At 73.1% G+C, this 55,546-nt stretch carries 57 protein-coding genes and 2 riboswitches (2 of these 59 cut by a window edge); of the genes, 32 read left to right on the forward strand and 25 right to left on the reverse strand.

The features are described 5' to 3' along the window. Positions 1–781: the 3' portion of a CoA-acylating methylmalonate-semialdehyde dehydrogenase gene (locus tag ACXJKF_RS02865; RefSeq protein WP_456786230.1), read on the forward strand. Its footprint begins 737 nt before the window's first position; only the last 781 of its 1,518 coding nucleotides appear in the window; the start codon falls outside the window, past its left edge; its stop codon occupies positions 779–781. 182 nt (positions 782–963) lie between these two features. On the opposite strand, the gene ACXJKF_RS02870 is transcribed toward ACXJKF_RS02865, so the two are convergent. After that, complete coding sequence (locus tag ACXJKF_RS02870; protein ID WP_456786231.1) at positions 964–1,890, reverse strand: NADP-dependent oxidoreductase; 927 nt, start codon at positions 1,888–1,890, stop codon at positions 964–966. Between the two features lie 144 nt (positions 1,891–2,034). On the opposite strand from ACXJKF_RS02870, the gene ACXJKF_RS02875 reads away from it, so the two are divergent. The 3 genes from ACXJKF_RS02875 to ACXJKF_RS02885 are packed head-to-tail and all read left to right on the forward strand — an operon-like array spanning position 2,035 to position 5,340. Beyond that, a complete protein-coding gene (locus ACXJKF_RS02875; protein WP_456786232.1) occupies positions 2,035–4,332 on the forward strand; it encodes an esterase-like activity of phytase family protein in 2,298 nt (765 codons plus the stop codon). A gap of 44 nt (positions 4,333–4,376) precedes the next feature. Next, positions 4,377–4,841, forward strand: coding sequence for a low molecular weight protein-tyrosine-phosphatase (locus ACXJKF_RS02880; protein WP_456786342.1), 465 nt, complete (start codon positions 4,377–4,379; stop codon positions 4,839–4,841). Positions 4,842–4,848: 7 nt separating this feature from the next. Beyond that, on the forward strand, positions 4,849–5,340 hold the full coding sequence (locus tag ACXJKF_RS02885; protein WP_456786233.1) for a glutathione peroxidase: 492 nt from the start codon (positions 4,849–4,851) through the stop codon (positions 5,338–5,340). Here the strand turns inward: ACXJKF_RS02885 and ACXJKF_RS02890 are convergent. After that, positions 5,337–6,332 carry a magnesium and cobalt transport protein CorA gene (locus ACXJKF_RS02890; RefSeq protein WP_456786234.1) on the reverse strand — a complete coding sequence of 332 codons (996 nt, stop codon included), beginning with the start codon at positions 6,330–6,332 and terminating at the stop codon, positions 5,337–5,339. The genes ACXJKF_RS02885 and ACXJKF_RS02890 overlap by 4 nt on opposite strands. A gap of 31 nt (positions 6,333–6,363) precedes the next feature. On the opposite strand from ACXJKF_RS02890, the gene ACXJKF_RS02895 reads away from it, so the two are divergent. From ACXJKF_RS02895 to ACXJKF_RS02930, 8 genes are all read left to right on the forward strand, one after another. Then, a complete protein-coding gene (locus ACXJKF_RS02895) occupies positions 6,364–7,527 on the forward strand; it encodes an aminotransferase class I/II-fold pyridoxal phosphate-dependent enzyme (protein ID WP_456786235.1) in 1,164 nt (387 codons plus the stop codon). 129 nt (positions 7,528–7,656) lie between these two features. Then, complete coding sequence (moeB, locus tag ACXJKF_RS02900) at positions 7,657–8,763, forward strand: molybdopterin-synthase adenylyltransferase MoeB (RefSeq protein WP_456786236.1); 1,107 nt, start codon at positions 7,657–7,659, stop codon at positions 8,761–8,763. A gap of 2 nt (positions 8,764–8,765) precedes the next feature. Beyond that, complete coding sequence (locus tag ACXJKF_RS02905; RefSeq protein ID WP_456786237.1) at positions 8,766–9,968, forward strand: molybdopterin molybdotransferase MoeA; 1,203 nt, start codon at positions 8,766–8,768, stop codon at positions 9,966–9,968. Next, complete coding sequence (moaC, locus tag ACXJKF_RS02910; protein WP_456786238.1) at positions 9,965–10,441, forward strand: cyclic pyranopterin monophosphate synthase MoaC; 477 nt, start codon at positions 9,965–9,967, stop codon at positions 10,439–10,441. The genes ACXJKF_RS02905 and moaC overlap by 4 nt, the downstream gene beginning before the upstream one ends. A gap of 55 nt (positions 10,442–10,496) precedes the next feature. Beyond that, positions 10,497–11,237 carry a molybdenum cofactor guanylyltransferase gene (gene mobA / locus ACXJKF_RS02915; protein WP_456786239.1) on the forward strand — a complete coding sequence of 247 codons (741 nt, stop codon included), beginning with the start codon at positions 10,497–10,499 and terminating at the stop codon, positions 11,235–11,237. After that, positions 11,234–11,494 (forward strand): DUF6457 domain-containing protein, encoded by a 261-nt coding sequence (locus tag ACXJKF_RS02920; protein WP_456786240.1) that lies wholly within the window; start codon positions 11,234–11,236, stop codon positions 11,492–11,494. The genes mobA and ACXJKF_RS02920 overlap by 4 nt, the downstream gene beginning before the upstream one ends. Next, complete coding sequence (locus tag ACXJKF_RS02925; RefSeq protein ID WP_456786241.1) at positions 11,491–11,727, forward strand: MoaD/ThiS family protein; 237 nt, start codon at positions 11,491–11,493, stop codon at positions 11,725–11,727. The genes ACXJKF_RS02920 and ACXJKF_RS02925 overlap by 4 nt, the downstream gene beginning before the upstream one ends. A 3-nt stretch (positions 11,728–11,730) precedes the next feature. After that, positions 11,731–12,030 (forward strand): hypothetical protein, encoded by a 300-nt coding sequence (locus ACXJKF_RS02930; RefSeq protein ID WP_456786242.1) that lies wholly within the window; start codon positions 11,731–11,733, stop codon positions 12,028–12,030. Positions 12,031–12,067: 37 nt separating this feature from the next. Here the strand turns inward: ACXJKF_RS02930 and moaA are convergent, their stop codons facing one another. From moaA to ACXJKF_RS02945, 3 genes are read right to left on the reverse strand one after another with little or no spacing between them, the layout of a single operon-like run. Continuing rightward, entirely contained in the window at positions 12,068–13,162 is a 1,095-nt protein-coding gene (moaA, locus tag ACXJKF_RS02935) for a GTP 3',8-cyclase MoaA (RefSeq protein ID WP_456786243.1), read from the reverse strand. Then, positions 13,162–13,575, reverse strand: a complete 414-nt coding sequence (locus ACXJKF_RS02940) for a molybdenum cofactor biosynthesis protein MoaE (RefSeq protein ID WP_456786244.1) — start codon at positions 13,573–13,575, stop codon at positions 13,162–13,164. Before ACXJKF_RS02940 ends, moaA begins: the two co-directional genes overlap by 1 nt. Next, positions 13,572–14,066: a MogA/MoaB family molybdenum cofactor biosynthesis protein gene (locus tag ACXJKF_RS02945; protein WP_456786245.1), complete on the reverse strand. Its 495-nt coding sequence runs from the start codon at positions 14,064–14,066 to the stop codon at positions 13,572–13,574. The genes ACXJKF_RS02940 and ACXJKF_RS02945 overlap by 4 nt, the downstream gene beginning before the upstream one ends. 193 nt (positions 14,067–14,259) lie before the next feature. Next, a riboswitch (glycine riboswitch) is annotated at positions 14,260–14,353 on the forward strand. A 251-nt stretch (positions 14,354–14,604) separates the two neighbouring features. On the opposite strand from ACXJKF_RS02945, the gene gcvP reads away from it, so the two are divergent. The 5 genes from gcvP to ACXJKF_RS02970 all read left to right on the forward strand — a co-directional run bounded on the left by gcvP (position 14,605) and on the right by ACXJKF_RS02970 (position 20,099). Continuing rightward, positions 14,605–17,511, forward strand: coding sequence for an aminomethyl-transferring glycine dehydrogenase (gcvP, locus tag ACXJKF_RS02950; protein WP_456786343.1), 2,907 nt, complete (start codon positions 14,605–14,607; stop codon positions 17,509–17,511). 12 nt (positions 17,512–17,523) lie between these two features. Further along, a complete protein-coding gene (gene gcvT / locus ACXJKF_RS02955; protein ID WP_456786246.1) occupies positions 17,524–18,666 on the forward strand; it encodes a glycine cleavage system aminomethyltransferase GcvT in 1,143 nt (380 codons plus the stop codon). Positions 18,667–18,701: 35 nt separating this feature from the next. Further along, complete coding sequence (gene gcvH, locus ACXJKF_RS02960; protein WP_146847773.1) at positions 18,702–19,073, forward strand: glycine cleavage system protein GcvH; 372 nt, start codon at positions 18,702–18,704, stop codon at positions 19,071–19,073. 287 nt (positions 19,074–19,360) lie between these two features. Beyond that, positions 19,361–19,594, forward strand: coding sequence for a helix-turn-helix domain-containing protein (locus ACXJKF_RS02965; protein ID WP_055916219.1), 234 nt, complete (start codon positions 19,361–19,363; stop codon positions 19,592–19,594). Between the two features lie 79 nt (positions 19,595–19,673). Then, positions 19,674–20,099: a (deoxy)nucleoside triphosphate pyrophosphohydrolase gene (locus tag ACXJKF_RS02970; protein WP_456786247.1), complete on the forward strand. Its 426-nt coding sequence runs from the start codon at positions 19,674–19,676 to the stop codon at positions 20,097–20,099. Between the two features lie 48 nt (positions 20,100–20,147). On the opposite strand, the gene ACXJKF_RS02975 is transcribed toward ACXJKF_RS02970, so the two are convergent. From ACXJKF_RS02975 to ACXJKF_RS03015, 9 genes are all read right to left on the reverse strand, one after another. Further along, a complete protein-coding gene (locus ACXJKF_RS02975; RefSeq protein ID WP_456786248.1) occupies positions 20,148–20,405 on the reverse strand; it encodes a hypothetical protein in 258 nt (85 codons plus the stop codon). Then, the gene (locus ACXJKF_RS02980; protein WP_456786249.1) at positions 20,402–21,568 is read right to left on the reverse strand and encodes a MalY/PatB family protein; all 1,167 of its coding nucleotides are present in this window, start codon (positions 21,566–21,568) and stop codon (positions 20,402–20,404) included. Before ACXJKF_RS02980 ends, ACXJKF_RS02975 begins: the two co-directional genes overlap by 4 nt. 53 nt (positions 21,569–21,621) lie before the next feature. Further along, positions 21,622–21,864, reverse strand: coding sequence for a helix-turn-helix domain-containing protein (locus ACXJKF_RS02985; RefSeq protein WP_456786250.1), 243 nt, complete (start codon positions 21,862–21,864; stop codon positions 21,622–21,624). After that, positions 21,861–22,583, reverse strand: coding sequence for a hypothetical protein (locus tag ACXJKF_RS02990; protein WP_456786251.1), 723 nt, complete (start codon positions 22,581–22,583; stop codon positions 21,861–21,863). The genes ACXJKF_RS02985 and ACXJKF_RS02990 overlap by 4 nt, the downstream gene beginning before the upstream one ends. A 153-nt stretch (positions 22,584–22,736) precedes the next feature. After that, positions 22,737–25,070 carry a 5-methyltetrahydropteroyltriglutamate--homocysteine S-methyltransferase gene (gene metE, locus ACXJKF_RS02995; protein ID WP_456786252.1) on the reverse strand — a complete coding sequence of 778 codons (2,334 nt, stop codon included), beginning with the start codon at positions 25,068–25,070 and terminating at the stop codon, positions 22,737–22,739. A gap of 5 nt (positions 25,071–25,075) precedes the next feature. Beyond that, positions 25,076–26,113, reverse strand: coding sequence for a methylenetetrahydrofolate reductase (locus ACXJKF_RS03000; protein WP_456786253.1), 1,038 nt, complete (start codon positions 26,111–26,113; stop codon positions 25,076–25,078). 67 nt (positions 26,114–26,180) lie between these two features. Continuing rightward, positions 26,181–26,276, reverse strand: a riboswitch (SAM riboswitch). 277 nt (positions 26,277–26,553) lie between these two features. Beyond that, a complete protein-coding gene (locus ACXJKF_RS03005; RefSeq protein WP_456786254.1) occupies positions 26,554–26,769 on the reverse strand; it encodes a hypothetical protein in 216 nt (71 codons plus the stop codon). A 192-nt stretch (positions 26,770–26,961) separates the two neighbouring features. Next, on the reverse strand, positions 26,962–27,573 hold the full coding sequence (locus ACXJKF_RS03010; RefSeq protein ID WP_456786255.1) for a DNA-3-methyladenine glycosylase I: 612 nt from the start codon (positions 27,571–27,573) through the stop codon (positions 26,962–26,964). A 78-nt stretch (positions 27,574–27,651) separates the two neighbouring features. After that, the gene (locus ACXJKF_RS03015) at positions 27,652–28,809 is read right to left on the reverse strand and encodes a TetR/AcrR family transcriptional regulator C-terminal domain-containing protein (protein WP_456786256.1); all 1,158 of its coding nucleotides are present in this window, start codon (positions 28,807–28,809) and stop codon (positions 27,652–27,654) included. Between the two features lie 79 nt (positions 28,810–28,888). Here ACXJKF_RS03015 and ACXJKF_RS03020 point away from each other — a divergent pair, with 79 nt between their 5' ends. Both ACXJKF_RS03020 and ACXJKF_RS03025 read left to right on the forward strand, forming a co-directional pair. Continuing rightward, the gene (locus ACXJKF_RS03020; RefSeq protein WP_456786257.1) at positions 28,889–29,794 is read left to right on the forward strand and encodes an ATP-binding cassette domain-containing protein; all 906 of its coding nucleotides are present in this window, start codon (positions 28,889–28,891) and stop codon (positions 29,792–29,794) included. After that, the gene (locus tag ACXJKF_RS03025; RefSeq protein ID WP_456786258.1) at positions 29,794–30,576 is read left to right on the forward strand and encodes an ABC transporter permease; all 783 of its coding nucleotides are present in this window, start codon (positions 29,794–29,796) and stop codon (positions 30,574–30,576) included. The genes ACXJKF_RS03020 and ACXJKF_RS03025 overlap by 1 nt, the downstream gene beginning before the upstream one ends. A gap of 51 nt (positions 30,577–30,627) precedes the next feature. On the opposite strand, the gene ACXJKF_RS03030 is transcribed toward ACXJKF_RS03025, so the two are convergent. The 6 genes from ACXJKF_RS03030 to ACXJKF_RS03055 form a co-directional block, all read right to left on the reverse strand. Next, entirely contained in the window at positions 30,628–30,981 is a 354-nt protein-coding gene (locus tag ACXJKF_RS03030; RefSeq protein ID WP_456786259.1) for a hypothetical protein, read from the reverse strand. A 22-nt stretch (positions 30,982–31,003) separates the two neighbouring features. Then, complete coding sequence (locus ACXJKF_RS03035) at positions 31,004–33,139, reverse strand: eCIS core domain-containing protein (RefSeq protein ID WP_456786260.1); 2,136 nt, start codon at positions 33,137–33,139, stop codon at positions 31,004–31,006. 24 nt (positions 33,140–33,163) lie between these two features. Beyond that, complete coding sequence (locus ACXJKF_RS03040) at positions 33,164–35,116, reverse strand: ATP-binding protein (protein WP_456786261.1); 1,953 nt, start codon at positions 35,114–35,116, stop codon at positions 33,164–33,166. Between the two features lie 87 nt (positions 35,117–35,203). After that, complete coding sequence (gene hrpA, locus ACXJKF_RS03045) at positions 35,204–39,502, reverse strand: ATP-dependent RNA helicase HrpA (RefSeq protein WP_456786262.1); 4,299 nt, start codon at positions 39,500–39,502, stop codon at positions 35,204–35,206. Between the two features lie 32 nt (positions 39,503–39,534). Next, complete coding sequence (locus tag ACXJKF_RS03050) at positions 39,535–39,729, reverse strand: hypothetical protein (RefSeq protein WP_456786263.1); 195 nt, start codon at positions 39,727–39,729, stop codon at positions 39,535–39,537. Further along, positions 39,726–40,436 carry a DUF1361 domain-containing protein gene (locus tag ACXJKF_RS03055; protein ID WP_456786264.1) on the reverse strand — a complete coding sequence of 237 codons (711 nt, stop codon included), beginning with the start codon at positions 40,434–40,436 and terminating at the stop codon, positions 39,726–39,728. The genes ACXJKF_RS03050 and ACXJKF_RS03055 overlap by 4 nt, the downstream gene beginning before the upstream one ends. Before the next feature lie 106 nt (positions 40,437–40,542). Here ACXJKF_RS03055 and ACXJKF_RS03060 point away from each other — a divergent pair, with 106 nt between their 5' ends. Genes ACXJKF_RS03060 through ACXJKF_RS03070 form a run of 3 tightly spaced genes read left to right on the forward strand, consistent with a single transcriptional unit; the run spans position 40,543 to position 41,667 of the window. After that, positions 40,543–40,854, forward strand: coding sequence for an ArsR/SmtB family transcription factor (locus tag ACXJKF_RS03060; RefSeq protein ID WP_456786265.1), 312 nt, complete (start codon positions 40,543–40,545; stop codon positions 40,852–40,854). Then, positions 40,847–41,293 (forward strand): SRPBCC family protein, encoded by a 447-nt coding sequence (locus ACXJKF_RS03065; RefSeq protein WP_456786266.1) that lies wholly within the window; start codon positions 40,847–40,849, stop codon positions 41,291–41,293. Before ACXJKF_RS03060 ends, ACXJKF_RS03065 begins: the two co-directional genes overlap by 8 nt. Beyond that, complete coding sequence (locus tag ACXJKF_RS03070) at positions 41,290–41,667, forward strand: nuclear transport factor 2 family protein (protein ID WP_456786267.1); 378 nt, start codon at positions 41,290–41,292, stop codon at positions 41,665–41,667. The genes ACXJKF_RS03065 and ACXJKF_RS03070 overlap by 4 nt, the downstream gene beginning before the upstream one ends. A gap of 11 nt (positions 41,668–41,678) precedes the next feature. On the opposite strand, the gene ACXJKF_RS03075 is transcribed toward ACXJKF_RS03070, so the two are convergent. Both ACXJKF_RS03075 and ACXJKF_RS03080 read right to left on the reverse strand, forming a co-directional pair. Then, a complete protein-coding gene (locus ACXJKF_RS03075) occupies positions 41,679–42,326 on the reverse strand; it encodes a hypothetical protein (protein WP_456786268.1) in 648 nt (215 codons plus the stop codon). Further along, entirely contained in the window at positions 42,323–42,871 is a 549-nt protein-coding gene (locus ACXJKF_RS03080; protein WP_456786269.1) for an RNA polymerase sigma factor, read from the reverse strand. Before ACXJKF_RS03080 ends, ACXJKF_RS03075 begins: the two co-directional genes overlap by 4 nt. A gap of 194 nt (positions 42,872–43,065) precedes the next feature. Between ACXJKF_RS03080 and ACXJKF_RS03085 the strand changes: the two genes are divergently transcribed. Next, positions 43,066–43,569 (forward strand): aminoacyl-tRNA deacylase, encoded by a 504-nt coding sequence (locus ACXJKF_RS03085; RefSeq protein WP_456786270.1) that lies wholly within the window; start codon positions 43,066–43,068, stop codon positions 43,567–43,569. Positions 43,570–43,620: 51 nt separating this feature from the next. Here the strand turns inward: ACXJKF_RS03085 and ACXJKF_RS03090 are convergent, their stop codons facing one another. Next, positions 43,621–44,013, reverse strand: a complete 393-nt coding sequence (locus ACXJKF_RS03090) for a PPOX class F420-dependent oxidoreductase (protein ID WP_456786271.1) — start codon at positions 44,011–44,013, stop codon at positions 43,621–43,623. A 149-nt stretch (positions 44,014–44,162) separates the two neighbouring features. Here ACXJKF_RS03090 and ACXJKF_RS03095 point away from each other — a divergent pair, with 149 nt between their 5' ends. From ACXJKF_RS03095 to ACXJKF_RS03105, 3 genes are read left to right on the forward strand one after another with little or no spacing between them, the layout of a single operon-like run. Beyond that, entirely contained in the window at positions 44,163–44,492 is a 330-nt protein-coding gene (locus ACXJKF_RS03095; protein WP_456786272.1) for an STAS domain-containing protein, read from the forward strand. Positions 44,493–44,547: 55 nt separating this feature from the next. Then, positions 44,548–45,711 (forward strand): exonuclease SbcCD subunit D, encoded by a 1,164-nt coding sequence (locus ACXJKF_RS03100; RefSeq protein ID WP_456786273.1) that lies wholly within the window; start codon positions 44,548–44,550, stop codon positions 45,709–45,711. Continuing rightward, complete coding sequence (locus tag ACXJKF_RS03105) at positions 45,711–48,767, forward strand: AAA family ATPase (RefSeq protein WP_456786274.1); 3,057 nt, start codon at positions 45,711–45,713, stop codon at positions 48,765–48,767. The genes ACXJKF_RS03100 and ACXJKF_RS03105 overlap by 1 nt, the downstream gene beginning before the upstream one ends. Positions 48,768–48,779: 12 nt before the next feature. On the opposite strand, the gene ACXJKF_RS03110 is transcribed toward ACXJKF_RS03105, so the two are convergent. Together ACXJKF_RS03110 and ACXJKF_RS03115 are read right to left on the reverse strand one after the other, a co-directional pair. Continuing rightward, complete coding sequence (locus ACXJKF_RS03110; protein WP_456786275.1) at positions 48,780–49,196, reverse strand: hypothetical protein; 417 nt, start codon at positions 49,194–49,196, stop codon at positions 48,780–48,782. Positions 49,197–49,288: 92 nt separating this feature from the next. Beyond that, a complete protein-coding gene (locus tag ACXJKF_RS03115) occupies positions 49,289–50,605 on the reverse strand; it encodes a multidrug effflux MFS transporter (RefSeq protein WP_456786276.1) in 1,317 nt (438 codons plus the stop codon). Between the two features lie 134 nt (positions 50,606–50,739). Between ACXJKF_RS03115 and ACXJKF_RS03120 the strand changes: the two genes are divergently transcribed. The 6 genes from ACXJKF_RS03120 to ACXJKF_RS03145 all read left to right on the forward strand — a co-directional run. Then, complete coding sequence (locus tag ACXJKF_RS03120) at positions 50,740–51,693, forward strand: GmrSD restriction endonuclease domain-containing protein (protein ID WP_456786277.1); 954 nt, start codon at positions 50,740–50,742, stop codon at positions 51,691–51,693. 36 nt (positions 51,694–51,729) lie between these two features. After that, a complete protein-coding gene (locus ACXJKF_RS03125) occupies positions 51,730–52,434 on the forward strand; it encodes an LmeA family phospholipid-binding protein (RefSeq protein ID WP_456786278.1) in 705 nt (234 codons plus the stop codon). A 54-nt stretch (positions 52,435–52,488) separates the two neighbouring features. Further along, on the forward strand, positions 52,489–53,214 hold the full coding sequence (locus ACXJKF_RS03130) for a M50 family metallopeptidase (RefSeq protein WP_456786279.1): 726 nt from the start codon (positions 52,489–52,491) through the stop codon (positions 53,212–53,214). Between the two features lie 2 nt (positions 53,215–53,216). Further along, positions 53,217–54,722 (forward strand): N-acyl-D-amino-acid deacylase family protein, encoded by a 1,506-nt coding sequence (locus tag ACXJKF_RS03135; RefSeq protein ID WP_456786280.1) that lies wholly within the window; start codon positions 53,217–53,219, stop codon positions 54,720–54,722. Positions 54,723–54,766: 44 nt separating this feature from the next. After that, positions 54,767–55,156: a RidA family protein gene (locus ACXJKF_RS03140; protein ID WP_056018785.1), complete on the forward strand. Its 390-nt coding sequence runs from the start codon at positions 54,767–54,769 to the stop codon at positions 55,154–55,156. A gap of 79 nt (positions 55,157–55,235) precedes the next feature. Beyond that, positions 55,236–55,546: the 5' portion of a CU044_2847 family protein gene (locus ACXJKF_RS03145; protein ID WP_456786281.1), read on the forward strand. The gene runs 19 nt beyond the window's last position; 311 of the gene's 330 nt are visible here — the first part of the coding sequence; it begins with the start codon at positions 55,236–55,238; its stop codon lies beyond the right edge, outside the window.

The following is a 55,546-nucleotide window of genomic DNA, read 5'->3' on the forward strand; positions in this document are numbered from 1 at the left end:
GCACGGCAAGCGGGTGCAGGCCCTGGGCGGGGCGAAGAACCACGCGGTCGTGCTGGCCGACGCGGACCTGGACCTCGCGGCGACGCACCTGACCGGAGCGGCGTTCGGGGCCGCCGGCGAGCGGTGCATGGCGATCTCGGTCGCGGTGGTCGTCGACGTCGTCGCCGACGCGCTGCTCGAACGCCTGACCGCCGCCGCGCAGAAGGTCCGCGTGGCACCGGGCAACGACCCGGACTCCGACATGGGCCCGGTCATCACGCGCGCGTCGCAGCTGCGCATCGAGGAGATCGTCACGGACGCCGTCGCCAGTGGCGCGTCCGCACCGGTCGACGGCCGCGGTCACACGGTGACCGGTCACGAGGACGGGTTCTTCGTCGGCCCCACCATCCTCGACGGAGTCACGACGGACATGCGCGCGTACGTCGAGGAGATCTTCGGGCCGGTGCTCGTGGTGATCCGCGCGGCGGACCTGGCGGAGGCGATCGACCTGGTCAACGCCAACCCGTACGGCAACGGGACGGCGGTCTTCACGTCCTCCGGCGACGCGGCGCGCACGTTCCAGCGGGCCGTGAACGTCGGCATGATCGGCATCAACGTGCCGATCCCGGTGCCGGTCGGCTGGCACTCCTTCGGCGKGTGGAAGAACTCGCTGTTCGGCGAGAGCCACATCTACGGCCCGGAGTCCGTGCGGTTCTACACGCGCGGCAAGGTGGTCACCAGCCGCTGGCCCAGCAGCCCGGCGACAGCCAAGTTCCACTTCGGCCGCACGACGTCCCACTGACACGACGCCCACACCCGCTGGGACAGGACCCCGCCGGCGGACGCACCGCGAAGAAACAACGTCCGAGGAAGTGGCTGCCCCAGCAACCAGATCCTCGGACGTCCCACGACGAATGACCCAACGTCCGAGGAAGTGGCTGCTCTGGCGACCACTTCCTCGGACGTTGCTGTCCAGCGGGCAGGTCAGTCGACGCGGACGACGACCTTGCCGCGGACGTGGCCGGTCTGGCTCGCCTCGTGGGCTGCCGCTGCGTCGGCCAGCTCGAAGACCTCGGCGACGTCGACCGCCAGCGTGCCGGCGTCGATGAGGGCCGTGAGGGCGTCGAGGTCGGCGGTGTCAGGGCGGACCCACACGTAGTGGCCGCCCAGCTCGTCGCGCGCGGCGGCGTCGACGATCGAGGCGACCGTGCCCCCGTCGGCGAGGAGGGCCTTCGACGTCTCGACGAGGTCGTCGCCGCCGAAGTCGAGGATCACGTCGATGCCGTCGGGGGCCAGCGCACGCACGCGTTCGACCAGTCCGTCCCCGTACGACACCGGTGAGGCGCCGAGCCCGCGCAGGTACTCGTGGTTCCGCTCCGACGCGGTGCCGATGACGCGGGCGCCCAGCGACCGGGCGATCTGCACGGCGAACGCGCCGACCCCGCCCGCCGCGGCGTGCACGAGGACGGTCTGCCCGTCGCGGACCCCCGCGCGCAGGATGCTCTGGTACGCCGTCAGGCCGGCCAGCGGCACGGCTGACGCCTCCTCGAAGGACAGCGACGCCGGCTTGCGCGCGAGCGTGCGGACGGGCGCCGCGACGTACTCCGCGAACGTGCCGCCCTGCACCCAGTCGCGACGGACGTACCCGTAGACCTCGTCGCCCACCTGGAGCTCCGGGGTGTCCAGGCCGACGCGCTCGACCACGCCGGCCACGTCCCAGCCCGGCACCACCGGGAAGGTCACGTCCATGACCGCGTCGAGGTACCCGGCGCGGACCTTCCAGTCGACCGGGTTGACCGAGGCGGCGCGCACGCGGACCAGCACGCTGTCCGGGCCGACCTTCGGGGTGGGCTGCTCGGTGAGCTCGAGGACGTCGGAACCGCCGTAGCGGGAGTAGGTGATTGATCGCATACCTGGCGACAACCCGTCGACGGCGCGCGATGTTTCCCGTCGTGGCAAACGTCACCTCGCCGCCCGCCGCCGTTCATCTTCCTGCCGGGATTCGGACATCCGTCCTGGTCACCCTCGGTGCACACCGACCCGAAGGGCCCCTCGATGCCGTACGCACGCCGCACCGTCGCAGCGCTGACCTGCACCGCCGTCCTCTGCGCGGGTCTGGGGGCGACCGCTGCCGCGGCGCACCCGAAGCCGAAGCAGGACACGTTCCACCGGCTCGCGACGTACCCCGTGTACCTCAACCGCCCGGCGGGCGCCGCGGCGGCCGACCCGACCGTCGCCGAGATCTCGGCGGTGAGCGAGGACGGCCGGACGTTCATCCACACCGACGCGCTCGCGGGCCGGATCGGCTTCGTGGACATCACGGACCCGGCGACGCCGCAGGGCCTGGGCACGCTCGACCTGGCGGACCTCGGGGTCGGCGCGCACGCGGAGCCAACGTCGGTGGCGGTGGTCGGCGGCTACGTGCTGGTGGTCGTCGACACCTCGGAGAGCTTCACGGCGCCGTCGGGTCTGCTCGCCGTGGTCGACCTGGCCTCGCACGCGCTGGTCCGCACGCTCGACCTCGGCGGGCAGCCGGACTCGATCGCGCTCACGCCGGACAAGGCGCACGCCGCGATCGCCATCGAGAACCAGCGCGACGAGGAGGCGACGCCGCCCGGTGCGAAGAAGGGAGACCTGCCGCAGCTGCCCGGCGGCTTCCTGCAGCTGGTCGACCTGCCCGGCGCCGACCCGTCGACGTGGACCACCCGTGCCGTGCCGTTCACGGCCGACGCGCTCGCCGGGCTCGACACCGCGCAGGACCCGGAGCCGGAGTACGTGGCGATCGACCCGACCGGGACCACCGTCGCGGTGACGCTCCAGGAGAACAACGGGGTCGCGCTCGTCGACATCGCGTCGGGCACGGTGACCGGTGCGTTCACGGCCGGGACCGCCGCCGTCGCGGGCATCGACACCGCGAAGGACGGCGTCATCGACCAGACCGGCTCGCTGCCGGCGACGCCCCGGGAGCCGGACGCGATCGCGTGGCTGGACGCCACCCACGTCGCGACCGCCAACGAGGGCGACTGGAAGGGCGGCACCCGAGGCTGGTCGGTGTTCGACGTGACCACCGGCGCCGTCGTCTGGGACGCGGGCGCGGAGCTGGAGAAGCTCGCGGTCCGCACGGGCCTGCACACCGAGGACCGTGCCGCGAAGAAGGGCGTCGAGGTCGAGGGCCTGGCCGTCGCGACGCTGGGCGGGCAGCGGTACGCGTTCGTCGGCTCGGAGCGGTCGAACTTCGTCGCCGTGTACGACGTGGACGACGCCACGCGCCCGCGGTTCGTGCAGGTGCTCGCCACGACCAACGGCCCGGAGGGCATCCTGCCGGTGCCGTCCCGTGACCTGCTGCTGGTCTCCAGCGAGACCGACGACGCGTCGGTCCTGGTCCGCTCGTCGGTGAGCGTCTTCGGGCGCGGCAAGGCGTACGCGAAGGACGCCGGCACGCCGCAGTTCCCGAGCGTGGTGTCGGCCGACGACGCCGCGGGCAACCCGATCGGCTGGGGTGCGCTCGGCGCGCTGAGCGCGCACCCGTCGGACCGCCGGTACCTGTGGGCGGCGAGCGACGCGGCCTACAGCACGGCACACCTGCTGCGGCTCGACGTGTCCCGCACGCCGGCCGTCATCGACCGCGACGTCGTCGTGACGCAGGGGGGCACGCCGGCGTCGCTGGACATCGAGGGCATCTCGGCCCGCCGGCAGGGCGGGTTCTGGCTCGGCTCCGAGGGGGCGACGGGGGCCGGCAACACGCTGGTCCGCACGGACGCGGGCGGGGCGGTGCAGCAGACGGTGCCGCTGCCCGCGGACGTGGCCGCCGGCCTCACCAAGTGGGGCATCGAGGGCGTCGCCGTGAGCGAGGACCGCAAGGGCGAGCACGTCTGGGTCGCGCTGCAGCGTCCGCTGACCGGCGAGGGGAGCTCCGCCCGGATCGGCCGCTACGACGTCGCGACCGCGCAGTGGGCGTGGTTCGGCTACCCGCTGGGCACGACGACGACGCCGGGGAACTGGATCGGGCTGTCGGAGATCACCGTCGTGGACCACGACACCCTCGCGGTCATCGAGCGGGACAAGCTGAACGGTCCGGACGCCGCGGTGAAGGCGGTCTACACGGTCCAGATCCCGGCCAAGGACCCGGTGCCGCCGGGCGCCGTCGCGCCGCTGACCAAGACGCTGGTCCGCGACCTCGTCCCCGACCTGCGCGCCGCGAACGGGTGGACGCAGGAGAAGGTCGAGGGCCTCACGATCGGCCGCGACGGTCAGGTCTACGTGGTGACCGACAACGACGGGCTCAAGGACGCCACCGGGGAGACGGTCCTGCTGCGGCTCGGCGACGCGTCGAAGCTGTTCAAGCGCAGGTGACCGGCACAGGCGATCATGGCGGGGTGTCCACTCCCTACTCCGTCATGGTCGTCTGCACCGGCAACATCTGCCGTTCCCCGATGGCCGAGATCGTGCTCCGCGAGCGGTTCGCCGCCGCGGGCCTGGCCGACCAGGTGGTCGTCGACTCCACGGGCATCAGCGACGAGGAGCACGGCAACCCGGTGGACCGTCGCGCCCGTGCGGTCCTGACCGCCCACGGCTACCCCGCCGGCGACGGCCACCGGGCCCGCCAGGTCGCCGCCGACGACCGGCGTGACCTGGTCCTGGCGATGACGAACGCCCACGCCCGCGCCCTGCGGGGCCTGGACCCGGTGCTGTTCCGGTCGTTCGACCCGGACGCGGTCGGTGACCTCGACGTCGCCGACCCCTGGTACGGCGGACCGCGGGACTTCGAGGCCTGCCTCGCGCAGATCGAGGCGGCCGCCGACGGCATCGTCGACCATGTCCGCAACGTTCTGGGGAATGCGCGGCCCGTGACGAACAGTTGACCGAGGCATGAGCCTCGACGAGATCCCCCTGACCACCCTGCGCGGCGACAGCACGACGTTCGGCGAGTACGCGGACCAGGTCAAGCTCGTGGTCAACGTCGCCTCGCGCTGCGGGCTCGCGCCGCAGTACGAGAAGCTCGAAGAGCTCCAGAAGACCTACGGCGACCGCGGGTTCACCGTCCTCGGCTTCCCCAGCAACCAGTTCCTGCAGGAGCTCGGCTCCGAGGAGGCCATCGCGGAGTACTGCTCGGCGACGTGGGGCGTGACGTTCCCGATGTTCGCCAAGACCAAGGTCAACGGCCGGTCCCAGCACCCGCTCTACGCGGAGCTCACCAAGGCGCCCGACGCCTCCGGCAAGGCCGGCCGGGTCATGTGGAACTTCGAGAAGTTCGTCGTGACGCCCGACGGGTCGGTGCACCGGTTCCGCCCGACCACCGAGCCGGACGCTCCGGAGGTCGTCGAGGTCATCGAGCAGGCGCTGATGCGTAAGAACAGCTAGAGCCAACGATTGCGCCGGAACGCCCGGTACAGCACGACGCAGATCCCGCCGATGCCTGCCAGCACGATCCAGAAGCCGAACGGCGAGTGCATGGCAGGCAGGTAGTCGAAGTTCATGCCGTAGAGCCCCGCGATGGCGGTCGGCACCAGCGCGATCGCCGCCCACGCCGAGATCTTGCGCATGTCGGAGTTCTGCTGGACGGTCACGCGGTTCTGCTCGACGGTCACCTGCGCGAGGTCGGCCTGCAGGACGTTGGTGAGCAGCGCGTCGGCGGCCTCGATGAGCTCCGCGKCCCGCAGCGCGTGGTCCTGGACGTCACGGAAGTACGGGCGCGCGTAGGTCGGGATGCAGGGCACCTCCTCCTCGGCCAGCCGGGTCAGCGGACCCACCAGAGGCACGACCGCGCGCCGGAACTGCTGCACCTCGCGCTTGAGCTTGTAGATGCGCTCCGCGTGGTCGTGGCCGGGGTCGTCGCCGAACACCTGGTCCTCGATCTGGTCGAGGTCCTCGTCGATCGAGGCCGTCACGTCGAGGTACTGGTCGACGGACCGGTCCAGGATCCCGTGCAGCACCGCGGGCGGTCCGTGCAGCAGCATCTCGGGGTCCGCCTCGAGCGCGGCCCGCACCTGGGCGGGGATCGTCGTGTCCCCGTGCCGGACGACGATCACGAACCGCTCGCCCAGGAAGATGGCCAGCTCGCTGACCTCCACCACCTCGACGTGGTCCACGTAGTGCACCGGCTTCACGACGGCGAACGTGACGCTGCCGTACCGCTCGAGCTTGGGCCGCTGGTGGGCGCGGATCGCGTCCTCGATGGCGAGCTCCGGCAGGTCGAAACCCTCCGCGATCGCGTCGAACTCGTCGGCCGTGGGCTCGACCAGGCCGATCCAGACGAACCCGTCCTCCTTCTCGGCCTCGCGCATGGCCACGGCCAGGTCGTCGAGCCGATGACGGCGCCGGCCGTCGGCGTAGAGCGCGCAGTCCACGATCACGGTCCGAGGCTAGACGTGTTCAATGGCGGGCATGAAGGTTGCCCAGCGCGCCCACGTCCCGCCGTTCGCCGTCATGGAGATCCTGGCGGCCGCCAACGCGCGGCGGGCGGCCGGTGAGGACGTCCTCAACCTGTGCGCGGGCGAGCCCTCGACGGGGGCGTCGGACGTGGTGCGGCAGCGGGCGATCGACCTGCTCACCAGCGGCGGCGGTCTCGGCTACACCGAGGCCCTGGGCGTCCCGGCGCTGCGGTCGGCGATCGCGCAGCACTACCGCGACCGGTACGACCTCACCCTCGACGCCCGTCGGGTCGCCGTCACCACCGGCTCCTCCGGCGGGTTCGTCCTCGCGTTCCTCGCGGCCTTCGACGTGGGCGACCGGGTGGCGCTCGCCGTCCCCGGCTACCCCGCGTACGCGAACATCCTGGCCGCGCTCGGCTGCGAGGTCGTCATCGTGCCCTGCGGCCCGGAGACGCGCTACCAGCCGACGGTCGCGCAGCTCGCGGCGCTCGACCCGCCGGTGGACGGGCTCGTGGTCGCCAGCCCCGCCAACCCCACCGGCACGATGATCGACCCCGACGAGCTCGCGGCGCTCGCGGCCTGGTGCGGGACCCAGGGCGTCCGACTCATCAGCGACGAGATCTACCACGGCATCACCTACGGCTCGGAGGAGACCGCGACCGCCGCGCACTACCTCGGCAGCGGTGCCGTCGTCGTCAACTCGTTCTCCAAGTACTGGGCGATGACCGGCTGGCGGCTCGGCTGGCTGGTCCTCCCGGACGACCTGCTGTCGGTGGTCGACGCGCTCGCCGGCAACGTTGCCCTGTGCCCGCCGGCCCTCGCGCAGCACGCCGGGGTCGCCGCGTTCAGCCCCGACGGGTACGCGGCCGCCCGGCAGAACGTCGAGCGGTACGCGGCCGCCCGCGAGCACCTGCTCGCCCGCCTGCCCGAGCTCGGCTGGTCGCGGATCGCCCCGGCCGACGGCGCGTTCTACCTGTACGGCGACATCTCCGCGAGCGGCCTCGACTCGATCACCTGGTGCGCCCGGCTCCTCGACGAGGCCGGTGTGGCCCTGACGCCCGGCACCGACTTCGACCCCGTCGACGGCCACCACTGGGTGCGGCTGTCGTTCGCGTCGTCGGTCGAGGTGGTCCGCGAGGCGGTCGACCGGATCGTCGCGTGGCAGCGGACGCTCTGAGACTCGTCGAACCCGAGATGGGTGATGTTCTCGACCGCATCACGTCACCCATGTCGGGTTCGTTCGCGGAGTGACGCTCTCCAGCCGAGGGAGGTCATCGCGGCGCCCGGCGGGACGTAGGTTTGTCGCGTGCCGCTGCCTGCCCTGGTCACGCCCGGACCGCCCCTGACCCCTGCGCAGGTCGAGCGCGGGTCGCGGCACCTGCTGCTCGCGGAGATCGGGGTCGACGGTCAGCGCCGGCTGCGCAACGCGCGGGTGCTCGTCGTCGGCGCGGGCGGTCTCGGTGCACCGGTGATCCAGTACCTCGCCGCGGCGGGGGTCGGGACGCTCGGGATCGTCGACGACGACGTGGTCGACGTCAGCAACCTGCAGCGTCAGGTGATCCACGGGACCGCCGACGTGGGCCGTGCCAAGGTCGACAGCGCGCTCGACACGGTCGCCGCCCTCGACCCGGACATCCGCGTCGTCGCCCACCGCACGCGCCTGACCAGCGAGAACGTCGACGAGATCCTGCGCGGCTACGACCTCGTCGTCGACGGGACCGACAACTTCCCCACCCGCTACCTGGTCAACGACGCGTGCGTGCGCCTCGGCCTGCCGGAGGTCTGGGGGTCGGTGCTGCGGTTCGACGCGCAGACCACCGTCTTCTGGGGCCGGGCGGGCGTGCAGCTGCGCGACCTGTTCCCCACCCCGCCGCGCGACGACGAGGTCCCGTCCTGCGCGGAGGCGGGCGTGCTCGGCGCGCTCTGCGGGCAGGTCGGCTCCGTCATGGCCACCGAGGTGGTCAAGCTCCTCACCGGCACGGGCGAGCCGCTGCTCGGCCGCGTGCTCGTCATCGACGCCCTGCGCGGCCGCTGGACCGAGGTCCCCCTCGTCGGCCGCCCTCAGAGAAACCCGACCCCGGAGGTCCTGCCCATGTCCGACGTCCCCGTCGTCACCGCCCCCGAGCTCGTCCGCCGGCTCGCCGCCCGCGAGGCCGGCACCGACGAGTTCCTGCTCATCGACGTGCGCGAGCCCGCCGAGTACGCCCAGGTGTCCATCCCCGGCGCGGTGCTCGTGCCGCTCGGCTCCGTGTTCGACGGCTCCGCCCTGGCCGACCTGCCGCGCGACCAGGAGATCGTCGTGCACTGCCAGGTCGGGGCACGGTCGCTGACCGCCGCGAAGATCCTGCGCGGCGCCGGCTTCGACGCCTCCAACGTCGACGGCGGGATCCTTGCCTGGCTGGAGGTCCGCTAGTCGTGCGTTCCCTGCCGGACCACCGCGCGGCCGCCCTCGCCCTGGCCGCCCCGCTCCCCGCCGTCGAGGTGCCGCTGGACGACGCCGACGGCCTGGTGCTCGCCGACGACCTGCGGACCGACGAGCTCCTGCCGCGCTGGGACAACTCGGCGATGGACGGGTACGCGGTGCGGCACGTCGACGTCGTCGGCGTCCCCGTGACCTTGCGGGTGGTGGCGGACCTGCCGGCAGGCTCGGCCGACGAGCCTGTGGTCACGGCGGGTACCGYGGTGCGCATCATGACCGGGGCGCCGGTGCCGCCGGGGGCGGACACGATCGTCCCCGTCGAGCGGACCGACGCGGGGACGGTCACCGTGCTGGTCCGGGAGGCGCCCGACGCCGGGGTGCACGTGCGCCGGGCCGGCGAGGACGCGGTGCCCGGAGACGTGGTGGTCGCGGCCGGCACTCTGCTGGGCCCTGCCGCGATCGCGGCCGTCGCGTCCCTCGGGCACCCGTCGGTCCGGGTCCACCGCCGGCCCCACGTGGCCGTGATCTCCACCGGCGACGAGCTGGTCACGCCGGGCCACCCGCTGCACCGCGGGCAGCTCCCCGACTCGAACTCGTGGCTGCTCGCCGCCGCCGTCCGCCAGGCAGGGGGCATCGCGATGCGGCTCGGGCCCGTGCCCGACGACGTCACCACCCTGCGGACGCTCCTCCAGAGCCTCGACGAGGACCCGTCGGTCGACGCGATCGTCACCTCCGGCGGCGTCAGCGTCGGTGCGTACGACGTGGTCAAGGCCGCGCTCCTCGACCAGCCGGACGTCGAGTTCGTCGCCGTCGCGGTCCAGCCGGGCAAGCCCCAGGGCCTCGGCAGGCTGCCCGGCGGCACGCCCGTCTACACGCTCCCCGGCAACCCTGTGAGCTCGTTCGCGTCGTTCGAGATGTTCGTCCGTCCCGCCCTGCTGCGGATGCGCGGACTGGTCGACGTCGAACGCCCGACGACGCTCGCCGTCGCCGACGACGCCTGGACCACCCCGCCCGGTCGCGCGCAGCTCATGCCGGTGCGCTGGGTCGGCCCCGACCGCGTGGTCCGGGCGACCGGTCGCGGGTCCGGTTCGCACCTGGTCGCCCGCCTCGTGCTGGCCGAGGGCCTCGCCGTCATCCCCGCCGAGATCTCCCAGGTCGCCCCCGGCGACCGTCTCACCGTTCTGAGAGTGAGCCCATGAGCGAGCAGTTCACGCACCTCGACGCGGCCGGGCACGCCCGGATGGTCGACGTGACCGCCAAGCAGCCGACCGTCCGCGCCGCCACCGCCAGCGGACGCGTGCAGTGCGGCCCGGCCGTGGTCGCCGCGCTGCGCTCCGGCGGCGTCCCCAAGGGCGACGTCCTCGCGGTCGCCCGCATCGCCGGCATCGCCGCCGCCAAGCGCACGCCCGAGCTCTTGCCGCTCGCGCACGTCATCGGCGTGCACGGGGTCGTCGTCGACCTCGAGATCACCGACGACGGCGTCACCATCACGGCCACCGTCCGGACCGCCGACCGCACCGGCGTCGAGATGGAGGCGCTCACCGCCGTCTCCGTCGCCGCGCTCGCGGTCGTCGACATGGTCAAGGGCCTCGACAAGTCCGTCCGCATCGCCGACGTCCAGCTCGAGGCGAAGTCCGGCGGCCGCTCGGGCGACTGGCGCCGCGACGCGTGACCGACGGGGAGAGCGTCCGTGGACGCACGCTGGGCGTGCGAGCCGGGGTGACGCGGTGACAGACAGGATCGGATCCCGCGACATCGCGGCCGGGCCGCGGTACGACGCGGTCGTGCTCGCCGGAGGTCGCGCCCGTCGGCTCGGCGGCGTGAGCAAGCCGGACGTCGAGGTCGGCGGGATCGCCCTGCTCGACCATGCACTCGCGGCCGTCGCCGGCGCGACCCACGTCGTCGTCGTGGGTCCGCCGCAGGTGGCTCGGCCCGGGGTCGCGACCGTGCTGGAGGACCCGCCGGACGGCGGACCCGTCGCAGGTCTGGCCGCGGGGCTCGACGCGCTCCCCGCGGACGGCCCGGACCTCGTCGTCGTCCTCGCGTGCGACGTCCCCGGCGCCGGCCGCGCCCTCCCCGCGCTCCTCACGGCCGCGACGGCTGCTCCCACGGCGTCCGCCGGTGCGACTGCCGTCTCTGACGTGCCCGCTCCCGCGGAGCGCGCTACCGCCGCGGCTGCGACGGTCACCGGCGCTGTCGAGACCCGCACCGGTGCGAGCGAGGTGGACGGCGCCCGGATGGTCGGGCCCGAGGGTCGGGCGCAGCATCTCGTCGCCGTCTACCGGCGGACGAGCCTGCGCGCGGCGCTCGACCGGCTCCCGACCGTGCACGGTGCGTCGATGCACCGGCTCGTCGAGGGCCTCCGCCTGGTGGACGTCCCCGACGACGCGGACGCGACCGCCGACGCCGACACCTGGGCCGACGTCGCACGCCTCGACGCGACGCTCAGTGACAGGATCGACCCATGACCGACGACCCCCGACGCGCCCCGGGCGCAGACCTGCCGGACTGGATCGACCAGATCACCACGGCGCTCGGCGTCGAGCGGGAGCTCGTCGACATCGACCGGCTGCTCCAGGTGTCCTCCGACGTCGCCCACCAGGTGGCGCGCCCTGCCGTCCCGGTGACGATGTTCGTCGCGGGTCTCGCCGCCGCGAGCTCCAACCCGTCGGACGTCCTCGCCTGGATCGAGGCGCGCGCCGCAGCCTGGACCGCCGAACGGTGATCACCGTCCGCTACTTCGCCGGCGCTGCGGAGGCCGCCGGGGTCGACACCGAGCGGCTGCCCGCAGGCTCGGCCGCCCAGCTCCGGGCCGCGATGGTCGCCGCGCACGGCCCCGCCCTGGACCGGGTGCTCGGTCGCTGCTCCCTGCTGGCGGACGGCACCCGCGTCGACGGCGACGACCCGGTGCCCGCCGGAGCGACCTTGGACGTCCTCCCCCCGTTCGCCGGCGGCTGACCCGTGCCCGACCGACCGGAGATCGTCTGCATCTGCGGCTCGACGCGGTTCGTGGACGAGATGCGTGCGGCGAACCGTGACCTGACGTTCGCCGGAGTCATCGTCGTCGCTCCGGGAGAAGCGGACGAGCCGGTCACCGACGAGCAGAAGACCGCGCTGGACGCCCTCCATCTGCGCAAGATCGACCTGGCCGACCGGGTGCTGGTGGTCAACCCCGGCGGGTACGTCGGTGAGTCGACGCGCAGGGAGATCGCCTACGCCGCCGCCGCGGGCAAGCCGATCTCGTTCACCGATCCCGTCTGACCAGGAGAAGCTTCGTGGTGTGCCGTCGCCGGAGCGGTCAGCCGCCGATCGCGCTCATCGGGCGGTCGGGCTGCAGGAAGCTCGGGTCGTCGATGTCGTGCCCGGCCTTCTTGCCCGCCAGGCACCGGCGGTAGGCGTCGGCCAGGGCGGTGTCGACGTCGGATGCCGCCGGGGCGGGGCGGGCGGGGGCCGTCGCGCCGACCCGGAGGGCCTGACCTGGGCCGATCCCGAGCGCTGCGGCGTCGGGTGCGTCCGTCGAACCACGCAGCAGGTCTCGCACGTTGGTCTCCGTCTGGGAGAACAGGCACGCGCGCAGCTGGCCGTCGGCGGTGAGGCGCAGCCGGTCGCAGGCGCCGCAGAACGGCTGGGTGACCGACGCGATGACGCCGACGGTCGCGGGGCCGCCGTCGACGGTCCAGAGCTCGGCGGGTGCGGCGCCGCGACCGGGGACCTCCTCCAGCGTGAACTCCGCGGTCAGCCGTTCGAGGATCTCGGCCTGCGTCACCATCTGCGCCCGGTCCCACGTGTGCCCGGCGTCGAGCGGCATCTGCTCGATGAACCGCATCTGGTAGCCACGGTCGACCGCGAACCGCGTGAGGGCGACCACCTCGTCGTCGTTGACCCCGCGCATGGCCACGGCGTTGATCTTCACGGGGTGCAGCCCGGCGGCGTCGGCGGCGGCGATCCCGGCCAGGGTCTCCACCAGCTTGTCGCGACGGGTCAGCTCCAGGAACTTGGCGCGGTCGAGGGTGTCGAGGCTGATGTTCACGCGGGAGAGCCCGGCGTCCTTCAGGTCGGAGGCGAGTCCGGGCAGGCGCAGGGCGTTCGTCGTGAGGGACACCTCGGGGCTGCCCGACGGTCCGGTGAGGGCGGTGAGCCGACGGACGACATCCACGATGTCGACGCGCAGCAGCGGCTCGCCGCCGGTCAGCCGGATCTCCTCGATGCCCAACGAGACGCCGACCCGGGCGACGTGGACGATCTCCTCGGTGGTGAGCATGGTCGACCGCGCGAGCCACGGGACGCCCTCCGCGGGCATGCAGTAGGTGCAGCGCAGGGAGCACCGGTCGGTCAGCGAGATCCGCAGGTCGCGGTGCACGCGCCCGAACCGGTCGACCAGCTGATCGCTCATCACAGACCCACCCATACGTGCGAACCGTCCTCGAGGACCTCACGCTTCCACACCGGGAGCTCGGCCTTGACCGTCTCGACGAGCGCGCGGCACACGTCGAACGCCTCGGCGCGGTGCGCGGTGGACACGGCGGCGACGATCGCGGCCTCCCCGACGGCGAGGTGCCCGATGCGGTGGCTGACGGCGACGCCGATGACGTCCTCCGACTCCGCCGCGGCCGACGCGAGGCGGTGCAGGACGTCCTGCGCGGTCGGGTGCGCCGTGTAGTCGAGGCCGACCACGCGCCCCTCGACCGACGGGTCGTGGTCCCGGACCAGCCCGACGAACGTCGCGACCGCCCCGGCCCGCGGATCACTCACATGTTCCACGTGAAACTGCAGGTCGAGGGGCTGTTCGACGACACGCGCGATCATCGGTGATCCCCTCCCGCCACCTGGTCCAGCACGTGTCCGACGAGCGGCAGCAGCACGTCGAGCCCGTCGCGCACGCCCCCCGGCGAGCCCGGCAGGTTGACGACGAGCGCGCCGTCCTGCGTCACTCCCGCGAGCCCGCGCGAGAGGACGGCCGTCGGGACGGTCGCCGCTCCCTCGCGCCGGAGCAGCTCCGGGATCCCGGGCAGGTGCCGGTCGATCACGGGGAGCGTGCCCTCGGGAGTCAGGTCGCGCGGACCGACGCCGGTCCCGCCGGAGGTGACGACGAACCGCGCACCGGCACCGAGAGCCGCGCGGATCGCCGACTCCACCGACTGCGACCCGTCGGCCACGACCGCCACGTCGGCCACCGCGAAGCCTGCCGCCGTCAGGCGCTCGGCGGCCGCGGGGCCGGAGCGGTCCTCGCGCTCGCCCGCCGCCGAGCGGTCGGACACGACGACGACCGCGGCTACGAGAGGCGGGGACGTCTGCACCCGGCCAATGTACGCACGGCCGACGAGACACAGCTGCGTGGCCTGCCCGCTGGACGGTGGTGACGGCGGCGCCGACGGAGCGCGGACGTGGTTCGAGCCGAGGTTGACGCGCAGGGCGAGCACCGACCTCCGAGACACGGCCTGCACCCTGGACAGCGCCGGGTACGCTGGCCCCACAACTTCACACGCTGCTCGAACCGCGGCGGGAGAGCTCCCGCGCAACGTCGGGACGCCGAAGGAGCAACCCTCCCCGGGAATCTCTCAGGCCCCTGTACCGCCACGGCGAGGCAACTCTGGAAAGCGGACCTTCTCGAAGGTCCCACCGACGGTGCAAGCCGGCGCGCCCCGACAGGCGGACCGGCAAAACTCTCAGGTCGCGCGTACCCAACCGCGTAATGACAGAGCGGGGAGCCCACCCACCGTCCCGGCATGTCCGGACGACCCAGCGGAGCAGCCCGTGACCACCGATCTGAGCCAGTTGCACGACGCCGTCGTGAGCGGCGTCCCTGCCATCCACCTGGACACCCTGTCCGACGCCGTGCCGTTCACCAGCGTCGAGCACACCCCGGCGGCCGAGGTCTTCGCCGACCGCCACATCGGTCCGCGCGGTGGCGAGACGGCCCACATGCTGTCGGTCGTCGGCTACCACTCCCTGGACGACCTGGTCGACGCCGCCGTCCCCGCGAGCATTCGCACGGACCGGCCGCTGGACCTGCCCGCCGCGCGCTCCGAGGAGGAGGTGCTGGCGGCGCTGCGCACCATCGCGGGCCGCAACCGGGTCATGACGCAGATGATCGGGCAGGGCTACTCGGACACCATCACGCCCGCCGTGATCCGTCGCAACGTGCTCGAGTCCCCGGCCTGGTACACCGCGTACACGCCGTACCAGCCGGAGATCGCGCAGGGCCGGCTCGAGGCGCTGCTCAACTTCCAGACGATGGTCACCGACCTCACGGGCCTGGACGTGGCGAACGCGTCGCTGCTCGACGAGGCCACCGCGGTCGCCGAGGCGGTCGCGCTGATGTGGCGCGCGGCCCGGGGCAAGGCCGGCACGGTGGTGCTCGACGCCGACCTGTTCGGCCAGTCGCTGGCGGTCACGCTCGGCCGCGCCGAGGCCATCGGCCTGCCGGTCGTCGTCGCGGACCTCACCGACGGGCTGCCCGAGATCGAGGGCGACCTCATCGGGCTCGTCGTGCAGCAGGTCGGTGCGTCGGGCCGCGTGCGGGACCTGAGCGCCGTCATCGCGCAGACCAAGGAGCGCGGCGGACTGGTGACGGTCGCCGGGGACCTGCTGGCCCTCACGCTGCTGACCTCCCCCGGCGAGCTCGGTGCCGACGTCTCCGTCGGCTCCGCCCAGCGCTTCGGCGTCCCGCTGTTCGGCGGCGGACCGCACGCCGCGTTCATGGCGGTCCGCACCGGCCTGGAGCGGATGCTGCCCGGCCGCCTGGTCGGCGTGTCGATCGACGCCGACGGTGCCCGCGCCTACCGCCTCGCGCTGCAGACGCGTGAGCAGCACATCCGCCGTGAGAAGGCGACGAGCAACATCTGCACCGCGCAGGCGCTGCTGGCGATCGTCGCGTCGATGTACGCGGTCTACCACGGTCCCGACGGACTGCGGGCGATCGGCGAGCGGGTGCACGCGCACGCCGCCGGCCTGGCCGAGCTGCTCACCGGCATCGGTGTCACGGTCGAGCACGACACGTTCTTCGACACGATCCGCACGGTCGTCCCGGGCAAGGCCCGCGAGGTCGTCGCGCAGGCTGCCGCGGCAGGCGTGAACCTGTGGGCGCCCGACGACGACCACGTGCAGATCGCGGCCGACGAGCGGACGAGCTCCGATCACCTGCTGCGCATCGTGCTCGCGTTCGCGGCCGCGGGGGTCACCACCCTCGACGCCGACGACGACGGCACCTACGCCTTCGGGTTCTCGGGCATCGGCACCAGCGACGCGCTGCCCGCCGACCTCCGTCGCACCAGCGCCTACCTGCAGCACCCCGTCTTCCACCTGCACCGCTMCGAGACGGCGATGCTCCGCTACCTGCGCCGGCTGTCGGACAAGGACCTCGCGCTGGACCGCACGATGATCCCGCTTGGCTCGTGCACGATGAAGCTCAACGCCACGGCGGAGATGGAGCCCATCTCCTGGCCCGAGTTCGCCACGATCCACCCCTACGCCCCCACCGACCAGACCGAGGGCTACGCGGAGCTGGTCACGGAGCTGCAGGACTGGCTGGCGGAGATCACCGGGTACGCCGCGGTGTCGGTGCAGCCGAACGCGGGGTCGCAGGGTGAGCTCGCCGGGCTGCTCGCCATCCACGGCTACCACGCGTCGCGCGGCGACAAGCGCGACGTCTGCCTCATCCCCGCGTCCGCGCACGGCACCAACGCGGCGTCGGCGGCGCTCGCGGGGATGCGCGTCGTGGTCGTCGCCACGGCCGCCGACGGCTCGATCGACCTCGACGACCTGCGCGCCAAGCTGGAGAAGCACGGCCCCGAGGTCGCGGCGATCATGATCACGTACCCGTCGACGCACGGGGTCTACGAGGAGGGCGTGCGCACCGTCTGCGAGCTCGTCCACGAGGCCGGCGGGCAGGTGTACATCGACGGCGCGAACCTCAACGCGCTGGTCGGCCTGGCCCGTCCGGGCGAGCTCGGCGGCGACGTCAGCCACCTGAACCTGCACAAGACCTTCTGCATCCCGCACGGCGGCGGCGGTCCGGGCGTCGGGCCGGTCGCGGTCGCGGCGCACCTGGCCCCGTTCCTGCCCGGCGACCCGACCCCGGCGTCGAGCGCGACGAACACGGTGGCGCCGGTCAGCGCGGCACCCTGGGGCTCGGCCGGCATCCTCCCGATCTCCTGGGCGTACGTCGCGCTCATGGGTCCCGACGGCCTGAAGACCGCCACGGAGACCGCCGTCCTCGCGGCGAACTACCTGGCCACGCGCCTGTCCGGGCACTACCCGGTGCTCTACACCGGCCCGAACGGCCTGGTCGCGCACGAGTGCATCCTCGACCTGCGGGACATCACCAAGGAGACCGGGGTGACCGCGGAGGACGTCGCCAAGCGCCTGATGGACTACGGCTTCCACGCGCCGACCCTGTCCTTCCCGGTGGCCGGCACGCTCATGGTGGAGCCCACCGAGAGCGAGGACCTGGCCGAGCTGGACCGGTTCGTCGACGCGCTCGTCGCCATCCGCGGCGAGATCGACGCCGTGCAGTCCGGCCGCTGGGCCGTCGCCGAGTCGCCGCTGCGCAACGCGCCGCACACCGCCGCCTCGGTCAGCACCGACACGTGGGAGCAGACGTACCCGCGCGAGCTCGCCGCGTTCCCCGTGGCCGCGCTGCGCGAGGGCAAGTACTGGCCGCCGGTCCGCCGGATCGACGGGGCGCACGGCGACCGCAACCTGGTCTGCTCCTGCCCGCCCATCGAGTCGTACGCCGAGTAGAGGACACAGCACATGACGGACATCGAGTCCCCGCTCCACGCCGAGCACGTCGCGCTGGGCGCTGCCCTCACCTCCTTCGCCGGCTGGCAGATGCCCCTGCGCTACACCTCCGACATCGCCGAGCACAACGCCGTCCGCACGGCCGCGGGGCTGTTCGACCTGTCGCACATGGGCGAGATCGGGGTGACGGGCCCGGACGCCGGGCGGTTCCTCGACTACGCCCTCGTCGGCAACCTGTCCGGCCTTCGCGTGCTCGGCGCGCGCTACACGATGATCTGCGCCGAGGACGGCGGCGTCGTCGACGACCTGATCGTGTACCGCGACACCGACGACACGTTCCTGGTCGTCGCCAACGCCTCCAACCACGACACGGTGCTCGCCGCGTTCGCCGAGCGGGCCGCGGGGTTCGACGTCGTCGTGGAGGACCGCTCCCCGCAGACGGCCCTGATCGCCGTGCAGGGTCCGCGTGCGCTGGAGATCCTGCGCGCCACGGCGGGGCTCGCCGAGGCCGGTCACGACGCCGAGACGCTGAAGTACTACGCGGCCATCCCCATGACGTTCGAGGGAAACCCCGTCTTCGTCGCGCGCACCGGGTACACCGGGGAGGACGGCTTCGAGTTCTTCCTCGACGCCGCGCTGGCCCCCGCCCTGTGGCGGGCGTTCCTCGCGGCCGGCCAGCCGTTCGGGCTGGTGCCCGCCGGCCTGTCCGCGCGCGACAGCCTCCGCCTCGAGGCAGGCATGCCGCTGTACGGCAACGAGCTCGACCGCACCACCACCCCGCACGACGCCGGGCTCGGCCGCGTGGTGAAGCTGGACAAGGTCGACGACGAGGGCAACCCGCTGCCGTTCGTCGGCCGCGCCGCCCTCGAAGGGCGCGCCCAGTCGGAGCCCGCACGCGTGCTCGTCGGGCTCGAGGGCCTCGGCCGGCGGGCGGCCCGGCACGGCTACCCGGTCAAGTTCTCCACGGCCGCCGACGCCCCGACGGTCGGCACCGTCACCTCCGGAGCGCCCTCGCCGACGCTGGGTCACCCCGTCGCGATGGCCTACGTGACCCCCGAGGTCAGTGCTCCGGGCACCGAGCTGGCCGTTGACGTGCGTGGACGCTACGAACCCGTCCGGGTGGAAGCCCTTCCCTTCTACCGCCGACACCGGTAGACCAGCCCTAGAAGAAGTCGACAGGAGCCTCACTCATGACGGAGCTGCCCACCCACCTGCACTACACGGTCGAGCACGAATGGCTGGATGACGGCGCCCCCGCGACCGTCGGCATCACCGGGATCGCGGCTGACGCGCTCGGCGACATCGTCTACCTCGAGCTCCCCGCCGTGGGTGAGGAGGTCATCGCCGGCGCGGTCGTCGGCGAGATCGAGTCGACCAAGTCGGTCTCCGAGCTGTACTCCCCGGTGTCCGGCACGGTCGTCGAGATCAACCAGGCCGCCGTCGAGGACCCCTCGGTGGTCAACTCCGACCCGTACGGACAGGGCTGGCTGCTCAAGGTCGACGTGGCATCGACCGGTCCGCTGCTCACCGCTGCCGAGTACACCGCGCAGAACGCCGGCTGAACCTCAGCAGCACCGCTGTCGTTGTCCCCCGTGTGAGGTGCACCACGCGTCATGGTCAGCCGTCCGGGTGAAAACCCGGATCTGATCGCACGTTCGGCGTATCTGCCGGGGCAACCGGCGTTCATTGTGGGTGGCAAGCGCGATCGGGCGCATGGCGGGGGGGAACCCGCGCATGAGGAGATTGCTGGAAGTGGCGTCATGGCTCACGACCAGCCCTCTCTCATCCGGTACGCAGCCCAGAGCGTGGCCCGGACCCCCCGGATCCACGCAGCACACCGGAGGACATCATGAGCATGTTGGAGACGAGCAGGACTGTCGGGCTCTCGAACGACGCACTGACGCGCCGCGAGCGGGTCGTGCTGGCAGAGCTCGCCGAGGACGTCACCCTGGAGGAGATCGCGACGCGGCTCTTCGTGACGAGGAACACCGTCAAGTCGCAGGTCCGCAGCGTGTACCGCAAGATCGGCGCCTCGACGCGTGCCGAGGCGGTCGCCTGGGCCGTCGAGCACGGAATCCGCTGATCAGGCTCCGACGGCTCAAGAAGGTGGGCCGTCCATCGAGCCCCAGGTCCGTGGCACGCGGGCCTGGCAGACTCACGGCATGACTGCACCTGTGCTCGTCGTGGCCGCCGCCATCGTGGACGACCTCGACGACCCACGCGAGCTGCTGGCCGCACGCCGTGCGGTCCCTGCGAGGCTTGCTGGCCGGTGGGAGTTCCCCGGTGGCAAGGTCGACGACGGCGAGGCACCCGAGGACGCGCTGCACCGCGAGATCCGTGAGGAGCTCGGCGTCCGCATCGGCCTCGGCGACGAGGTCGTCGGACCCGACGACGGTCTGTGGCGACTGTCCGACGAGTACGTGATGCGCCTCTGGCTGGCCGAGGTCGTCGAGGGCACGCCGGAACCTCTCGTCGAGCACGACGAGCTGCGGTGGCTCGCACCGCACCAGTGGCACGACGTCCCCTGGCTGGATGCGGACGTCCGCATCGTCGACCGGCTGGCCGACCTGGCGGTCCGGCTCAGCTGACCTTCGCCATCGAGCGCCCCGCCCTCTCCGGTGCGGGGCGTCTCTGTGTCACCAGCGGTGGTTGGCGTTCTTCATGCACATCTGCCCGGTCCCGCGGCAGTAGCTGCACTCCCCGGACCAGCGCTTGCGGCCGACCCCGTCGCAGCGCTCGCAGACCTTCACCGCCGAGCTGCACTCGTCGCACTTCACCACGTCGATCTCCCATGACTTCGTTGTACAGGCGTGGGCCTTTTCGTGGGCTCCGTACGGAGAGATCGGCACGCCCCGGGGGRCGACATGAGCCTTGAGGCGGCGGGTCTTGGTCACGAATCGGTTGCGACGTCCTCCAGGGCGCGGGCGAGCCGGGTCACGGCCTCCGTCAGGACCGACGTCGAGGCAGCCAGATTGAGCCGGACGAAGCCGGCGCCGCCGAGGCCGAACGTCGGGCCGGGGTTGAGCGCGACACGGCCGCGGTGCAGGGCCAGGCGTGCCGGGTCGGCTCCCGCCCGGACGGTGTCCAGCGCGCGCAGGTCGATCCACGCGAAGTACGTCGCCTCCGGCGGTGACCAGACGGCGGCCGGGACGAGCTCGGTCAGCAGGTCCGCGACCAGCACCTGGTTGTGCCGGAGCCCGGCGAGCACCTCGTCGAGCCACGCACCGCCCTCCCGGTAGGCGGTMAGCTGGGCGAGGGCGCCCAGGTGCGTGACGCCGTCGGCGACGACCGCGGACAGGCGCGCGAGGTCCGCCACCGCCTCCGGTCCGGGCACCGCGACCGCGGCGCGCAGCCCCGCCAGGTTGAACGCCTTCGACGCGGAGTGCAGAGCGATCGCGTCGGGGATCTGCGTGGTCGTGGGGACGAATCGGCTGCCGGGGCCCAGCACGATCGGGGCGTGGATCTCGTCGGCGACCACCCGGACGCCGTGCCGGCCGGCGAGCTCGCCGACCGCCCGCAGCTCGGCCGCGGTGTGCAGCGTCCCGGTGGGGTTGTGCGGGTGGCACAGCAGGTAGGCGGCGCGGCGGCCGGAGGCGGTGGCCTGGCCGAACGCCCGGTCGAGGGACTCCAGGTCGAGCCGGCCGTCGGGACCGAGCGGGGCGTCGAGCAGCCGGCGTTCCGCGTGGTCGACGAACGTGGCGAACGGTGGGTACACCGGCGGGCTGATGACGACCGTGTCGCCCGGGCCGGTGACCAGGCGCAGGAGCTCGACCGCGCCCAGCATCACGTCGGGGACCAGCCGCGTCGCGGCGACGTCGACCGTCCAGTCCCACCGGTCGGCGGCGAACGCCGCCATCGCCTCGGCGTAGGCGGACCCMGACGGGTACCCGGTGTCGCCGAGCCGCATCGCGTCGGTGACGGCCCGGACCACCGGCTCGGGCTGCGGCACGTCCATCTCCGCGACGAACAGCGGCAGCACGTCCGGCGGGTAGTGCCGCCACTTCTCGCTGGTGCGTCGTCGCAGCAGGTCGAGGGGGACGGTGTCGAAGATCGTCACCCGACCGACCCTAGGACGCGCGACGGCCACCGCCACCCTGCGTCGGTCCGGCGTCAGGATCCGGGGGTCGCGCGGGTCACCTCGAGGAGGTCGCCGGGTTGGCACTGCAGGACGTCGCAGACCGCGGTCAGGGTGCTGAACCGGATCGCCCGGGCCCGGCCGTTCTTCAGCACGGACAGGTTGGCGACGGTGATGCCGCTCAGGGCAGCCAGCTGCACGAGGGACATACCTCGGGCCTCGAGGAGGGACGCGAGGTGGGAGATGACCCGGTGCTGGCCGGAGTCGTCTTCGCTCACACGAGTCCCTCCGTGTCCGAGGTCAGCCGGGTGCCCAGCCGCGTTGCCGCCGCCAGTGCCAGGAGGAGCAGGACGATGGGCAGGGGCCACCAGCCGACGACGAGCGACGGGGCGAGCCAGTCGGCCGGCATGGCGAACGAGCCCGTCGGGGACCACCGCGGTGTGGCTTCGATGACCGCGATGATCCGGGACGCCGCGACGAAGTCCCCGACGGTGGCGACGACCCAGGCGACGACGACGACGGTTGCCGCCCCTCCCAGGCGACGGGCGTTCCCGGCGGCGAAGGGGTGCCCCGACGCCGTGCTGCGCAGCGCTGGGACGAGGATCAGGCCGACGAGTCCTCCCGCGATGAGCCCTGCCCAGGACGTCGCCGTGGCCAGCAGGGTGGTGATCGGGTCGACGTCGGCGGCGGCGAGGAACCCGCCGCCGTGGCGGATCGGGAGCGACTGGCCTCCCGGCCACACGTCAGGAGACGCCGCCAGCTCGCAGGAGGAGCCGTCCATCGACCAGCCCTCGACGCAGGGCACGGTCATGTCCTGATAGCCGACAGGGGTCGTCAGGTGGACAGGCGCCTCGGCGCTGGAGCCGCGGCCGAGCACGGCCATACCGGCAGCGAACACGCCGCTCGCGACGGCCAGGTAGGCGGCCACGAGAACTACCCCGACCAGAGCGGCCGGGCCGAGCCTGCGACGGAGCTTCTCGCGCACCACCGTGGTCATCGCCGACTCCATCTCGATTGTCGATACGTCTGTCCTCAGACCTATCGACAATCGAGATGCCTACTTGAGCCACGTCACCCGTTCGGGGACCTGTCCGGAGACGCACGGCGGCCCCGGACACCCTGCGCGGGTGTCCGGGGCCGTGAGCGTGGGTCAGAGGGTGGCGCGGACCTTCCGGGTCGCCTCGAGGATGTGCTCCAGGGACGGGGCGACCTCCTCGTAGCGGCGGGTCTTCAGGCCGCAGTCCGGGTTCACCCAGAGCTGGTCGATCGCGATGGCCTTGACGGCCTCGGTGAGCAGCTCCTCGACCTCGGCCTCGCTCGGGACGCGCGGCGAGTGGATGTCGTAGACGCCCGGGCCGATGCCGCGCGGGTAGCCGGCCGCCGAGATGTCGCCGAGGATCTCCATCTTCGAGCGGGCCGCCTCGATGGACGTCACGTCGGCGTCCAGACCGTCGATCGCGCCGATGATCTCGCCGAACTCCGAGTAGCACAGGTGCGTGTGGATCTGGGTGTCGGGGCGGACGCCCGCCGTCGAGAGGCGGAACGAGCGGACCGACCAGTCGAGGTACGCGGCGTGGTCCTCGACGCGCAGCGGGAGGAGCTCGCGCAGGGCGGGCTCGTCCACCTGGATCACCGCGATGCCGGCGGCCTCGAGGTCGGCGATCTCGTCGCGCAGGGCGAGACCGACCTGGTTGGCGGTGTCGCCGAGGGGCTGGTCGTCGCGGACGAACGACCACGCGAGGATGGTCACCGGGCCGGTGAGCATGCCCTTGACGGGCTTCTCGGTCAGCGACTGCGTGTACGCGGACCACTCGACCGTGATCGGCTTCGGCCGCGAGACGTCGCCCCACAGGATCGACGGACGCGTGCAGCGCGAGCCGTACGACTGGACCCACCCGTTCTGCGTCACGGCGAACCCATCGAGGTTCTCCGCGAAGTACTGGACCATGTCGTTGCGCTCGGGCTCGCCGTGCACCAGCACGTCGAAGCCGATCTTCTCCTGCAGGTCGACGACGCGGCGGATCTCCGCCTTCATCTCCTCGTCGTACTGCGCCTCCGTCAGCTCACCCTTGCCGAACGCCGCGCGGGCGGTCCGGATCTCGGTGGTCTGCGGGAACGAGCCGATGGACGTCGTCGGCAGCGGCGGCAGGTTGAGCCGGGCGGCCTGGGCCTCCTTGCGCTCGTCGAACGGGCCGCGGTTGAACGCGGCCTCGTCGAGCGCGGCGACGCGGTCGCGGACCTGCGGGTTCACGACGCCGGGCGCCGTGCGGCGCGAGTTGACCGCGTCGGTGGCGGCGAGCAGCTGCTCGTGGATGGCCTCGCGGCCCTCGGTCAGACCCTCGGCCAGCGTGACGACCTCGACGACCTTCTCGTCGGCGAACGCGAGCCACGTCTTCAGCGTCGCGTCGAGGTTCGGCTCGTCGGTCAGCGTGTGGGGGACGTGGAACAGCGACGTGGACGTGCCCACGGCGACCGCAGCGGCGCCCAGGCCCTCGAGCTGCTCGAGGATCGCGAGCTTGGCGTCGAGGTCCGCACGCCAGATGTTGTGACCGTCGATGACGCCCGCGACGAGCGTCTTGGTCTCCAGGCCCGGGACCGGCTCGGTGGGCGCGTGGCCGCGCACGAGGTCGATGCCGATGGCCTCGACGTCGGTGGCGGCGAGCACCGGGAGGGCCGCGCCGAGGTCGCCGTAGGGCGCCGCGACGAGGATGGCCGGACGCGTCGGGCGCGCCAGCTCGGTGGCCAGGGCGCGGTACGCCTCGATGACGGAGGCGAGCAGCTGCTCGGCGGGCACCCCGACCGAGTCGGAGACCAGGGCGGGCTCCTCCAGCTGGACCCACGTGGCACCCGCGGCGGCGAGGTCCGTGAGCAGCTCGGCGTACACGGGGAGCAGGTCCGCGAGGCGGTCGATGGGCGCGAAGCCCTCCGGCGCGTCCTCGGTGGCCTTGGCCAGGGCGAGGTACGTGACGGGGCCGACGATGACCGGACGCGTCAGGACGCCGTCCGCGAGGGCCTCCTTGAACTCGCGCACGGGGCGGTCGCTGGCGTAGCGGAACGCGGTCTCCGGGCCGATCTCCGGGACCAGGTAGTGGTAGTTGGTGTCGAACCACTTGGTCATCTCGAGCGGCAGGTCGTCGCCGCGACCGCGGGCCACGGTGGAGTACCCGGCGAGGTCGAGCGCACCGTCGGCGCCGACGACGTCCGCGAAGCGGGCCGGCACGGCACCGACCACGGCGGTCGCGTCGAGCACGTGGTCGTAGAACGAGAACGCGCTGGGGATGGCCGGCACGTCGGTGGCCAGGCCGAGCTCGGCAAGGCGCGTGCGGGTGCGCTTGCGCAGGTCGGCGGCGGTCGCCTCGACCTCGTCGGCCGACGTGCGACCGGCCCAGAACGCCTCGAGGGCCTTCTTCAGCTCGCGCCGCGGGCCGATGCGGGGGTAGCCGAGCACGGAGCTGGCGGGGAACTTCGGGCTGTTCTGGGTCATGTGGTTCAGTCCCTCGTGGATCGGGCGGGGGCCGTGTCCTGCGGCCAGCTGGCCAGGTCGGGAGCTGTCCGAGCTCCGCCGTCGAGGTGTGCACCCTCGAGCAGGTCAAGTGCGGCATGGTGCTGGTTGTACGTGTACAGGTGGACGCCGGGTGCCCCGCCGTCCAGGACGCCGTTGACCAGGTCGACGCTCGCGCGGATGCCCCGGCGATGGCGGTCGAGCTCGTCGTCGGCGGATCCGAGCAGGTCGAGCAGGTCCTGCGGCACGGGGACGCCGGTCAGCTCCTGCATGCGCAGCAGCCGGGCCGGGTCGGTGGTCGGGATGATGCCCGGGATGATCGGGATGATCACGCCGGCCTCCCGGGCCTCCGCCACGATACCGAGATAGTCCTCGGCGTCGTAGAAGACCTGCGTGATCGCGAAGTCGGCGCCGGCCTCCTGCTTGGCCAGCAGGGAGGCGACGTCCTGCGCGCGCGTGCCACCCGTGGCGTGGTTGCCGCGCGGGAACGCCGCGACCGCCACCGACAGCGGACGCACCCGGGCCCGGACCGCCTGCGACGGGCTGTCCGCACACCGCTGCGCCTCGATCTCGCGCAGCAGCTCGACCAGCTCGCCCGCGGTCTGCAGCCCGTCGGGGTGGGCCTCCCAGTTGCTCTGGTCCGTGGGCGGGTCGCCCCGCAGGGCGAGGAACGACCGCAGCCCCTCGTCGAGGAACTCGCCGACGATGGTGGTGATCTCGTCGCGGGACGTCCCGACGCAGGTGAGATGCGCGATCGGGTTCAGCGACGTCTCGCGCAGCAGCCGACGGACGAGCGCGCGCGTGGTCACGCGGGTCTTGCCCGACGCGCCGTACGTGACCGAGACGAAGTCCGGCTTGACGGTCTCGAGCTGCTGGATCGTGGCCCACAGGCGGGGGGCCGCGTCGGGGTTGCGCGGCGGGAAGAGCTCGAAGGAGATGGTCGGCCGGTCGTTGGCCGCGACCGCGCGCCGGCTGGTCGACGCGTGCAGGCCGGGGGTGCGCGGCTCCACGGCGGCGGCGCTCATGGCGCGACCGACCGGGTCGTCAGGCACCGGTGCGGTGCGGGGACACATGACCTGCGGGACATTGCTCACTCCATCGTCCCTGGCGGAAGCACCCACACCCTCGCGAGGAGGGGGGTTGCTGCGGCGTCGTGGAGCCAGGTCTCTCGGCCGCTCTGGATGGTAGGCGTGATGGTAGACCGCAGATCACATGCTGGGCAACGGTGCTCGATGGATGAGACGGCAACGTCCGTGGTGTGTCGGCGCTCCCGTACGCGCCGCACCCGTACGCGCCGCAATCGGTCGTGCACGTCAATCGCACGTGCACGTCAACCGTGCGTGCAGGTCAACCGCCCGCGCCTTTCAACCCGCACGTGCCATTCAACCCGGCACGGTGGGTTCCGCCGAGCATGAGTCAGCGCGCAGCGAGGTGGCCCGCACGCGCGGGCGCCAGCGCGCCGTCGTCAGTGCGGACGGCGAGGGGCGAGGGTGCTCGTGTGCATGCGGCTGCGCTGTGACGGGACGTCGAACCAGGAGTTCGGCGAGCCGGCGGGGACGGACAAGAGCCCGTCCTGCACCGCCTCGAGAATCTCAGCATCGGGGACGACGTTGTCCGCCAGGGCCTCGGCCGCCACGCGCGCGGCATCACGCCGAACGTCGGGGTCGGGCTTGTCCATCATGCCCGGCACTGTAGTCCCGGACCGCGGGCGCTGCCGAGAGCCCTACGGCAGCATCACCCGGCGGGACTAACGATTCACCCGGGGCGCTCCGGGCCCGAGCCGTCGGCCGTCGAGCCGGCTCCTGAGCCGACCGCGGTCGAGCCGATGGATCGTGCTGGCGTGCGGCAGCCGGGCGCCGGGCGGGCGTTCAGGTCACGCCGACCCCTCCTCCGGAGCGACCGTCCCCACTCCCCCGCTGACCACGGGGCACGTCGCCAGGTGGTCGTCGACGACCCCGCAGGCCTGCATCGCGGCGTACGCGGTGACGGGGCCGACGAACCGGAAGCCCAGCAGCTTGAGCTCCTTGGCGAGCGCGCGGCTCTCCGGTGTCTGCGCGGGCACGTCCGCCCAGGAGTCCGGACGCGCCCGCGAGGACGGGGCGGGAGCGTGGGACCAGAGCACCTGGTCGAGCGTGCGACCCGACGCGTGCAGCTCCCGCAGGGCGCGACCGTTGGCGATCGTCGCCTCGACCTTGGCGCGGTTCCGCACGATGCCGGCGTCCGCCAGGAGGCGCGCGACGTCGTCGTCGTCGAACGCGGCGACGACCTCGGGGTCGAAGTCCGCGAACGCCGCGCGGAACGCGGGCCGCTTGCGCAGGATGGTGATCCAGGCGAGCCCGGACTGGAACGCCTCGAGCGCGAACCGCTCGTACAGGGCGTTCTCCCCGTGGACCGGCCGGCCCCACTCCTCGTCGTGGTACTGCTCGTACACGGGGTTGCCGTCGCCGAAGCAGCGACCGGTGCGCGGGACGTCGAGCGAGGTCATGCGCCGAGTCTGCCGCGCAGCACCGACACGGCGGACGCGGCTGTGGGGGAGGCGCGACCGTCGTGGGCTGTGGGCGGCTCAGGATGCGTGCGCGATGAGCTGCTCGATCCCGTCGAGGATGAGCACGGTCCCGAAGTCCAGGTCGTCGTCCACGGGGGCGTCGTCCGGGTAGGAGAACGCGCCACCGGCGGCGGCCCGTCGCAAGGCCGGGTGCTCGTCCGGCGAGGCGAGCGTGGTGATGAGCGCGCCGAGGTCGGGCGCCGGGGCGCCGTCCGCCGTGGTGCCGACGGCCGCGGTCCGCCCGGCGCCGGTCAGCTCCTCGGAGACCCGCAGCCGGTCCAGCGTGTGCGAGGCGAGCAGCCCGATCGCGCCCACCTTCTGGTGCTCGGACAGCGGGGTGCCGTCCAGCGCGGAGAGCATCGCCTCCATCCAGGCGAGCCGTCCCGGGCCCACCGCGTGCAGCACCTGGGACGTGCGGGCGAGCCAGGGGTGCGCGTGCAGGATCGGTTGCTGGACCGCGAGGACCAGCTCGAGCCGTTCGCGCCAGCCGCCGACCTCGGGCCCGACGACGGGGGGCCGCCCGGTCGCGCGGTCGGACATGAGGCTGAGCACCTCGTCCTTGGACGAGACGTAGCGGTAGAGCGACATCGTGGTGAACCCGAGAGACTCGGCGAGCCGCGCCATCGACACGGTCTCGATGCCCTCCGCGTCGGCGAGGGCGATGCCCGCGTCGGCGATCTGCTCGAGCGTGAGGCCCGGTCGGGGTCCAGGACGGCCGGGGTCCGGGGTGCGCCAGAGCACCGCGATCCCGGGCGGGAGGTCCGCCGGGACGGTGCCCGTGCCGGCGACGCGGACGGCGTGCCGACGCGCCTTCTCCGCCTCGCGGGCGGCCTGCTGCTGGGCGAGTGCGGCGGCGCGCTGGGCCTTCTCGGCCTCGCGGAGCTGGCGGGCGGCCTCGCGGACGGCCTGCTGGGCGGCGCGCTCCTGCTCCTTGCGCTGCCGCTCCACCTCCTTGGCCGCGTCCTGCTCGGCGCGCAGGCGGTCGCGCTCGCGGCGCTCGACCTCCTTGGCCGCGTCCCGGTCGGCCTTCTCGAGGTCGCGGCGGCGACGCTCGGCCTCCTTGGCCTCGGCGCGCTCGGCCTTCTCCCGGTYGCGTCGCAGCAGCTCTGCCTCGCGGCGGGCCTCCTCGGCCTCGCGCCGAGCGAGCTCTGTCTCTCGTGCCTCGTCGTCGTCCACGGCACCTCCTTGACCCGTGATCCTATAAGTGTGTATGAAGTACACACACAGTTTACGTCATACACAGAAGGAGACCGCGATGACTGCACCCGTCGTCGTCGCCCAGGGACTGCGCAAGTCCTACGGCGACCTGACCGTGCTCGACGGCGTCGACCTCGAGGTCGGCGCGGGCGAGGTGCTCGCCCTGCTCGGACCCAACGGCGCCGGGAAGACCACGACCGTGCGCATCCTGTCGACGCTCCTGCGGCCCGACGGCGGCACCGCGCACGTGGCGGGCAAGGACGTCGTGCGCCAGGCGGCGGACGTGCGCGCCGCCATCAGCCTCACCGGGCAGTTCGCGGCCGTCGACGACCTCCTCACCGGCGTCGAGAACCTGCACCTCATGGCGCGGCTGGCCCACCTGGGGCGTGCCGAGGTCCGCACCCGCAGCGCCGAGCTGCTCGAGCTCTTCGACCTGACCGACGCCGGCCGACGCGTGGTCAAGACCTACTCCGGCGGCATGCGGCGGCGGCTCGACCTCGCGGTGGGGCTGCTGTCCCGTCCGCAGGTGGTGTTCCTCGACGAGCCGACGACGGGGCTCGACCCCCGCAGCCGCAACGACCTGTGGGACGTCATCCGCTCGGTCGTCGCCGCGGGCACCACGGTGCTGCTCACCACGCAGTACCTCGAGGAGGCCGACCAGCTGGCCGACCGCGTCGCGGTCATCCACCACGGACGGGTCATCGCCAACGGCACGGCCCGCGAGCTCAAGAGAGCGGTCGGCTCCGCCCACGTGGAGCTCCGCCTCAAGGACGGCACCGACGAGCGCATCACCACCGACGGCTCGGTGCCGGACGTGCGGCGGATCCTCGCCGACATCGAGCGCCGCGGCGTCGACGTCGACACGTGGGAGGTCCGCTCCCCCACGCTCGACGACGTCTTCCTGACCCTGACCGGCCACGCCACCGAGGCCGCCCCCGAACTCGTCACCTCCCGGGAGTCCTGATGACCACGCTCACCACCACGCCCCCAGCGCTCGGCTGGACCGCCCACGACACCGGAGCCCTCATCGAGCGGTGCCTGCGGCGCTCGCTGCGGCAGCTCGACACCGTCCTGATGGCGGTGATCCTGCCGGTGGTGCTGCTCCTGCTGTTCGTCTACGTCTTCGGCGGTGCCATCCAGACCGGCGGCGACTACGTCAACTGGGTGGTGCCCGGCATCGTCCTGCTGACCGCGGGCTACGGCTCGGCCACCACCGCGGTCGACGTGGCCAGCGACATGACCGGCGGCATCATCGACCGGTTCCGGTCCCTGCCCATCCGCCCCACCGGGGTGCTCACCGGGCACGTCGTCGCCAGCATGGCCCGCAACGCCGTCTCCACCGCGCTGGTGTTCGGCATCGCCATCCTCATCGGGTTCGACGCCGCCGCGTCGCCCGTGGAGTGGCTGGGCGCGATCGGCCTGATCGCGCTGTTCGTCCTCGCGCTGACGTGGGTGGCCGTCGCGATCGGGACCGTCGCGTCCGGGCCGGAGGCGGCCAGCGGGTTCACGTTCGCCATCCTGTTCCTGCCGTACGTGTCCAGCGCGTTCGTGCCGCCGGAGTCGATGCCGTCCGTGCTGGAGACCATCGCGACGTACAACCCGATCACCCCGGTCACCGACACGCTCCGTGGGCTCCTCCTCGGCACCCCCGTCGGGGACACGTGGGTCGGGGCGGTCGTGTGGTGCCTCGGGATCTTCGTCGTGGCCCGGGTGGTGGCGGCGCGGCTGTTCCGACGTCGCGCCTGAGCACGCAGGGAACCGACGGGGCCGCGCGGACGACCGCGCGGCCCCGTCGTGTCACTCCCGGCCGGAGAACGAGCCGGCGAGGCCGTCGATCCGCCCCACCGCGTCGTCGTCCCCACCGGGGGCCACGGCCCACAGCAGCAGGTCGCCGTTGACCGCGGTCTCGACGGTCAGGCCCGTCTGCGCGCCGTAGCCCCGCAGCCGCTCCTGGGCCGCGGCCGCGTCGGCGTAGTCGCCGAACAGGTAGACCGACACGTGCGCCTCCCCGTCGGGCCAGTCGAGGCCCAGCGCGTCGGCCGCACCGACGTCCTCGGCGGTCGGGACCGCGTCGGTGTCCCGGACGGCCGGGTCGTCGGTCAGGCTCAGGAGCGCCAGGATGCGGTCGCGCTCCTCGGCGATGCCGGTCATGCGGTCTCCTCGGTCGTCGGGGTCACGTGGCGGGCAGCTTCGCCTTGGCCTTGGACCAGTCGCCCTTCTTGACGTGGCCCTTGAACGACGCCCAGGCCGTCCCCAGCTCCGCCTCGGTCATCGTGCTCGTCTTGGCCAGGTGCGCGGCCTTGAACTTGGTCTCCAGCAGGGTGAGCTTGCCCTCGAAGTAGATCTGCGCGAGCACCTTCTCCTGGTCGGGCTTCGACCCGCCGAGGATGTAGATCATGGCGCGCACGAACGCCACCTGGCTGGGGTAGTTGGTCCGCTCGGGCCCACCGTTCTTGGCCGGTGCCGCGTTCTGGTCGGTCAGGATGCGCGTGAAGTACTCGGTGATGCCCTCGTTGAGGTCGAAGCCGAACGTGTCCAGGACGTCGTCCGGTGCGTAGCGGTGCATGCTCTCGTGGATCGCCGTGCTCGGGGTGCCGCGGTCCGCGTGCAGGATCGCGGGACCGTCCGCGTTCTTGGTCGACGCGTACGCGTTCGTCGACTTCTGCTCCGCCTCGGAGTCCGTCGGGAACTCGACGCCGTACACGATGGCCCAGTCCTCCGGCGAGATGCTCGCGACGTAGCCCTCGCCCTTCTTGCCCGCACCCACCGCCGCCTCGACGAACGGCTTGAGGTGCGGGTAGTCCTCGATGTTCGTCCGGATGAACTCGTCGGCCTCGGCGCCGGTCAGGTGGTGCTTCGTCTTCTTCGACGCGTCGACCTTGTCCGTCTTCTTCACGTTGGTGTCGACCGCGGCCAGCAGCGACATGTAGTACAGGTCTCCCAGGTGCGTCCGGCCCTTGGCCATCGCCTCCGGGTCGGTCGAGATCGCCTGCTTCTCCGCGCCGCTGAACCCGTTGATGATGACGCGCAGGGCGTCCATCCGGGTCTTGGCGACGCCCTTGTTCGCGGGGGCGGTCTGCGGGTCGCAGGCTGCCTCGAAGCGTTCCTTGGCGGGCTTCGCCACCGGTGGCGTCACCACGTCCGGCGTGGCGACCACGGCCCCGGTCGTCGGCGCGACCACACCCGTCGTCGGCGCGACCACGTCTGTCGTCGGCGCGACCACGTCTGTCGTCGGTGTCGTTCCCGTCGGTGCGACCGCCTCGGTCGTGGGTGCGTCCCCCGTCGTGGGTGCGGCGTCCTCGACCTTCGTAGGGTCGACGACGACGGTCGTGGGGTCGACGACCGGGGCGGTCACCTCGGGTGCGGAGTCCTCGGGCGCCTCGACCGTGGTCGCGACCGGGTCCGGCACGGTCGGTGTCGTGTCCGGCGTCGTGACGGGCGTCGAGACCGGGGTGGTGACGGCCGTCGTGACCGGGGTGGTGACCGGGGTCGTGACGGGCTTCGGGATCGTCGTGATGGACGGGACCGGCACCTTCGGCTCGACCGGCGTCGTGACCTTCGCGGTCACCGGGGACGGCACGGGCGTCGTGGTGGCGAGCTTCTTGGTCTTCTTCTTCTTGCCGCCGAGCAGCGCCTTGAACGGGTTCCACCGGCGGACCGTCCCGGCGCGCTCGGCCTGCCGGCGCAGCGGCGCGAGCGACTCGGCCGGTCCTGCCGGCTCGACGGACGTCGTGGTCCCCGCGACGCGGGCGGTCTGGCGCTGGAGCCGGCTCACGGCGCTGTCGGCCATCGCGTCGGCGGCTGCCTCGGCGGGGTCGTCGGCGGCGCCGATGACGGGACCCTGCGCGGTGCCGCCCCCGCTGCTGCCCTGGACGACGTGGGCGAGCTCGTGCGCCAGGAGGCGGTCGCCGCCGGACGTGCCGGGCGCATAGGTGCCGCGTGTGAAGTACACGTCCGAGCCGGCGGTGAACGCGGTCGCCTGCACGGAGCGCGCGATCGTGTCCGCCTCGCCGTCGTCGTGGATCCGCACCCCGCCGAGGTCGGCGCCCATCGCGGCGCCCATGCGCTCGGCGTGCTCCGGCTCCAGCGGCCGGCCCCCGCCCTGCCGGCGTCGCAGGGCCGTGCCGACCTCGGGCGCGACGGTGGTGCCGCCGAGCGGGTCCTCGCCGACGGCCCGGCGCCGGACGCCCGTCGCCAGGCCCGGCACGGGCACGGGAGCGACGTCGTCGGCGTGCACCCTCGGGACGACCCGGCTGCCCGCCCGCTCCGGTGCTTCCTCGAGCGTGGTCCGGTCATGTCGAGCAGACATGGCAGGCCTCCTTCCTTGTCCGTGTCACTGCGCGACCCATCGGCTGCCCGCGACCGCGGGTGAGAACGCGTGCTCCGGGACGCGACGACCGAGCTTGTGGTGCTCGGCGACGGTCGCCGCGAGGACGTGACGCATGCCGACCAGCTCTCCGGCGGCCACGGCGTCGTACGCGGCGGCGAGCACGATGTTGCGGATGTCGCCGCCCGCGAGCTCGACCTCCTGCGCCAGGTGCGCCACCTGCACGGGGTCCGCCGGGTCGGTGGTGACGCGGGCCAGGTGCCGCTCCCAGAGGCGCTGCCGGGTGGGCACGTCGGGATCGGGGAAGTGCACGATGAAGCTCATCCGCCGGCTGAACGCGGGGTCGAGGTTGCCGCGCAGGTTGGTGGCCAGGACGGTGACCCCGTCGAAGCTCTCCATCCGCTGCAGCAGGTACGCGACCTCCTGGTTGGCGTACCTGTCGTGCGCGTCCTTCACGTCCGACCGCTTGCCGAACAGCGCGTCCGCCTCGTCGAAGAAGAGCAGCACGTTGAGGCTCTCCGCCTCGTGGAAGACGCGCTCGAGGTTCTTCTCCGTCTCCCCGATGTACTTGTCGACGATCGAGGCCAGGTCCACCCGGAACAGGTCGAGGCCCAGCTCGGCGGCGACCACGTGCGCGGCGAGCGTCTTGCCGGTGCCGGGGCTCCCGCTGAACAGCGCGGCGATCCCGGTCCCCTTCCCGCCGACGTCGACCAGCCGACCGTCCGCGAGGACCTCGTCGCGGTGCGCGGCCCACGACACGAACCGGTGCAGCGGGCGGGACACGTGGTCGGGCAGCACCAGGTCGGCGAAGGTCGGCGGGCGGGTGGGCACCAGCGCGGGGCCGGAGGTGATCGAGCCCCCCACGCGCCGGGCCGCCGCCCGCGCGGAGTCCGCGGAGATCGCCGTGCCGGTGACGTCGGCGAGCGTCGTGGCGTACCGGGCGGCGTCGGCGATGACCTCGGGGGCGAGCCGGAACGTGGCCAGCCGGTGGTCGGCGATCCCGGCGCCGAGCTCCTGGTCCCACACCAGCGCGCGGTCCTCGGTGGTCACCGCGGGGGCTTCGAGCACGAGCGGGTGGTACGCCAGCCAGATCGGCTGCCAGGGCCGGTCGCCCACGGCGAGGACCGGCACGACCGACTCGGCCAGAGCGGTGAACAGGGTGGCGGGATCGTCCTCCGCGAGCCGTTCGGCGTGCACGAGCACCAGCCCGGCGCCCTGCAGCGCGGCCTCCCGCGTCGTCACTGCCAGCAGGTGCCCGAGGTCGGTGCCAGGTGCCACCCGAGCCAGGTCGAGGGCGAGACACCCGATCCCGGCCGCCGACAGGGCCGCCGCCGCGAGCGACAGCCCGCCGGACCCGAGCGGCGAGCGGATCCAGACCAGCGGCTCGCCCGCCGTGACGGCCGCCGCGAGAAGACCGTCGACGTCGAGGCGGTCCACCGGCACCGGCAGCACGAGGGCCGGCGTGAGCAGCGGGTCGGGCTCGTCGACGCCGACCAGGTGCGCGAGGACCCGGTCCGGCACCCAGAGCTCCCGGCTGAGCCACAGCGCGGGCGCGGGTGCGACCTCGAGCAGGCCGTGCCGACGCGTGAGGGCCGTGGGCCCCAGATAGGTCGGCCCGGCGCCGGACAGCGTCGGCAGCGACGCGAGCTCCAGCGCGAGGCCGACGGTGGCCCGGGCCGGCGACGGGCCACCGCGCAGCAGCCCGTACGCGAGCGCGAGGTTCGCATCCAGGTCCGGGGCCGCGGCGATCGTCAGGAGGTCGGCGTCCTGCTCGTCCAGGCCGAACACGTCCGCGAGCCCGGCGAGCGGGTCGTCGTGGGCGGACCCGGGCTCGGCGTGCTCGTCGCGCAGCACGGCGAGGACGTCGTCGAGCCGGTTCCGGAGGTCGTCGTCGAGACCCTGCCGACGGTCGCCCGCGACGCACACCTGCTTCACCAGCGCGGCCAGACGCTCGCGCATGCCCTGCCCCCCGTCAACGCACTGACGGCACGCCGTGCCCCGTCGGCGGTCGTCCTGTCGACTGTCACATATCGGGCACCCGTTGTGCTAGATGCGACCGGGTGAGGTCGTGGCGAGGGCCTTCTTGATGCGGGTGGTCGAGACCGGGACCGGGGTGCCCAGCTGCTGGGCGAACAGACTGACGCGCAGCTCCTCGAGCATCCAGCGCACGGCCCTGACCTCGGGGTCCGCGGGGTGCTTGGCGACGACCTCGTCGTAGAGCTCCTCGACGTCGCGCACCTGCCACGCCAGGTCGGCGTCGCGCTGGGGGTTGTCGGCGGCCTTCACCAGCCGGTGCCGTGCGGCCTTCAGGTAGCGGGCCAGGTGCGGGAGGCGCTCGGCACCGGTCTCGCTGACGAAGCCGTCGTGCACCAGCCGGGCCGCCTGGGCGCGGACGTCCTGCGCGGTGGCGAGCAGGGCGAGGCTGGACCGGGCGCGGATCTCGGCGTCGAGCTCACGCCATGCGGTGAGCACTGCGACCAGGTCCGTCACGACCGCGAACACGGTGTCCTCGAGGCGGTCGCGCGTCTGGTTCCGGAGGTCCCGGTAGGCCTCGGCGGTGCGCACGCTCGCTGCCGGCCCGGGCAGGAGGCTCTCGATGGCGGCGAGCTGCACGTCCCTGACCAGCGCGTCCGTGCTGGGGTACGGGCTGGCGGCGAGCGTGAGCGCCTGCGTCCCGGTCCAGCGGGACGTGATGCGGCCTGTCGCCAGGCCGACGTCGAGCAGCAGCAGCCGACGCAGCCCGCGTCGCGACGCCTCGGGCACGGCGGACTCGTCGGCCAGCGCGCGGACGGCGACCGTCTGCTTCTCCTCGACCAGCGACGGGTACGCGCGGACGCGACCGACCTCGACGACCTCGGGAAGCTCCGGGAGGTCCGCGGGCCAGGTGGTCAGGCCGGTGCGTTCGACGTCGACCGCGGGCGCAGGTTGCGGCTCCGCGGCCACCGGAGCAGCAGGCGCAGTGGGCGCGGCCTTGCGGGCCTCCTCCATCGCCGCGCGCACCGCGGTCCGGACGGCGTCGTCGACGGCCTGCTGGGTCTGGGCCGCGAGCCGGCGCTGCAGCACGAGCAGGTCCTTGCCCTCGTCCACCACTCCCCCGCGGTCGCCGACCACCCGGAACGTCATGCGCAGGTGCGGCGGCAGGCGGTCGTCGTCGAACGCGTCCTCGGGGACGTGCACGTCGCGCAGCTCGCGCACGGCCCGACGGAAGACCTCGCGGAACGACGGAGCGGCGTCGCCGGCGCGGACCGTGTCCTCCCAGTCGGCGGTGTGCTCGCTCATCCAGGCGTCGACGCCGCGGGCGACGTCGGGTGCCGGGACGAGCTGCACGCGCACCGGCTTGGGCAGGGAGCGGATGGTGGCGGTGACCAGCTCCTCGCGCAGGCCGGGCACCATCCAGCCGAACCCGTCGGGGGTCAGGCGCGCGAGGGTCGAGAGAGGGATATGTACAGTCACGCCGTCCGCTTCTGTACCAGGCTCGAACTGGTAGGTGAGCGGGAGGCGTAGATCGCCCTGCGGCCACCGCGACGGGAACGCCGACTCGTCGATCGCACCCGCCTCGCCCACCAGCAGCTCACGTGTGAACGTCAGCAGGTCGGGGTGCTCGCGGCGCGCGGACTTCCACCACTGGTCGAAGTGCCGGCTGGACACGACGTCGTCGGGGACCCGCTCGTCGTAGAACGCGAACAGCGTGTCGTCGTCGACCACCAGGTCGCGACGGCGGGCCCGCGCCTCCAGGCCCTCCGCCTCGGCCAGCAGCCGGCGGTTCTCGTGGAAGAACGCGTGGTGGGTCGTCCACTCGCCCTGCACCAGCGCGTGCCGGACGAACAGCTCGCGGGCGTGCTCGGGGTMGACCTTGGCGTACAGGACGCGGCGCTGGTTCACGATCGGCACGCCGTACAGCAGCACCTTCTCGAACGCCGTCGCGGCACCCTGCTTGGTGGACCAGGCGGGTTCCGAGTAGGTGCGTTTGACCAGGTGAGCGCCCACTTCCTCGGCCCACTCGGGCTGGATCCGTGCGGCGTCGCGACCCCACAGCCGGGAGGTCTCGACGAGCTCGGCGGCCATGACCCAGGCCGGGGGCTTCCGCGCCAGACCCGACCCCGGGAAGATCGCGAACCGCGCACCGCGGGCACCGAGGTACTCGTTGCGTCCACGACGATCGGGCCTGCCGGTCTTCCCGCGTGACGGTGCGGCGACCTCCGTGGCCTCCTGCATGCCGATCTGGGAGAGCAGCCCGGCCAGGATCGCGACGTGGATGCGGTCGCCGTCCCACTCGAGCTGGAGCCCGTCGTCGTCCGTCGCGGTGCGCGGCGCGTTCATCACGATGCCCAGCGGCTTGGCCAGCTCGCGGAGCTGCGTGACCACGTCCTGCCACTCGCGGATGCGCAGGTAGTTGAGGTGCTCGGACCGGCACATGCGCCGGAACGCCGACCCCGACAGGTCCCGCTGCTGGTCCCGCAGGTAGTGCCACAGGTTCAGGTAGGTGAGCAGGTCAGAGGTGGGATCGGTGAACCGCGAGTGCGAGAGGTCGGCCTTCTCGCGCTCCTCCACCGGCCGCTCGCGCGGGTCCTGGATGGACAGGGCGGCGGCGATGATCATGACCTCGCGAGCCACCGAGCGGCGACCGCCCTCGACGATCATCCGCGCGAGCCGCGGGTCCATCGGCAGCTGCGCGAGCGCGCGGCCCGTCTCCGTCAGCCGGCCGTCGCCCAGCGCGCCCAGCTCGGTGAGCAGCTGCACGCCGTCGCGGACCGCGCGGGTGTCCGGCGGGTCGACGAACGGGAAGTCGCCGATGTCCTCCGGTGTCGTCGCCACACCCACCGCGATCATCTGCAGGATCACCGACGCGAGCGATGTACGAAGGATCTCCGGCTCGGTGTACAACGGTCGGGCGTCGAAGTCGTCCTGCGAGTACAGCCGGATCGCGATGCCGTCCGCGACGCGGCCGCACCGGCCCGACCGCTGGTTCGCGGACGCCTGCGAGATGGGCTCGATGGGCAGCCGCTGGACCTTGGTGGCCTTCGAGTACCGCGAGATGCGGGCCGTGCCCGGGTCGATCACGTAGCGGATGCCCGGCACGGTCAGCGACGTCTCCGCGACATTGGTGGACAGGACCACCCGCCGGTTCTGGTGCCGCTCGAACACCCGGTGCTGCTCCGCGGCGGACAGCCGGCTGTACAGGGGGAGGAGCTCGACGGCGCCCGGTGTACGGGGGTCGGAGACGCGCGGCCCGAGCGATCCGCGCAGCGCGTCCTCCGCGTCGCGGATCTCCCGCTCGCCCGACAGGAACACGAGGATGTCGCCGGGACCCTCCGCGCAGAGCTCGTCGACCGCCTCGCAGATCGCCGTCATCGGGTCGCGGTCCTCGGCCCCGCGCTTCTTCGTCGCGGGCGCACCCTCCTCGACGTCCGGCGACAGCGGCCGGTAGCGGATCTCCACCGGGTAGGTGCGGCCCGTGACCTCGACCACCGGAGCAGGTTCGCCATCTGCGGAGGCGAAGTGCCGGGCGAACCGGTCGGAGTCGATGGTCGCCGACGTGATGACGACCTTGAGGTCCGGGCGCTGGGGGAGCAGGCGCGTCAGGTACCCGAGGATGAAGTCGATGTTGAGCGACCGCTCGTGGGCCTCGTCGATGATCAGCGTGTCGTACGCCCACAGCATCGGGTCCCGCTGGATCTGCGCCAGCAGGATGCCGTCGGTCATCACCTTGACCAGCGTCGACTCGCTCGACTCGTCGGTGAACCGGACCTGGTAGCCGACGATCCCGCCCAGGGGGGCGTCACCGACGAGCTCCTCGTTGATGCGCTCCGCGACGCTGCGCGCGGCGATCCGGCGCGGCTGCGTGTGGCCGATCTGTCCCGCGCGGCCCCGGCCCAGCTCGAGGGCGATCTTCGGGATCTGCGTCGTCTTGCCGGAACCGGTCTCGCCCGCGACGACGACGACCTGGTGGTCGCGCAGGGCGTCGCTGATCTCCGACCGGCGCGCGCTGACGGGGAGCTGCTCCGGGTAGACGATCGGCGGGAGGTCGACCGCCTGGCGGATCTCCGCGGCACGCGCGCGGCGGGCGGCGGCGCGGGCGGGATCGTCGCGACCCGACGAACGTCGACCCGACGAGCGCTGGCCCGACGACCGCGGGTTCGAGCGTCGCTGGTCCGACGGGCGCTGATCGGACGACGGCTGCTCCGAGGTCGGGTCGGTCGGCGGTCCCGGCCGCTCCGTGCGCTGCTCCGCGGTCGCCGCCTGCTCCGCGTTCGCCGGCTTGCGCCGGCCGCGTCCCCGGCGCCTCGGGGGTCGCCCCGCACCGGACCCGGGCGGGTCGACGGGGGAGGGGGACGGCGTGCTCACGACGTCCCAGTCTCCCAGGTGCGGACCAGTCATTAGTCGAGCCCGCTCCCGCGGACCTCGCGGGCGAACACGCGGTACGGCCCGACGGGGTACGTCGTCCCCACGACCGTGCCTGTCGGCACGCGGCAGCGGAGCACCGCTGAAGGGGTGGAACCGCCGGGCGGCTGCGGGTCGGACACGGGGACGCCGAGCGCGTCCGTGGCGAGCCGGAGGACGTCGTCGGTCATCGCGCCTGCTCCAGCGCGATCAGTCCCGCGACGACAGGACCGACGACCACGAGGTAGATGATCCCGAGGAACAGGGCGTGCAGGAACGTGAAGCCCAGCGCGTTGCCGACGGCGCCGGGTCCGCGGAGGTGGCCGACGACCTTGGTGACCAGCGACCGCGGGTGCCGGACGTCCCAGCTGTTCAGGCGCACCGAGCGGCCGAGGTACATCCCGAACGACACGAGCACCAGGATCGCGACGACGATCAGCCGGGCGTCGAGGCTCTGCAGCGGCGCAGCCTCGTCGCCGTGCACGAGGACCACCCAGACGAGCTGCGCCGCGAACACGTTGAGCACGGTGTTCAGCACGCCCGACATCGCGAGCGAGATCACGAGCACCACGTCGAACCACATCGGCACGCCGTCCTCGTCGCGACGGTGGCTGAGGTTGAGCTCGGTGATCAGGTACCCCGCGTTGGGCAGCAAGAGCAGCCACACCAGCCCGACGAGCACCAGGAGGCCGCCGGCCACCGGCCCGGGCACGACGAACCGGGAGAGGACCACGATCGCAAGGCCGCCGACGAGGACGAGCAGCGGCGCGATCGACAGCGCGAGGTTCAGCAGCATCGGGCGGTACAGCGCCGTGTGGAACACCCGGCTGCGGGCGACGACGAGCGCGAGCGCCAGGACGTTCATCAGGACGACGCCCAGGATGAGGCTGGCCAGCATGCACGTCCTCTCGTCGGGTCCCGTCCAGCATGTCGCAGGGCCGCTTGCCCGGCAGCCCGACTCCCACTATCGTCGCTTGTACAAGCAATCACTTGTGGAGGTTTCCATGGATACCGCTGGGTCCGCGCTGCGGGCGCTGGCCGACCCGAACCGTCGGCGGATCCTCACCGTCGTGCGGGACGAGCCGGTCGCCGTCGGCGACATCGCCGCGCAGGTCGAGATGTCCCAGCAGGCGGTGTCGCACCACCTCCGGGTGCTGCGGGACTCCGGTCTGGTCACCGAGCAGCGCGACCGCACGCGCCACCTGTACGTCGTGCGGACCGACGGCCTGGCGGCCGTGCGTGACTACCTCGACGACTTCTGGCCCACCCACCTGCGTGCCCTGAAGAGCGCGGCGGAGGCGGCGACCCGTGGCTGACTACGCGACGTCGATCCACATCGAGGCGCCCCCGGAGGTCGTGTTCGCGCACCTCGTGGTCGCTGAGCGGATGGTGACGTGGATGGGACACCGGGCGTCGCTCGACCCCGTGGTCGGCGGCGAGTTCGCCGTCGACATCGGCGGCTCCCTGGTGCGGGGGGAGTACGTCGAGGTGGACCCGCCCCGCCGGGTCGTCGTGTCCTGGGGGATGGCGGGGAGCGCCGACCTCCCGCCGTCCGCGAGCCGCGTCGAGTTCCTGCTCACCCCCGTCGGCGCAGGAACCCGGGTCGACCTGGTCCACACCGGTCTGCCGACGAGCCGCGCAACAGGCCACGCGGAGGGCTGGACGCACTTCCTGCCCCGGCTCGCGACCAGCGCAGCAGGGGACGATCCCGGCCCCGACACCTGGGAACCTTCGACCACTCAGGAGATGCCATGACGCAGCAGGTGCTCGACATCGTGACCGCCTACCAGGACGCGTGGACGTCCGGGGACCTCGACACCGCCGCGACCTACCTGGCGCCCGACTTCCGGTTCGAGGGGGCCGGCGCGTCGTTCACGTCGGCCGACGACTTCCTCCCGTTCCTCACGCGGTTCTCCGCGCGGATCGGGCGCGGGTGGCGGCAGGTCGCGGCCTTCGGTGACGGCGGCGAGCTGCTCGTGATGTACGAGCTGCGCGGTCCCGCGGGTCAGGCGCTGCCGCTCACCGTCGACCACTTCGTCGTGCGCGACGGCAGGATCGCCGCGGAGACGCTGGTGTTCGACTCCGCGGCGTTCGGCCAGGCGATGGCCGGCGCGACCGGGAGCCGCTGACTACCCCGTCGTCAGTCGAGGCAGAACAGCGTGACGTTCGCGATGCCGAGCGCATCCGGCCCGTACATCTGCGCGAACAGCGCCGCGTCCTCCTCCGTCGTGAAGTACGACGCCACGACCATCACGTCCTGCGGGAGCCCCAGCGCCTCGGCCGCACCCGCGTCGCACCCGACCGAGCCACCCGAGGGCGTGTACCCGAGCTCGGTGATCCGGGCTTCGGCGGCGTCAGCCTCCGGAGAGTCGAACGAGTCGACGACCGCCACGTACGTCCCCCAGACCTCGCCGCCGTGCGAGACGTCGGCCTGCTGGGGCGGGGTCACGGGCGGTGTCACGGGCGGTGTCTCGACGACGGATGTGGGCGAGGGGCTCATCGACGGCTCCGACGGGGACGGCGCCGGAGCCGGGCTCGACGTGACCGACGGGTCCGGCGCGACGGGCAGGAGCGCCGGCGGGGCGGTGAAGGCGTTCGCGGTCACGATCCCGATGGCCAGGACGGCCGCGGCACCCACGGAGACGGCGGCGATGCGACGGGTGCGAAGACGGCGGATCTGGGTACGCATGTGCAGGGCCTCTGTTCGGACGTCGGGTGCCGCGAGGGCGGAGGTGCGGGCCTCGTGGTCGGCCAGCTCTCCCAGGAGGTCGCGCAGCGGGGCGGTCATGGCTCGCTCCTTCCGGTCCGGATCGTGGTGACGGTGACCGCGTCGTCGGGGAGGGCGTCCGGCCCGAGCGCGGTGCGGAGCTTGGCGGTGGCGTCGGACAGGTACCGCTTCACGGCACCGGCGCTCAGGTCGAGCTCGTGGGCGATCTCGGGGACGGTGAAGTCGTCGAAGAACCGCAGCACCGCGACGGCCCGCTCGCGCGGTGCCAGGCCGGCGAGCGCGGCGCGGACGTCCAGCACGGCCGCCGTGGCGTGCTCGGGCGACGGGGCGTGGTCGGTCTCGGCGAGCAGGTGGACCTTCGCGCGCCAGGAGATCGAGCGCCGCGTGGAGTCGATGAACATCGTGCGGATCACGGCGCGCACGTAGCCCTCCGCGGAGTACACGTCCGTCAGCGGGCGGCGCCGGGCGAACGTGCGGACGATCGCGTCGTGCGCCAGGTCCTCGGCGTCGCCCCGGTCGAGCGTGAAGAGGGCGGCGTACCCGACGAGCGCCGAGCGCCGGTCGCGCAGGACCTCCTCGAGCACCTGGTGCCAGGCTGCTGCCACGAGTCACCCCCTTGCTCGTCCGGACGGGCTGTCACAGAGAGAGAACGAACACCTCGCCGCAACCGTTGGGGTGCGTCCCCGGTGGACCACTGCGGCGTCCTCGGGTGCGTCCGGCCGCGGGTCCGGCGAGTTCACCCAGGCGAGAGGCTTCTCGACCGCGGCGGATGCCGACAGGCCCGTCCTACAGTGACCGGATGAGTGACACAGCCGCACCGACCGACGGGGAGCGCAGGGCCCTCGCCGGCCTCGAGGCGTCGGGCATCGAGTTCCAGGTGACCCGGCACGGACGCGTCAGCTCGCTGGCGGAGGCGGCCGAGGCGCGCGGCATCGACCCCGCCGGCATCGTCAAGACGATCGTGGTGCGCCGCGGCGACGACGACTTCCTCTTCGTGCTGGTGCCGGGCGACCGAACGATCTCGTGGCCCAAGCTGCGCGCGCTCCTCGGGGTGTCGCGCCTGTCGATGCCCGACGCGGCCACCGCCAAGGATGTCACCGGGTACGAGCGCGGCACGATCACGCCGTTCGGCTCGCAGGTGGCGTGGCCCGTCGTCGCCGACGCGCGCATCCGGACGCGGACGGTGTCCATCGGCGCCGGGGCCTTCGGCCTCGCGGCGACCGTGGACGGTGCCGAGCTGGTGCGAGCCCTGGACGCGACGGTCTCGGACGTGACGGAGCCCGAAGGCGCGCAGTCCGCCTGAGGCGGCTCGTGGTCGGGCTGAGCCTGCGCTGCGCTGCGGCTGAGCCCTGCGCTACTTCGTGACGAACGTCGTCGGGCGGACCGTGAGGATCACGCGCCGCGGGGCGTCGGTGATCTCGTAGTCCTGCCCGTAGCGGGTCTGGAGCGACTTGTAGAAGCTGGCGACCTCGTCGTCGGGAACCGTCTCCACGACGGCCCCGCGGACCTCGAGCGACCGGTACGGGTTCTCGGGGTCGTGGATGGAGATCGCCACCCGCGGCTCGTTCTGCAGGTTCTTGAACTTCTGCCGGGTGGACGTGTGCGTGAACCGCAGCACCTCGCCGTCCCACACGAACCACATGACGCTGCTGTGCGGCGCGCCGTCCGGCGCGACCGTCGCGAGGTGGGCGAAGAGCGGGCGGTCCAGCAGGTCGGCGTGGCTGGCGGGGAGCTCGTGGTGGGCCATCGCACGAGGCTAGCTCCGCTCGCCCGCGGGAACATCCGGGGGTCCACATCCGTTCGCGATGTCGTAGGTGCCCGGGTCGGACGAGCGGTAGCGTCGACCCGCCGGAATGCAGATCCGGACACGGGGGCGAGAGCTGAGGAGAGTTCGTCGTGATCGATCGCGCGCCCGCGGCCGGAGCCATCCGAGTCGACGCCCAGGACACGAAGACCGTCATCAGCCTCGTCGGGGAGATCGACKCCGCGCTGCGCGACGAGGCCGGCGCGTGCATGGGCGTCGCGCTGGTCAGCGGGCTTCCCGTGGTCATCGACTCCACGCTGGCGACGTTCATCGACTCGTCGGGCATCGCGTTCGTGCTGCAGCTGCACCTCGCGGCCTCCGCGGAGCAGATCCCCGTGACGCTCCTGGACCCGCACCGGGTGCTCCGGGACATGCTGGAGATGGTCGGCCTCTCCGGCGAGGTACCGGCGGCGACCGTCTGACGCCACCCCGAGCCCGGTCAGCGGGTGTGTCGGTGGGCTGGTCTACGTTCGCCGCATGCGGTTGTTGCACACGTCGGACTGGCACCTGGGCCGGTCGCTGCACGGGGTCGACCTGATCGACCACCAGGCGGCGTACCTGGATCACCTGGTCGACGTCGTGCGCGCCGAGCAGGTCTCCGCGGTGGTCGTCGCGGGGGACGTGTACGACCGCGCGATCCCGCCGGTCGAGGCCGTCACTCTGCTCTCGGAGACGCTCGCGCGCCTCGCCGAGCACACCACGGTCGTGGTCACGTCCGGCAACCACGACTCCGCGACGCGGCTGGGCTTCGGGTCGGCGCTGATGCGGGACCGCGTCCGGCTCCGCACGCGGGTCGCCGGCCTCGCGGAGCCGGTGGTGCTTCCCGACGACGACGGTGACGTGCTGGCGTACGGCATCCCGTACCTCGACCCCGACTTCGCGCGCGTCGAGCTGGCCGACGGTCCTGAGCCGCTGGCCCGCTCGCACCAGGCGGTCGCTGCCGCGGCGATGCGACGCATCCGGGACGATCTCGCGGCACGCCGCGGGGGCGCTCGGCCACGCTCGGTGGTGGCGGCGCACGCGTTCGTCATCGGTGGCGCCCCGACCGACTCCGAGCGGGACATCCGGGTCGGCGGGGTGGACCAGGTGCCCGCCGGGGTGTTCGCAGGCGCGGACTACGTGGCACTCGGCCACCTGCACGGTCCCCAGACGGTGTCCGGCGTCGACGGCACGGTCCTGCGCTACAGCGGATCGCCGCTCGCCTACTCCTTCTCCGAGCAGCACCACACCAAGTCGACGGTCCTGGTGGACCTGTCCGGCGGTCAGGTGCGCACGTCGCTGGTCGCCGCGCCGGTCCCGCGCCGGCTGGCCGACGTCACGGGCACGCTCGAGGAGCTGCTCGGTGCGGCGGGCGCTGCGCACACCGACGCGTGGACGCGGGTGACCGTCACCGACGCCCACCGCCCGGAGGACCTGTACCGCCGGGTCAAGCAGCGCTTCCCGCACGCACTCGTGGTCCACCACCGCGCGGCGACGTCGGCGCAGTCCTCCCGGTCCGCGGTCGTCACCGCGGCGCACGACCCGCTCGTCGTGACCGCCGACTTCCTCGCGCACGTCACCGGCCACGGCCCGACGCCCGCCGAGGCGGACGTGCTGCGGCGCGCGTACGAGGACGTCGCCGCGATGGAGCGGAGCGCCTGATGCACCTGCGCACCCTCACGCTCCAGGCGATCGGGCCGTTCGCCGGCCGGCACACCGTCGACTTCGACGCGCTCGGCCAGGCGGGGCTGTTCCTGCTGGAGGGGCCGACGGGCTCCGGCAAGTCGACGCTCATCGACGCCGTCGTGTTCGCGCTGTACGGGAAGGTGGCGTCCAGCGAGGCGTCGGAGGACCGGCTCCGCTCGGCGTACGCGGCCGACGACGTGGAGAGCGTGGTCGACCTGGTCTTCGAGGTGCCCGCCGGCACCTACCGCGTGCGCCGCACCCCGGCCTACCAGCGGGCCAAGCGCCGGGGCAGCGGCACCACCACCGCGAACGCGTCGGTGAAGGCGTGGCGGCTGCCCGCCGGGACGGACCTCGACCCGGCGACCCTCGACTCCGTCGGCGTGCCGCTGGGCAACCGGCTGGACGAGGTCGGCGCCGAGATCCAGAAGGCCGTGGGCCTGGACCGCACCCAGTTCGTCCAGACGATCGTGCTGCCCCAGGGCGAGTTCGCACACTTCCTGCGCGCCAAGCCCGAGGAGCGGCGCGGGCTGCTGCAGAAGATCTTCGGCACCGAGGTGTACGAGCGGCTGGCGTTCCGGCTGGCGGAGCTGCGTCGGGAGAGCGACCGCGCGAGCGCCGCGGCGCGGACGGCGCTGTCGTCGGGGACGTCACAGCTGGTCGGCGCCGCGCGGCTCACCGACGACGAGGCCGCGGACGTCCGTGCGGCGATCGACGCCGCGGTGGCGACGGGCGACGGGCTCGTGGCCGCGGTGCGGTCGGTGGTCGCCGAGCGGACCGACGTGCTCGACGGGTGGGCCGCCGGTGCGCGCGCGGCGGCGGTCGCGGCCGACGCGGTACGCCGGGCAGCGCGCGCGGACCTCGACCAGGTGACCGCGACGGACGCACTGCTCCGACGACGGGCCGCGTTGCGCGAGGAGCGTGCGGCTCTGGATGCCGCGGCGGACCTGAACGCCGAGGCGGTCCTGCAGCTCACCGCCGCGCGGGCGGCCCGCGCCGTCCGGCCGCTCCTGCTCGGTGCCGAGCGTGCCGCCACCGTGCTCGACGCGGCGCGCAAGACCCTGACCGCGGCGCTGGACGCAGCCCCCGAGGACATCGGGACGCCGCCGRACGGCACCACCCTGCGGACGCACGTGGAGGCCGCGGGACGTTCGGCGGCGGAGTCGGCCGGTGCGCTCGCGCGGCTGGTGGACGTCGAGGCCGGGCTCGAGTCCCGTCGTCGCGGCGTGCGTCAGACCCGCCACGCGGTCGACGACCTCGTCGCGGCGATCGCGACGGACGACCAGTGGCTCGCCGCACGGCCGGCCGCCCGCGCAGCACTGCGGACGACGCTGGAGGCGGCTCGGTCGCTCGCCTCTGCGGCCGGGGAGCGCGAGTCCGCGCTCGCGGCGGCGATCGAGATCGTTGCCGCGCACACGGCGCTCGCCGCGGCCGAGCAGACCCTCGCGGAGGCCGTCATGGCCCGGGCTGCGGCCGGCGCCGCCGCGGTGGTCGCGCTCGACACCGAGCGGGACCTGCGGGCCGCCCGGGTCAGGGACCTCGCCGGCGAGCTCGCGGCGCGGCTCGACGACGGTGACGCGTGCCCGGTGTGCGGCTCCGCGGAGCACCCCGCCAAGGCCGTGCTCGGAGCCGACCACGTGTCCGCCGAGCAGGTCGAGCAGGCGGAGGCCGACCGGGCGGACGCCGAGCGCCGCCTGCACGCCGCCGCCGAGCGGTGCAGCGTGCTGGAGGAGCGCGTCGGCGCGCTGCGCGCGCGGGTGGGCGACGGCACCGCGCAGGACGCGTCCGAGCGGGGCGACCGGGCGCGCTCGGCGCTCGCGCAGGCGCAGGCCGCGCAGGCCGACGTCGACCGGTTGGAGCCCGCGCTGGACGCCTTCGACGTGCAGACCCGCACCCGGGACGCCGAGCGTGCGGCCGCCGTCGCGCGGCTCGCGGGGGAGCGGGCGACGCTGGAGGTGACGCTGCTGGACCTCGACGCCGCCGAGGCCGAGGTCGTCACCGGGCGGGGGGACCACCCGACGGTCGCCGCCCGGCACGCCGAGCTGCTCGAACGGGTCGCGTCGTCCGGCACCGTGCTCGACGCGCTCGCGGAGCAGGACGCCGCGCACGACGAGCTCGGCCGCCGACAGGCCGAGCTGGCCGACGGGCTCGACGCGCACGGCTTCGACTCGCCGGACGAGGCGCACGCCGCCGCTGTCGACGCGGCCGTCCTCGCGGAGCTCGACCGCATCGTGACCTCGTACGCGACCCGCCTCGACCGGGCGACCGCCGGACTGGCCGAGCCCGCGCTCGCGGCCCTCGCCGACGACCTCGTGGTCGACCTCGACGCAGCGACCACCGCGGAGGCCGCCGCGCGCCAGGAGGCCGAGCGGACGGCCGGCGAGGCACGTGTGGCCGAGGACCGCTCAGCGGCGGCCGGCGTCGCGGGTGACGCGGTCGTCGCGTCCGCGACCGCGCTCGCCGACGCGCTGGGGACCGCGGGTCCGGTCAGCCGCCTCGCGGACCTGACCGGTGGTGGCGGTGGTGACAACCCCCGGAACCTGTCGCTGGCCACGTTCGTGCTGATGCGCCGCTTCGAGGACGTCGTCGCTGCCGCGAACGAGCGCCTGCTCGTCATGTCGGACGGCCGGTTCGAGCTGGTCCGCAGCGACGAGAAGGAGGACGTGCGCGCGCGGAACACCGGGCTCGCCATGCGCGTCATCGACCACCGCACCGAGCAGGCGCGGGACCCGCGGACCCTGTCCGGCGGGGAGACGTTCTACGTGTCGCTGTGCCTGGCGCTCGGCATGGCCGACGTCGTGACGGCGGAGGCGGGCGGGATCGACCTGGGCACGCTGTTCGTCGACGAGGGCTTCGGGTCGCTGGACCCGCACACGCTCGACGCGGTGCTGGCCGAGCTCGGACGCCTGCGCGCCGGCGGTCGGGTGGTCGGGGTGGTGTCGCACGTCGAGGCGCTGAAGCAGTCGATCGCGGACCGCATCGAGATCCGCCCGACGGCCGAGGGTCCGAGCACGCTCACGGTGCGCGCGGGCTGACTGCCCGCTCCGTCACCAGGCCCAGCCGCGGGAGGCGAGCTCGACCTCCTCGCGGAAGCGTTCGGCCGGGTCGCCCTTCGCGGCGGGCTGGACCTCGACGCCGGCCAGCCGGCACGCCTCGACCAGCAGCTGGTCGTAGGCCAGCTGGGACGCGATGATCCGCTCGGCGCGGGCGAAGGTGCGTGGGTCCAGCTCGAGCGAGCGGACGTGGTCGGCGACGACGCTCAGCCGCTCCTGGACGCGCAGGGTGGTGAACGGGTCGTACTCGGGGGGTCGTTGCGGCCGGATCCGCTCGGCCAGGTGCTCCAGCCGGGTGGCCACGAACGTGCGCCATCGCGGCGGCTCGTCGGGCGACGGGAACAGCTGCCAGATCGCACCGAAGACGAGCGCCGGGACGAACATCACAGCGGCCAGCATGATCCAGCTCATCGTGCGTCCTTCATCGAGCGCGTAGGGCTCAGATTAAGTCGCAAGTGTGACGTGCGCCACAATATTCCCCGCCGATCGCGCAGGCGTCAGGGCTACCGCGTCGCGACCTCCGGGGTCACCCGGGCGGCGCGGGCCGTCGGCACCTCGGGTGCGGCGACCAGGTCGTGCGCGGCGTGTGCCTTCGCGACGACGCTCTCGGCTTCCTCGAGGGCGGTACGAGCCCACGAGCGGCGGACGAGGACGAGCAGGGCGGCAGCGATCACGATGACGCCGGCCATGACGGCGCCCATGGTCACGGCGGTCGGTGTGCCGTTGATGCTGGTCAGCGGCGCGATGATCGCGCCCAGCCCGAACTGCAGGGCGCCGAGCAGGGCGGCGGCGGACCCGGCGCGGTGCGGGTTGGACGCCAGGGCGATGGCCGGTGCGGAGGGCAGCACGAAGCCGGCGGTGCCCAGGGTGAGGACCAGCAGGACGGTCACGGGCCAGAACGGGGCGCCCAGGAGCGTCGTCGCGAACAGGGCGAGGCTGAGCACCACGCCGACCGCGACCGCGCCGGAGAGGATCTGCTCGGGCCGGAAGCGGCCGACGAGGGCGCCGTTGATCTGGGAGCCCGCGGTGATGGCGACGGCGCCGGCGGCGAACACCCAGCCGAACTGCTGCGGCGACAGGCCGTAGCCCTCCTGGAACACGAACGTCGACGAGGCGACGTAGGTGAACATGGCCGACAGGTAGAACGCGGACATGAGGGCGAGGCCGAGGAACGGCAGGTCGATCAGCAGGTCACGGTAGGTCCGCAGTGCTGCGCCGGTGCCGCCGGTGCGCCGCAGCGCGAGCGGGAGCGACTCGCGCAGCGCGAACCACGCGACGACGAAGAGCACGGCACCGGTGGCGGCGAGGAAGACGAAGATCAGCCGCCAGGAGCCGACGAGCAGCAGCTGTGCGCCGATCGTGGGCGCGATGATCGGCGCGACGCCGACGACGAGCATCAGCCGGGCCATCACCTTGGAGACGGCGAGCCCCTCGAACTTGTCGCGGACGACGGCCAGGGACAGGACCATCCCGGCAGCGGCGGTGAACCCCTGGACGAACCGCAGGGCGGTGAACGCGGTGATGTTCTGGACCAGCACCAGGCCGGCGGACGCCAGCACGTAGACCACGAGGGAGCCGAGGAGGGGCCGGCGGCGGCCGTACGCGTCGGAGACGGACCCGATGAGGAGCTGACCGAGGGCCAGGCCGGCGAGCGACGCGGCGATGGTCAGCTGGACCGCGGCGGCGGTGGTGTTGAGGTCGTCGGCGATCTCGGGGAACGCGGCGAGGTAGGTGTCGAACGTGAACGGGCCCAGGGCGGTGAGCGCCGAGAGCAGGAGGACGAAGCCGACGCTCACGCGCGTCGCGGGGTTCCGGGCCATGACAGTGCCAAGGTTGCGAGGCGCAAGCATCTTCCCGGCAGGACCACCATGTGGGACGCATCACCCGCTGACCGGGACCTTCGTCGTGCATCGGACCGGTTGCGCGCACCGATACTCGGGGCGTGACGAGACCGATGAGGACCGCCTCCGACGCCCGGCGCCTGCCCTGGCGCCTGGCACCGGTGGCCGGCGTCGTCGGGCTGCTCGCTGCGTCTCTCGTCGCGTGCGGCGCCGTCGCGACCGTCGACCCGGTGGTTGCTCCGCACGCGACCGTCGGCGCGACCCCGAGCCCGAGCCCTCACCCCAGTCCCAGCCCCAGCATCGACGACCAGCCGGCGCTGGCGCAGCCGCAGACCGCCCTGGCCGCGGCCGCGCTCCTCCCGGTGAAGGGCCGCGCGCCGAAGACCGGGTACGACCGGGACCTCTACGGGCAGGCGTGGAAGGACGTGGACCGCAACGGCTGCGACACCCGCAACGACATCCTGCGCCGGGACCTGACGGACCAGGTGCTCAAGGACGGCACGAACGGCTGCGTGGTGGTGTCGGGGACCCTGCTCGACCCGTACTCGGGCACGCCGATCGCGTTCGTCCGCGGTCAGGACACGTCGTCGGCGGTGCAGATCGACCACGTCGTCGCGCTGTCGGACTCCTGGCAGAAGGGCGCTCAGCAGTGGGACACCGCGAAGCGGGAGGCGTTCGGCAACGACCCGCTGAACCTGCTCGCCGCCGACGGTCCGCTGAACCAGCAGAAGGGCGACGGGGACGCGGCGACGTGGCTCCCGCCGAACAAGGCGTTCCGGTGCGCGTACGTCGCGCGGCAGGTCGGCGTGAAGTACGCGTACGGGCTGTGGGTCACGCAGGCCGAGCAGGATGCGATGGTCGGCGTGCTGTCGTCGTGCCCGAACGAGCCGCTGCCCGCCGGTTCGGAGGTGTCGCCACCGGTCGCCGAGGTTCCCGTCACCGGCCCCTTCTCGAGCTGCGCCGAGGCGTGGGCCGCGGGCGCCGCGCCGGTCCGCGTCGGTGACCCCGGCTACGCCCCCACGCTCGACGGCGACGGCGACGGGATCGGGTGCGAGAACCGCCGATGACCAGCGCAGGGCGGCACGGACCCCTAGGTTGATCCCGTGAGCGCGCGCGGAGTGGCCATCGGGGTGCTGACCACGTGCGTCGTGCTCGTGGCCGGCGCGTTCGTCGCGGACCGGGTGGCGGAGTCGTCGGCCGAGAAGCAGGTGGTCGCCGCGATCGAGGAGAACCTCGACGTCGTCGGCACGCCGACCGTCGAGCTCGGGGGATTCCCGTTCCTCACCCAGCTGCTGGCGGGGTCCATCGACGACGTCACGGGCACGGTCGACGGGGTCACGCTCGAGGGGATCGACGCCACCGACGTGACCTTCGACGGGCACGGGGTGAGCACGTCGGAGCCGTACACGGTGGCTACCGCGACGATCTCCGCGACCCTGCCCACCGCCTCGATCGAGCAGATCGTCGCCGACCGCTCGAACCTGGAGATCGCGGTCGCGGTCGACGGTGGTGCGCTCACGGCGTCGGGCGAGGTGCTCGGGCTGCGGCTCGCCGCCAACCTGGTGCCGCGCGTCGAGGACGGCAAGCTGCTCGTGTCGGTCGAGAACGTGCAGATCGCGGGGCTGACGGTGTCGGTCGACGACCTGCCGAGCTCGATCGGCGACCGGCTGACCGACGTCGAGATCCCCGTCGAGGGCCTCCCGGACGGCCTCGTCCTGTCCGACGCGACCGTCGTCGCGGACGGTGTGCGCATCACCGCCGACGGGACCGACGTCGTCCTGCCCACCCAGGCGCCCCCGGCTGGGTAGGGTCCGTCGTGCCCGCCCGGCTGGGTGGACGACGACGGACGAAGGATCCCGCCCGTGGACTGGATCGGCGACGCCTGGCAGGACATCACCACGCCCCAACCGGTGCCGTCGAGCACCGTGGTGCTGCTCACCGCAGCGGGGGTGCTGCTGGTCCTGCTGGTTCCCGTGGCGTGGCACGTGGCGCGGCACGGGCTGACGATCGTGCACGAGGCCGCGCACGCGACGGTGGCTGTGCTCGTCGGACGCCGGCTGTCGGGCATCCGGGTGCACTCGGACACCTCCGGCCTGACCGTGTCGGTGGGCAAGCCGCGCGGTCCCGGGATGGTCGCGACGGTCGCCGCGGGGTACACGGGCCCGGCGCTGCTCGGCGTCGGCGCCGCGTGGCTGCTGTCCCGCGGGTACGCCGTCGCGCTGCTGTGGATCCTGCTCGTCGTCCTGCTGCTCGTTCTGGTCCAGATCCGCAACTGGTACGGCCTGTGGGCGGTGCTGGTCACGGGTGCGCTGCTGGTCGCGGTGACGGTGTGGGGATCGGCGACGGTGCAGAGCATCGCCGCGTACGCGGTGACCTGGTTCCTGCTGCTGGGGGCGCCGCGCGCGGTGCTGGAGATGCAGTCGGAACGCCGCCGTGGCCGGCGCCGCGGCGTGCCGGACACCTCCGACGCGGGCCTGCTCGGCCGGCTGACGCACACGCCGGGCGCCCTGTGGGTCGCCATCCTGCTGCTCGTCTGCCTCGCCTCCCTGGCGCTCGGCGCGGTGTGGCTGATCGGCCTGCAGGTCTGACCGTGCTCCTCCGGGGTGGTCGGCTGGCCGACGGCGTCCGGGCGGACGTCCGGGTGGACGGCGACCGCATCGGGCAGGTCGGCCCCGACCTGCCCGTCGACGGCTCCGAGGTGATCGACGCCGGCGGCCTCCTCGTCCTGCCGGGGTTCGTCGACGCCCACTCGCACGCCGACGCGCTCGTCCTCGACCCCGACGTGCAGGCGGCGCTGACCCACCAGGGCGTGACGACCGTCGTGCTCGGTCAGGACGGCGTCTCGTTCGCGCCGTCACCCCCGGGGTCGGGTGCGACCGGGTACGCGGAGCGGTACTTCGCGGCGATCAACGGCACGCACCCGACGTTCCGCGGCGGGTCCGTCGCGGAGCTGCTGGCCACCTACGACCGCGCGACCACGGTCCACACCGCGTACCTGGTCCCGCACGGCACGCTCCGGTTCGCGGTCCTGGGGGCCGACGACCGTCCGGCGCGCCCCGACGAGGTCGCGGCGATGGTCCGGCTGCTGGAGCAGGGGCTCGACGACGGCGCGCGCKGGATGTCGACCGGACTGGAGTACGCGCCGGCGTCGTCGGCGGACCGCGCGGAGCTCGTCGCGCTGTGCGAGGTCCTGGCGCGACGCGGCCGGCCGCACGTCTCCCACATGCGCGGCTACGAGGACCGGGCGCCGGCCGCGCTCGCGGAGCTGCTCGACCTGGCTCGCGCGACCGGCGTCGGCACCCACGTCTCGCACTACCACGGGCCTGCCGACCGCCTCGTGCCGCTGGTCGACGCCGCGCTCGCCGAGGGGCTCGACCTCACGTTCGACGCGTACCCGTACCTGCGCGGCGCGACGATCCTCGCGCTCGCCGCGCTCCCGGACTGGCTGCCGCTGGMCGACGCCGACCGCACGCTCGCCCTCCTGGCCGACCCGGCCGTCCGCGCGCGGCTCCCCGCCCGCGACGAGGTGTGGCCTCGCGTCACGCTGTCCTGGGTCCCCGGTGCGTCGTGGGCCGAGGGGCTGTCGCTCGTGGAGTACGCCGCGCGGCTCGACCTGCCGCCCGCCGACGCAGCCCTCCACCTGCTGGTGACGACGAACCTGCAGGTCGGTTGCGTGTTCGAGCAGCCGCCCACCAACTCGGACGAGTCGATGCGGACGCTGCTGCGCCACCGGGCGCACTGCGCCGGCTCCGACGGCATCTTCCGCGGCGGCCACCCGCACCCCCGCGCCTGGGGCACGTTCGCGCGCCTCCTCGGCCGGCACGTCCGCGAGCTCGGTGACTGGGACTGGCCCACCGCCGCGCAGCACCTGTCGACCACGGCGGCGCGCAGGTTCGGGCTGGCCGACCGGGGCACGGTCGCGCCCGGACTGCGCGCGGACCTGGTGCTGGTGGACCCGGCGACCGTCACCGACAACGCCACCTACGACGCTCCCCGACGGCCCGCGACGGGCGTGCAGGCGGTGCTCGTCGACGGCATCCCCACCCTGCGCGACGGGCGGCTCACCGGCGCCCTCCCCGGCCGGGCGGTGCGCTGAGGAAGACTGGGTCCCGGTACCGCTCACCACGGAGAGGCAGTCCCATGACCCGCGAGAAGATCAGCACCCCCGACGCACCGCAGCCCGCCGGCAACTACTCCCAGGGGATCCGGCTGGGGAACCTGGTGTGGACGGCGGGCTTCGGACCGCAGGATCCCGTCACCGGGGAGATCCCGGAGTCGGTGGCGGACCAGACGCGCCGCGTGCTGCGCAACGTGGAGGCCACGCTCGCGGAGGCAGGGCTCGACCTGGGCGACGTGGTCAAGACGACGGTGCACCTGGCGGACCTCGCGGACTTCGCCGAGTTCGACGAGGCGTACGGCGAGTTCTTCCCGTACCCGAAGCCGGCCCGCACGACGGTCGGCTCCCAGCTGGCGGGGATCAAGGTGGAGATCGACGTGGTGGCCGGCCGCCTGACGTCCGACGACGACTGATCCCGGCGAGGCTGTTCCTCCGGCGAGGCGTGCGAGAGCATCGGCAGCATCGGACCCAACCATTGATCGGAGGTCGCAGGTGACCGATTCCACCGGGCACGTCGACGACGAACCGCACGGCGAGATCCTGATCCAGGTGGTCTCCGAGGATKGGCGGGAGATTGCCTTCGGCCGGAACAAGGCGGAGCGGCTGGACGATCGTGCCGATGACATCCGGGCCGGTATGGAATCGGCGGCCCGCATGGTGACGGACAGCATCACAGCGCTTCCGCAGCCTGAGCACTGGAGCCTGGGCGAAGTGACAGCGTCGTTCGGTATCACTCTCACAGCCGAGGCGGGCGTGCTGATCTCAAAGGTCGCGGCCGGGGCAACGTTCGAGGTGACGCTGAC

The organism is Cellulomonas sp. P5_C5 (assembly GCF_054049655.1).

Bases quoted from the DNA above. Each gene is read 5' to 3' on its own strand.
- ACXJKF_RS02970 (WP_456786247.1), top strand. From the start codon at position 19,674: ATGACTGCACCTGTGCTCGTCGTGGCCGCCGCCATCGTGGACGACCTC.
- ACXJKF_RS03140 (WP_056018785.1), top strand. From the start codon at position 54,767: ATGACCCGCGAGAAGATCAGCACCCCCGACGCACCGCAGCCCGCCGGC.
- ACXJKF_RS03055 (WP_456786264.1), bottom strand. From the start codon at position 40,436: ATGCTGGCCAGCCTCATCCTGGGCGTCGTCCTGATGAACGTCCTGGCG.
- ACXJKF_RS03090 (WP_456786271.1), bottom strand. From the start codon at position 44,013: ATGGCCCACCACGAGCTCCCCGCCAGCCACGCCGACCTGCTGGACCGC.
- ACXJKF_RS02880 (WP_456786342.1), top strand. From the start codon at position 4,377: ATGGTCGTCTGCACCGGCAACATCTGCCGTTCCCCGATGGCCGAGATC.
- ACXJKF_RS03020 (WP_456786257.1), top strand. From the start codon at position 28,889: ATGACTGCACCCGTCGTCGTCGCCCAGGGACTGCGCAAGTCCTACGGC.
- ACXJKF_RS03000 (WP_456786253.1), bottom strand. From the start codon at position 26,113: ATGAGCGCCGCCGCCGTGGAGCCGCGCACCCCCGGCCTGCACGCGTCG.
- ACXJKF_RS03050 (WP_456786263.1), bottom strand. From the start codon at position 39,729: ATGACCGACGACGTCCTCCGGCTCGCCACGGACGCGCTCGGCGTCCCC.
- ACXJKF_RS02940 (WP_456786244.1), bottom strand. From the start codon at position 13,575: ATGATCGCGCGTGTCGTCGAACAGCCCCTCGACCTGCAGTTTCACGTG.
- ACXJKF_RS03110 (WP_456786275.1), bottom strand. From the start codon at position 49,196: ATGAGCTGGATCATGCTGGCCGCTGTGATGTTCGTCCCGGCGCTCGTC.
- ACXJKF_RS02875 (WP_456786232.1), top strand. From the start codon at position 2,035: ATGCCGTACGCACGCCGCACCGTCGCAGCGCTGACCTGCACCGCCGTC.
- ACXJKF_RS03025 (WP_456786258.1), top strand. From the start codon at position 29,794: ATGACCACGCTCACCACCACGCCCCCAGCGCTCGGCTGGACCGCCCAC.
- ACXJKF_RS03085 (WP_456786270.1), top strand. From the start codon at position 43,066: ATGAGTGACACAGCCGCACCGACCGACGGGGAGCGCAGGGCCCTCGCC.
- ACXJKF_RS03040 (WP_456786261.1), bottom strand. From the start codon at position 35,116: ATGCGCGAGCGTCTGGCCGCGCTGGTGAAGCAGGTGTGCGTCGCGGGC.
- moaA (WP_456786243.1), bottom strand. From the start codon at position 13,162: ATGAGCGATCAGCTGGTCGACCGGTTCGGGCGCGTGCACCGCGACCTG.
- moaC (WP_456786238.1), top strand. From the start codon at position 9,965: ATGAGCGAGCAGTTCACGCACCTCGACGCGGCCGGGCACGCCCGGATG.
- ACXJKF_RS02870 (WP_456786231.1), bottom strand. From the start codon at position 1,890: ATGCGATCAATCACCTACTCCCGCTACGGCGGTTCCGACGTCCTCGAG.
- ACXJKF_RS03035 (WP_456786260.1), bottom strand. From the start codon at position 33,139: ATGTCTGCTCGACATGACCGGACCACGCTCGAGGAAGCACCGGAGCGG.
- ACXJKF_RS02920 (WP_456786240.1), top strand. From the start codon at position 11,234: ATGACCGACGACCCCCGACGCGCCCCGGGCGCAGACCTGCCGGACTGG.
- ACXJKF_RS03070 (WP_456786267.1), top strand. From the start codon at position 41,290: ATGACGCAGCAGGTGCTCGACATCGTGACCGCCTACCAGGACGCGTGG.
- ACXJKF_RS03100 (WP_456786273.1), top strand. From the start codon at position 44,548: ATGCGGTTGTTGCACACGTCGGACTGGCACCTGGGCCGGTCGCTGCAC.
- ACXJKF_RS03060 (WP_456786265.1), top strand. From the start codon at position 40,543: ATGGATACCGCTGGGTCCGCGCTGCGGGCGCTGGCCGACCCGAACCGT.
- ACXJKF_RS03120 (WP_456786277.1), top strand. From the start codon at position 50,740: ATGAGGACCGCCTCCGACGCCCGGCGCCTGCCCTGGCGCCTGGCACCG.
- ACXJKF_RS03010 (WP_456786255.1), bottom strand. From the start codon at position 27,573: ATGACCTCGCTCGACGTCCCGCGCACCGGTCGCTGCTTCGGCGACGGC.
- gcvT (WP_456786246.1), top strand. From the start codon at position 17,524: ATGACGGACATCGAGTCCCCGCTCCACGCCGAGCACGTCGCGCTGGGC.
- ACXJKF_RS02885 (WP_456786233.1), top strand. From the start codon at position 4,849: ATGAGCCTCGACGAGATCCCCCTGACCACCCTGCGCGGCGACAGCACG.
- ACXJKF_RS03075 (WP_456786268.1), bottom strand. From the start codon at position 42,326: ATGACCGCCCCGCTGCGCGACCTCCTGGGAGAGCTGGCCGACCACGAG.
- ACXJKF_RS03005 (WP_456786254.1), bottom strand. From the start codon at position 26,769: ATGATGGACAAGCCCGACCCCGACGTTCGGCGTGATGCCGCGCGCGTG.
- ACXJKF_RS03115 (WP_456786276.1), bottom strand. From the start codon at position 50,605: ATGGCCCGGAACCCCGCGACGCGCGTGAGCGTCGGCTTCGTCCTCCTG.
- metE (WP_456786252.1), bottom strand. From the start codon at position 25,070: ATGACCCAGAACAGCCCGAAGTTCCCCGCCAGCTCCGTGCTCGGCTAC.
- ACXJKF_RS02895 (WP_456786235.1), top strand. From the start codon at position 6,364: ATGAAGGTTGCCCAGCGCGCCCACGTCCCGCCGTTCGCCGTCATGGAG.
- ACXJKF_RS02990 (WP_456786251.1), bottom strand. From the start codon at position 22,583: ATGACCACGGTGGTGCGCGAGAAGCTCCGTCGCAGGCTCGGCCCGGCC.
- ACXJKF_RS03030 (WP_456786259.1), bottom strand. From the start codon at position 30,981: ATGACCGGCATCGCCGAGGAGCGCGACCGCATCCTGGCGCTCCTGAGC.
- gcvH (WP_146847773.1), top strand. From the start codon at position 18,702: ATGACGGAGCTGCCCACCCACCTGCACTACACGGTCGAGCACGAATGG.
- ACXJKF_RS02965 (WP_055916219.1), top strand. From the start codon at position 19,361: ATGAGCATGTTGGAGACGAGCAGGACTGTCGGGCTCTCGAACGACGCA.